General features: G+C 68.7%; 41 protein-coding genes and 7 pseudogenes (2 of these 48 cut by a window edge). 20 read left to right on the forward strand and 28 right to left on the reverse strand.

Annotation, left to right across the window (positions count from 1 at the left end):
* The 7 genes from RGU41_RS13715 to RGU41_RS13745 form a co-directional block, all read right to left on the reverse strand.
* Nucleotides 1–1,188: the 5' portion of a DUF4012 domain-containing protein gene (locus tag RGU41_RS13715; RefSeq protein ID WP_322136545.1), read on the reverse strand. The gene continues 237 nt to the left of window position 1, outside the view; the window shows 1,188 of its 1,425 coding nt (coding positions 1–1,188); it begins with the start codon at nucleotides 1,186–1,188; the stop codon falls past the left edge of the window.
* Nucleotides 1,189–1,387: 199 nt separating this feature from the next.
* Complete coding sequence (locus RGU41_RS13720; protein ID WP_322136546.1) at nucleotides 1,388–1,642, reverse strand: hypothetical protein; 255 nt, start codon at nucleotides 1,640–1,642, stop codon at nucleotides 1,388–1,390.
* A gap of 442 nt (nucleotides 1,643–2,084) precedes the next feature.
* The gene (locus RGU41_RS13725; protein ID WP_322136547.1) at nucleotides 2,085–3,572 is read right to left on the reverse strand and encodes a sugar transferase; all 1,488 of its coding nucleotides are present in this window, start codon (nucleotides 3,570–3,572) and stop codon (nucleotides 2,085–2,087) included.
* A 110-nt stretch (nucleotides 3,573–3,682) separates the two neighbouring features.
* On the reverse strand, nucleotides 3,683–4,675 hold the full coding sequence (locus tag RGU41_RS13730) for a hypothetical protein (protein WP_322136548.1): 993 nt from the start codon (nucleotides 4,673–4,675) through the stop codon (nucleotides 3,683–3,685).
* A gap of 2 nt (nucleotides 4,676–4,677) precedes the next feature.
* Nucleotides 4,678–4,893, reverse strand: coding sequence for a hypothetical protein (locus RGU41_RS13735; protein ID WP_322136549.1), 216 nt, complete (start codon nucleotides 4,891–4,893; stop codon nucleotides 4,678–4,680).
* A gap of 107 nt (nucleotides 4,894–5,000) precedes the next feature.
* A complete protein-coding gene (locus RGU41_RS13740; RefSeq protein ID WP_322136550.1) occupies nucleotides 5,001–5,381 on the reverse strand; it encodes a hypothetical protein in 381 nt (126 codons plus the stop codon).
* 10 nt (nucleotides 5,382–5,391) lie between these two features.
* A complete protein-coding gene (locus RGU41_RS13745; protein WP_322136551.1) occupies nucleotides 5,392–6,819 on the reverse strand; it encodes a polysaccharide biosynthesis tyrosine autokinase in 1,428 nt (475 codons plus the stop codon).
* Nucleotides 6,820–7,219: 400 nt separating this feature from the next.
* Between RGU41_RS13745 and RGU41_RS13750 the strand changes: the two genes are divergently transcribed.
* Complete coding sequence (locus RGU41_RS13750) at nucleotides 7,220–8,965, forward strand: bifunctional diguanylate cyclase/phosphodiesterase (RefSeq protein ID WP_322136552.1); 1,746 nt, start codon at nucleotides 7,220–7,222, stop codon at nucleotides 8,963–8,965.
* A gap of 38 nt (nucleotides 8,966–9,003) precedes the next feature.
* Entirely contained in the window at nucleotides 9,004–9,741 is a 738-nt protein-coding gene (locus tag RGU41_RS13755; protein ID WP_322136553.1) for a CPBP family intramembrane glutamic endopeptidase, read from the forward strand.
* Nucleotides 9,742–9,744: 3 nt separating this feature from the next.
* On the opposite strand, the gene RGU41_RS13760 is transcribed toward RGU41_RS13755, so the two are convergent.
* Both RGU41_RS13760 and RGU41_RS20980 read right to left on the reverse strand, forming a co-directional pair.
* On the reverse strand, nucleotides 9,745–10,098 hold the full coding sequence (locus RGU41_RS13760; protein ID WP_322136554.1) for a sugar transferase: 354 nt from the start codon (nucleotides 10,096–10,098) through the stop codon (nucleotides 9,745–9,747).
* A 55-nt stretch (nucleotides 10,099–10,153) separates the two neighbouring features.
* Nucleotides 10,154–10,606 (reverse strand): annotated as a pseudogene (locus RGU41_RS20980) (hypothetical protein); the annotation flags it as partial.
* 13 nt (nucleotides 10,607–10,619) lie between these two features.
* Between RGU41_RS20980 and RGU41_RS13770 the strand changes: the two are divergent.
* A pseudogene (locus RGU41_RS13770) lies at nucleotides 10,620–11,242 on the forward strand (EAL domain-containing protein).
* Between the two features lie 242 nt (nucleotides 11,243–11,484).
* On the opposite strand, the gene RGU41_RS13775 reads toward RGU41_RS13770, so the two are convergent.
* From RGU41_RS13775 to RGU41_RS13790, 4 genes are all read right to left on the reverse strand, one after another.
* The gene (locus tag RGU41_RS13775; RefSeq protein WP_322136555.1) at nucleotides 11,485–11,856 is read right to left on the reverse strand and encodes a hypothetical protein; all 372 of its coding nucleotides are present in this window, start codon (nucleotides 11,854–11,856) and stop codon (nucleotides 11,485–11,487) included.
* A gap of 29 nt (nucleotides 11,857–11,885) precedes the next feature.
* Nucleotides 11,886–13,175 (reverse strand): hypothetical protein, encoded by a 1,290-nt coding sequence (locus tag RGU41_RS13780; protein ID WP_322136556.1) that lies wholly within the window; start codon nucleotides 13,173–13,175, stop codon nucleotides 11,886–11,888.
* 334 nt (nucleotides 13,176–13,509) lie between these two features.
* On the reverse strand, nucleotides 13,510–14,787 hold the full coding sequence (locus tag RGU41_RS13785) for a chaplin family protein (RefSeq protein WP_322136557.1): 1,278 nt from the start codon (nucleotides 14,785–14,787) through the stop codon (nucleotides 13,510–13,512).
* A gap of 89 nt (nucleotides 14,788–14,876) precedes the next feature.
* The gene (locus RGU41_RS13790) at nucleotides 14,877–15,683 is read right to left on the reverse strand and encodes a hypothetical protein (protein ID WP_322136558.1); all 807 of its coding nucleotides are present in this window, start codon (nucleotides 15,681–15,683) and stop codon (nucleotides 14,877–14,879) included.
* A gap of 485 nt (nucleotides 15,684–16,168) precedes the next feature.
* Between RGU41_RS13790 and RGU41_RS13795 the strand changes: the two genes are divergently transcribed.
* Nucleotides 16,169–16,699 carry a hypothetical protein gene (locus tag RGU41_RS13795; protein ID WP_322136559.1) on the forward strand — a complete coding sequence of 177 codons (531 nt, stop codon included), beginning with the start codon at nucleotides 16,169–16,171 and terminating at the stop codon, nucleotides 16,697–16,699.
* A 95-nt stretch (nucleotides 16,700–16,794) separates the two neighbouring features.
* Here the strand turns inward: RGU41_RS13795 and RGU41_RS13800 are convergent, their stop codons facing one another.
* The 5 genes and pseudogenes from RGU41_RS13800 to rpoB form a co-directional block, all read right to left on the reverse strand.
* Nucleotides 16,795–19,692, reverse strand: a complete 2,898-nt coding sequence (locus RGU41_RS13800; RefSeq protein WP_322136560.1) for a putative bifunctional diguanylate cyclase/phosphodiesterase — start codon at nucleotides 19,690–19,692, stop codon at nucleotides 16,795–16,797.
* 198 nt (nucleotides 19,693–19,890) lie between these two features.
* Nucleotides 19,891–23,805 (reverse strand): annotated as a pseudogene (locus tag RGU41_RS13805) (DNA-directed RNA polymerase subunit beta').
* 47 nt (nucleotides 23,806–23,852) lie between these two features.
* Entirely contained in the window at nucleotides 23,853–24,236 is a 384-nt protein-coding gene (locus RGU41_RS20985; protein ID WP_416173155.1) for a hypothetical protein, read from the reverse strand.
* Nucleotides 24,208–24,306 carry a hypothetical protein gene (locus RGU41_RS20990; protein ID WP_416173156.1) on the reverse strand — a complete coding sequence of 33 codons (99 nt, stop codon included), beginning with the start codon at nucleotides 24,304–24,306 and terminating at the stop codon, nucleotides 24,208–24,210. Before RGU41_RS20990 ends, RGU41_RS20985 begins: the two co-directional genes overlap by 29 nt.
* Before the next feature lie 58 nt (nucleotides 24,307–24,364).
* A pseudogene (gene rpoB, locus RGU41_RS13810) lies at nucleotides 24,365–27,352 on the reverse strand (DNA-directed RNA polymerase subunit beta); the annotation flags it as partial.
* 366 nt (nucleotides 27,353–27,718) lie between these two features.
* Between rpoB and RGU41_RS13815 the strand changes: the two are divergent.
* From RGU41_RS13815 to RGU41_RS13845, 7 genes are all read left to right on the forward strand, one after another.
* Nucleotides 27,719–28,588, forward strand: a complete 870-nt coding sequence (locus tag RGU41_RS13815) for a fused MFS/spermidine synthase (RefSeq protein ID WP_322136561.1) — start codon at nucleotides 27,719–27,721, stop codon at nucleotides 28,586–28,588.
* 190 nt (nucleotides 28,589–28,778) lie between these two features.
* Nucleotides 28,779–29,144: a hypothetical protein gene (locus tag RGU41_RS13820; RefSeq protein ID WP_322136562.1), complete on the forward strand. Its 366-nt coding sequence runs from the start codon at nucleotides 28,779–28,781 to the stop codon at nucleotides 29,142–29,144.
* Nucleotides 29,145–29,158: 14 nt separating this feature from the next.
* A complete protein-coding gene (locus tag RGU41_RS13825; protein WP_322136563.1) occupies nucleotides 29,159–34,948 on the forward strand; it encodes a hypothetical protein in 5,790 nt (1,929 codons plus the stop codon).
* Nucleotides 34,900–35,793 (forward strand): hypothetical protein, encoded by an 894-nt coding sequence (locus RGU41_RS13830; protein ID WP_322136564.1) that lies wholly within the window; start codon nucleotides 34,900–34,902, stop codon nucleotides 35,791–35,793. Before RGU41_RS13825 ends, RGU41_RS13830 begins: the two co-directional genes overlap by 49 nt.
* A 127-nt stretch (nucleotides 35,794–35,920) precedes the next feature.
* On the forward strand, nucleotides 35,921–36,466 hold the full coding sequence (locus RGU41_RS13835) for a hypothetical protein (RefSeq protein ID WP_322136565.1): 546 nt from the start codon (nucleotides 35,921–35,923) through the stop codon (nucleotides 36,464–36,466).
* Nucleotides 36,467–36,836: 370 nt separating this feature from the next.
* Nucleotides 36,837–38,135 carry a PQQ-dependent sugar dehydrogenase gene (locus RGU41_RS13840; protein ID WP_322136566.1) on the forward strand — a complete coding sequence of 433 codons (1,299 nt, stop codon included), beginning with the start codon at nucleotides 36,837–36,839 and terminating at the stop codon, nucleotides 38,133–38,135.
* Nucleotides 38,135–38,629: a SprT-like domain-containing protein gene (locus RGU41_RS13845; RefSeq protein ID WP_322136567.1), complete on the forward strand. Its 495-nt coding sequence runs from the start codon at nucleotides 38,135–38,137 to the stop codon at nucleotides 38,627–38,629. The genes RGU41_RS13840 and RGU41_RS13845 overlap by 1 nt, the downstream gene beginning before the upstream one ends.
* Nucleotides 38,630–38,714: 85 nt before the next feature.
* On the opposite strand, the gene RGU41_RS13850 is transcribed toward RGU41_RS13845, so the two are convergent.
* A complete protein-coding gene (locus RGU41_RS13850) occupies nucleotides 38,715–40,730 on the reverse strand; it encodes a glycosyltransferase family 2 protein (RefSeq protein ID WP_416172970.1) in 2,016 nt (671 codons plus the stop codon).
* Between the two features lie 511 nt (nucleotides 40,731–41,241).
* On the opposite strand from RGU41_RS13850, the gene RGU41_RS13855 reads away from it, so the two are divergent.
* Entirely contained in the window at nucleotides 41,242–42,837 is a 1,596-nt protein-coding gene (locus tag RGU41_RS13855) for a glycosyl hydrolase family 18 protein (protein ID WP_322136568.1), read from the forward strand.
* Between the two features lie 36 nt (nucleotides 42,838–42,873).
* Here the strand turns inward: RGU41_RS13855 and RGU41_RS13860 are convergent, their stop codons facing one another.
* The gene (locus RGU41_RS13860) at nucleotides 42,874–43,689 is read right to left on the reverse strand and encodes a nuclease-related domain-containing protein (RefSeq protein WP_322136569.1); all 816 of its coding nucleotides are present in this window, start codon (nucleotides 43,687–43,689) and stop codon (nucleotides 42,874–42,876) included.
* Between the two features lie 270 nt (nucleotides 43,690–43,959).
* On the opposite strand from RGU41_RS13860, the gene RGU41_RS13865 reads away from it, so the two are divergent.
* Nucleotides 43,960–45,072 carry a hypothetical protein gene (locus RGU41_RS13865; RefSeq protein ID WP_322136570.1) on the forward strand — a complete coding sequence of 371 codons (1,113 nt, stop codon included), beginning with the start codon at nucleotides 43,960–43,962 and terminating at the stop codon, nucleotides 45,070–45,072.
* A 1-nt stretch (nucleotide 45,073) separates the two neighbouring features.
* On the opposite strand, the pseudogene RGU41_RS13870 reads toward RGU41_RS13865, so the two are convergent.
* The 4 genes and pseudogenes from RGU41_RS13870 to RGU41_RS13885 form a co-directional block, all read right to left on the reverse strand.
* Nucleotides 45,074–45,375, reverse strand: a pseudogene (locus RGU41_RS13870) (DUF427 domain-containing protein).
* A 62-nt stretch (nucleotides 45,376–45,437) separates the two neighbouring features.
* On the reverse strand, nucleotides 45,438–46,019 hold the full coding sequence (locus tag RGU41_RS13875; protein WP_134449714.1) for a hypothetical protein: 582 nt from the start codon (nucleotides 46,017–46,019) through the stop codon (nucleotides 45,438–45,440).
* A 20-nt stretch (nucleotides 46,020–46,039) separates the two neighbouring features.
* Nucleotides 46,040–47,311, reverse strand: a complete 1,272-nt coding sequence (locus RGU41_RS13880) for a hypothetical protein (protein WP_322136571.1) — start codon at nucleotides 47,309–47,311, stop codon at nucleotides 46,040–46,042.
* A 65-nt stretch (nucleotides 47,312–47,376) separates the two neighbouring features.
* Nucleotides 47,377–47,811: an EVE domain-containing protein gene (locus RGU41_RS13885; protein WP_241984918.1), complete on the reverse strand. Its 435-nt coding sequence runs from the start codon at nucleotides 47,809–47,811 to the stop codon at nucleotides 47,377–47,379.
* A 42-nt stretch (nucleotides 47,812–47,853) separates the two neighbouring features.
* Here RGU41_RS13885 and RGU41_RS13890 point away from each other — a divergent pair, with 42 nt between their 5' ends.
* The 4 genes and pseudogenes from RGU41_RS13890 to RGU41_RS13905 all read left to right on the forward strand — a co-directional run bounded on the left by RGU41_RS13890 (nucleotide 47,854) and on the right by RGU41_RS13905 (nucleotide 51,640).
* On the forward strand, nucleotides 47,854–48,417 hold the full coding sequence (locus tag RGU41_RS13890; protein WP_322136572.1) for a hypothetical protein: 564 nt from the start codon (nucleotides 47,854–47,856) through the stop codon (nucleotides 48,415–48,417).
* Nucleotides 48,414–49,053, forward strand: a pseudogene (locus RGU41_RS13895) (DUF1684 domain-containing protein). The gene RGU41_RS13890 and the pseudogene RGU41_RS13895 overlap by 4 nt, the downstream one beginning before the upstream one ends.
* A 290-nt stretch (nucleotides 49,054–49,343) precedes the next feature.
* Nucleotides 49,344–51,033, forward strand: a pseudogene (locus RGU41_RS13900) (DEAD/DEAH box helicase).
* A 112-nt stretch (nucleotides 51,034–51,145) separates the two neighbouring features.
* Nucleotides 51,146–51,640, forward strand: coding sequence for a GNAT family N-acetyltransferase (locus RGU41_RS13905; RefSeq protein ID WP_322136574.1), 495 nt, complete (start codon nucleotides 51,146–51,148; stop codon nucleotides 51,638–51,640).
* A 39-nt stretch (nucleotides 51,641–51,679) separates the two neighbouring features.
* Here RGU41_RS13905 and RGU41_RS13910 read toward each other — a convergent pair whose 3' ends face one another.
* Nucleotides 51,680–53,110 (reverse strand): HAMP domain-containing sensor histidine kinase, encoded by a 1,431-nt coding sequence (locus RGU41_RS13910; RefSeq protein WP_322136575.1) that lies wholly within the window; start codon nucleotides 53,108–53,110, stop codon nucleotides 51,680–51,682.
* A 3-nt stretch (nucleotides 53,111–53,113) separates the two neighbouring features.
* Nucleotides 53,114–53,809, reverse strand: a complete 696-nt coding sequence (locus tag RGU41_RS13915) for a response regulator transcription factor (RefSeq protein WP_322136576.1) — start codon at nucleotides 53,807–53,809, stop codon at nucleotides 53,114–53,116.
* Between the two features lie 153 nt (nucleotides 53,810–53,962).
* Here RGU41_RS13915 and RGU41_RS13920 point away from each other — a divergent pair, with 153 nt between their 5' ends.
* Nucleotides 53,963–54,475 (forward strand): hypothetical protein, encoded by a 513-nt coding sequence (locus tag RGU41_RS13920; RefSeq protein ID WP_322136577.1) that lies wholly within the window; start codon nucleotides 53,963–53,965, stop codon nucleotides 54,473–54,475.
* 54 nt (nucleotides 54,476–54,529) lie between these two features.
* Here the strand turns inward: RGU41_RS13920 and RGU41_RS13925 are convergent, their stop codons facing one another.
* On the reverse strand, nucleotides 54,530–55,117 hold the full coding sequence (locus tag RGU41_RS13925; RefSeq protein WP_134446366.1) for an NUDIX hydrolase family protein: 588 nt from the start codon (nucleotides 55,115–55,117) through the stop codon (nucleotides 54,530–54,532).
* Between the two features lie 193 nt (nucleotides 55,118–55,310).
* Here RGU41_RS13925 and RGU41_RS13930 point away from each other — a divergent pair, with 193 nt between their 5' ends.
* Nucleotides 55,311–56,024, forward strand: a complete 714-nt coding sequence (locus RGU41_RS13930; RefSeq protein ID WP_322136578.1) for an alpha/beta hydrolase — start codon at nucleotides 55,311–55,313, stop codon at nucleotides 56,022–56,024.
* Nucleotides 56,025–56,139: 115 nt separating this feature from the next.
* On the opposite strand, the gene RGU41_RS13935 is transcribed toward RGU41_RS13930, so the two are convergent.
* A complete protein-coding gene (locus tag RGU41_RS13935; RefSeq protein WP_134558379.1) occupies nucleotides 56,140–56,580 on the reverse strand; it encodes a DUF5997 family protein in 441 nt (146 codons plus the stop codon).
* An 86-nt stretch (nucleotides 56,581–56,666) separates the two neighbouring features.
* On the opposite strand from RGU41_RS13935, the gene RGU41_RS13940 reads away from it, so the two are divergent.
* A protein-coding gene (locus tag RGU41_RS13940) for a LysR family substrate-binding domain-containing protein (protein WP_322136579.1) crosses the window boundary here: on the forward strand, nucleotides 56,667–57,671 show its 5' portion. 78 nt of this gene lie beyond the right edge of the window; the window shows 1,005 of its 1,083 coding nt (coding positions 1–1,005); its start codon is at nucleotides 56,667–56,669; the stop codon falls past the right edge of the window.

Below are 57,671 nucleotides of genomic sequence, written 5' to 3' on the forward strand. Positions count from 1 at the left end.
CGGTAGACGACCGGCCAAGGAAGTGTCCTGGAGAACAGCCTGGTCGTCATCGTGTGCGCTCCAAACCAGAACGCGTCGTTCGGCACCCGCTTGGCCGAACGCCTCGAGGAGCGACTTCGGGTTAGCGCCGCCGCCGGCCAACGCCGAGAATACCGACGAGGCGGCCCCCGCGAAGAATGCGTTCTGGTCGGCTGGCTTCGTGTACCGCGCGTAGGCATCGCTTAGCAGGAGATGTACGGCATTGTCCGAGGTAAGGACGTCGCCCGTCGCCAAAGTGATGGGGCCGGTGGCTTTAAGGAGATAGCTGAGGGCCACCGGGTCGATGGAGATGACGCCGTCTGCCTCGACACCAAACTGGCGTTTCCACATCTCGCGCGCGAGTGACGCCGATAGCGGAAAATTCGGCGTGAGAGTGACGTCCTGAATATATTCGCCGACTATGTCGCCGTAAAGCCCTCGCGTATCTGTTGGAAGAGGCAAGACCGGTTGCGCGTAATGCGGGAAGTCAGTGCCAGCGGCTTGCTGTTCGAGGGTGATCGCGCCGTTTTCCGTGTGGATAAGGGCGAGCGCACCGGGAATGCCGCCCGAGGCCCGCAGTTCCGCGGGATTCTGGAACAGCACGATATAGTTGCGTGGCCCGGAGGCCCCGAGCATGCCGGGCACAACACGCACGGCCCGATCGAGCGTGTTTACGGCAGCGGCTGCCTTATCCACCGAGGAGGAGAGTTTCTCGGCTGCGCCAGTCACCACGGACAGCGTGTCCGTAGTATCGATCGCGTCGACACGTTGTTTCACGGCGGCGAGAGCTGCATCGGCCGCATCGATCTGGGGCTGGGCATCGGTCATCGGATTGAGGTTGATCGCACCGTTGACCGGTTTGAAGTCGCTCAGGCTGATGGTTCCGGCGATCTTCGCGAGGGGAAGGACGGCCTGTTGGGCAATGTCGTCGGTCGCGGCGGCGAGCTGACGAACCACCGTGAGGTTAGGGCCGAGCACCGGGATGCCTTCGAATGCCCGCCAGACCGGGTCGCTGGTGAGAGCTACGGCACTCGCGGAATGGTCGGACAGGGCACGGGCCGTTGGCTGGGCCGATTCGCCATCGCCGGCGACCACCTGGGCCTGGATCTGCGCCGCGAGCGGAAGGGCGGCCTCGAGCTCACCCTTGGCGAGGTAGGCGCGTACGCCCACCCAGGCGACGATCCCGACGAGTAGTACAAGGGGGATACCTACCGAGAGCCAAATTCGTCGTCCCCGTCGACGCCGACCCTGGACCGGTGCAGATGCGTGCGCGTGGGACATTCGTCTAGTAAACCAGACAAAAACGACAGGCCCCGAGCGTGTGCTCGGGGCCTGTCGAAAAGCTGTGCGCCGGGGTCAGCGCGGGGTATTACGCGTTGGCGCGCTTGCGACGAACATAGCCGAGCACGAGGACCAGTGCGATGCCGAGGAGGACGGCGCCCGCTGCGCTCCAGATGAGGAGCATCGGGGCGTTGTATCCGGTGCTCGCGAGTCCGGCAGAGGTGCCGGCGTCCGCTGCGACGACGGTAATGGTCGAGGTGCCGATGAGGCCGGACGTCGCGCCGGTTCCGGTGAGCGTGTAGGAGCCGGTGGCGTTTGTCGGCAGGGTGACCTTGACGGCCAACGACCCGGTTGCGGTCGCGGCCTTGGCCAGCGTGGCAACGTTGGCCTTGACGGCCGACAGGGTGGCGGTTCCGGAACCGTCTACCGAGATGTTGACGGTCTCGCCGTTGGTGTAAGAACCGGCGATGAAATCGACCGCGACACTGCCGCCGGCAACCGGGGTGCCGGTAACGCTGTCATTGGTCGGGGGTACATAGCCGGCTGCGTTGGCGGCGGCGGGTGCGGCGAAGATAGCCAGAATCGTGAGCGCTGCCGCTGCGAAAGCCTTTTTGCCATGAGTGAATCCCCCTGCTGAAACGTGATTGGATGTGCCGGCGCGTGCGAACGTCTTGGAAGCACGTCTTCACCATAGGGTAGATTCACAGCTGAAGTCAGGGCCGGGAGGCCCCACGACCGCCGACCCGCCGAAATGACCCTCGCACTGGGGTGGCTTTTGCCGGTGATCAGTAAGCACCGGTGCGCTGGAGAACGGTTTTCGCCGTGCGCCACAGGATCGTGAAGTCTCCCGCGAGCGACCAGTTCTCCACGTAATACAGGTCGAGCCGCACACTGTCTTCCCAGGAGAGCGTAGATCGGCCATTGATCTGCCACAGTCCGGTGATTCCCGGCTTGACGAGGAACCTGCGATGAACATGGCTCTCGTACTGGTCGACTTCTGCAGCGAGGGGCGGGCGCGGCCCGACGAGAGACATGGTGCCGAGGAAGACGTTGACGAGCTGGGGCAGTTCGTCGAGGCTCCACCGGCGCAGGAATCGGCCGAGAGGCGTGATCCGGGGGTCGTTTCTCATCTTGAACAGAACGACATTGCCTTCGGCGCGGTGGAGGGTGCTGGTGTCCGCGAGCCGGGTTTCCGCGTCGACGACCATGGAGCGGAACTTGAACATGCGGAATGTGTCGCCGTGGAATCCCACCCGGGCCTGGCTGAACAGCACCGGGCCGGCGTCGCCCACCCGAATGGCGAGAGCGACCAGTGCGAACACCGGCGACAGGACTACGAGAAGGAGACCGGATACCACCAGGTCGAAGGCGCGCTTGGTGTGGATCTTGCGGCCTTCGTAGCTCGGCGTCTCGACATGCATGAGCGGCAGCCCGGCGACCGGGCGCATGTGGATGCGCGGACCACCGACATCGATGAGTCGCGGAGCGACCACGAGGTGCTGCAGCCCGGGTTCCAGGCTCCAGCTCAGCTCGCGGATGAGTTGAGCGGTCATTTCGTCGGCGCCCGTGACGACGACCGTGTCGGCACCCGTCACGTCGATGGCCGCATGGACGGTGTCGATGGATCCGAAGACCGGCACCTGGGTGCCCGGGAGCACGTCGCCTGCGGAAGCGCCGGTGACGCAGGCCCCCACGACCCAGTAGCCGGCGCCGGGCTGGCGGGACAGTTCACGGTTGATGCGCGCCGTCGAGGAGGGTGACCCGACCAGAATCACGCGGGACGAGAACTGGCCGTAGGTGCGCTGGACAACCAGCCATTGGCGCCACATCCACCGGGAGAAGATGAGCACCACGATGCCGAGCGGGAAAGCGATGAGAATGTAGCCGCGGGCCACGTCGATATGGAACAGGTACGCGACCAGGGCCAGAAGCCCGAAGAGGTGCAGGGACGAGTTGGCGATGAGCTTGTATTCGTCGGGTCCGGTTCCGAGCACCCGGAGACCGCGCGTGTCGTACGCCGCCAGGATGATCATCCAGGCGGCGATGAGCACGACCGAGACGATGCTGTAACTCACGGCGAGGTCAACGTGACTGCGACTCATGGACAGAGTGGCGGCATCCACCCCGAACCACAGCATCTGCACGCCGAACATGACCCAGATGAGCACGAGGAAGTCCGTGAACATCAGTCGACGGGCGTAGGTTCGCCGCCAATCGCGCGCGGCAGGAGGGCATGCGGTGCTCTCGACGGGGGACGCCGTGGATGCGCTCATGTCTCCTCCGAACGGGTGCGCGCCCGGAAGGATCCGGGTGCACAGACACATTCGGGGTGTCTCGCTCAGCTATCAGTCTAGGAACGAACGACGTACCCCATTGAGGGGTGTTACTTGAAGGTCGCTCCGGAGTCGGTGGAACGCACGACCTGCTCGCCGGCCCAGAGCCAGATGGTTCCGGCCGCCTCGGAGACGGCGACCGTTCCGGCCATGGCCGTCGACGGGGTGCTCACGGCGTAGCAGCCGGCCACGGTGGGTACGAGAGCGTCGGTCACGGTGAGCAGCTGGGCGCCGGCGCACTCGGGGCGGCCCGCCGAGACGACGAGGTAGCCCGAGGTGGCGGGGGCGAGGGCGATCGCACCGGGGAGGGTTGCCGGGGTGGACCAGGTGACGGCCGCATCCGTCGTAGTGAAGAGGCGACCGTCGCCGCAGAGCGCGGCCGCGGCGGTGTCACTCCGGGGAGCGAGGGAAACGACGGCGTCGCAGGGGGCGGGGTGTTGGCCGGCGGGGGCGTGCACGACGGCGCGGTTGGCCGGGTTGACGTACCAGCTGGTGCCGACCTGCTCGGGGTAGGCCTTGTAGTTGTCGCCGGAGACGAAGGTCTTGACGACCTCGGGTGCGCAGCCGGCGGCGGTGAGGCCGATGAGAGTGACGGTGGTCGCGGAGGTCGCGGACAGGCTCTGAACCGCGGTGACCTTGGTGGGGCCGGTGGCGTCCGTGCTCGCCCAGGTGGCGCCCGAATCGGTAGTGAGTTCGGGGGTGGCGGCCGTGGCGGGGCAGGCGCCGGTCGAGGCACGCCATGCGGTGGTGGCGCTGACGGCCGAGAGGATGCGGGTGGCCGGGACCGGGACGATGCCCGCGGAATCTGCGCCGGCGGTCGGGGTCGGCCTGGGCGTTGCGGTCGGCGTGGCCACCGGCGTTGCCGGGGCCGTCGTGTAGGTGGGGATGGGGCGCGGAGCCGAACCGCTGGCGGTGGCCCGGGTGGAGTTGATCGCCCAAAGGATCAGCAGGATGTCGAAGAGGATGAATGCGGCGACGCCGACGTAGACCCAGACTCGGCGGCGGGAGCTGTCCCTCGGCACGTGGCGGACGTTGCGTGCCATGGTCAGGCCACCTTGGTGAGTGCGCCGGTGAGCGCCGTCGCGATCGTCGCGGCCGAGGCGTCGATCGCGGCTCCGACACGGTCGTAGGTGGCGAGGGAGCGACGGTACGGGTCTTCGATGTCGTCGTCGGCCGGGTCGGAGGGCGGTGGGGTGAGGCCGCGGCTGGCCGCGATTTCGGCAATGTAGGCGCGGAGGGTGTCGGCGGCGGTGAGAGGCACCGCGGCACCGTCGTCGCCGCGGTGTTCGCTGGTGTCGCTGACTGTGCTTGCTCGTTCGGCGGCGGCGTGTTCCGCTGCGGCGAATTCGGCGTCGCGGAGGCCGTCGATCAGACGGGCGAGCTGGTTGAGGGTGAAGGCGTAGCGGGCAGCGCGCGGGTAGAGGAGACCACCTCGCCACGGTGTTCGCGGTCGGCAGTCACGACCAGGTCGGCGTCGGCGACGAGCCGCGCAGTGAGCTGCCGGGAGACGTGGGCGCGCGGGTCCCCGCCGTAGCGCACGGACAGGGCGGCGGCTTCATCGGGCATGCCCTTGCCGACCATGGCATAGGTGCCGGCACTCGTCACGAGTACGGGGATACCGGCGTTCGTGAGTCGTGTGGTGAGCAGCTGTTCGGCGAGCGGCGAACGGCAGATGTTTCCGGTGCAGACGACCAGAATGCTGAACGGAGGCTCGGCGGCTGGGGCCGTCGGGTCTGAGTCAATCGTCAATTTCGCACCTTCACCTTTCGGACCCCATTTCGGGGGTGATGTCCACAGTATCGGCATCATCGGCGCCATAACCATAGCCGTAGCCATAGCGGCCGTAACCCGAGGCATCCGCCCCCGAGGTCGGCAGCATCGTGAGGACGAGCCCGGACACCGAGGCCCCGACGTTTCCGAGTGCGGCGATGGCGCCGGTGAGCTGGTTCTTGTGCACGCGACCCGCGGCCACGACGACGAGGGCGCCGCCGACGCTCTTGGCCAGGATGGCGGCATCCGTCACCGGGAGCAGCGGCGGGGCGTCGAAGATGACGACGTCGAAGTTCTTGTTGAATTCGCCGACGAAATAAGTCATCCGGGCGGAGCCGAGCAGTTCGCTCGGGTTGGGCGGCACCTGGCCGGCCGGCAGCACGAACAGTTTGGAGCGCCCCCACGGCTGGATGATGTCGGCCAGATCGGCGCGGCCGACGAGAAGGTCGGTGAGGCCGACGGTGCCGTCGATGCCCATGTAGTCGGCGATCTTCGGGCGGCGGAGGTCGGCGTCGACGAGCAGGACGCGGGCACCGGAGTCGGCGAGCGCGATGGCGAGGTTTGCCCCGGTGGTGCTCTTGCCCTCGCTCTCGATCGACGAGGTGATCACGAAGCTGCGGTCCGTGCGGCCGACGTCGAGGAACTGCAGGTTGGTGCGCAACGTACGGAAGCTTTCGGCCCGCGGGCTGCGCGGGTCGACGTGCACGATCAGGGGTCGGTCCTGGGCCTTCGAGTCGAAGACGATGCCGCCGAGGATGGGGATGTCGGTGACCTGTTCCACATCGCGCTCGTTGCGGATGCGGGTGTCGAGGGTTTCGCGGAGTACCGCGGCACCGACGCCGAGGGCGAGGCCCACGAGCAGGCCGAGGGCGATATTAAGAGGTACGTTCGGGCTGACCGGGGCGCTGGGTACGGTGGCTTCCTGCGCCCGGGTGAGCTTGACCGGGGAGACGCCGGCGACGCCGGTCGCGGTGGACTCGGGGGTTTCAATGGTCTGCACGACGGCGGCGAGACTGATCGAGATGGCGTTGGCGATGTCGGCGGCCCGCACGGGGTCGGTGTCGCTGACCGCGATCTCGATGATGGACGTGTCGAGCGGGGCGGATGCCGTGACCTGCTTGGCGAGGTCATCGGCAGTGATGCCGAGCCCGAGGTTGCCGATCACCGGCAGGAGCACGATAGGGGCGGCCACGAGGTCGGAGTAGGTCTTGACCCGCTGCACCGAGAAGCTGTTGCCCTGGGCGAGGTCCTGAGCGGTGCCAGTGGACTGGGTGGACACGAAGACCTTGGCGGAGGCACTGAATTTCGGGGTCTGCATCAGCGAGTACGTGGCCGCGGCCGCGACGGCGACGAGCACGAAGATGAGGATCATCACCCAGCTCTTGTGGAGGATGCGAATGTAGTCGCGAAGTTCCACTAGGCGGCCTTTCCTGTGTTGACTTACTTTTGGCGCACGGCGGCACAATTCGTGCGCCCCTGACATGTTGTCACATAAGGTTCGCGCTCTCCGTCCGTGACTGGGCAATGTGCCCGAATGGGGGTCGGGGATCTAGGCAAATGGGGGTGGGGCGAGCGGCGGCCAAGCGGCGGCATCCGTTTGGGCGGGAGCGGCGGCGGTAGGCTCGCTGCATGGGCGCGACATTTGCATACAACGAGGTGCAGCGGGAGTCGTCTTCCGCGTGCGGAACCGGGCCAGCCCTGGCCCCACCACAGATAACCGGCTGATGGATGATTCAGGGGGGAATCGCACACACCGATGGAGAGAATCTCTGGGGAGATTTTTCCGCGCCGAGCTGATGGTCACGTTCCATCCGGGAATGTTCGACAACCCGAAGGTGGCCGGGCTGCTGCTCGGCAGCCTGACGACGTTCGCATCCCTCGTGCTCTTCGTCTACGTGGGCACACCGGAGGAGAGCGTTGCCCCGCACGCCGGCCTGTTCGTCCTCATCGCGTGTGTCTCGCTGCCGGTAGGGCTGCTGTCGATTCTCTTTCGCCGGTTTTTCACCCGGGCCGTGCGCACGATCGTGCTCACCTTCCTACTGCTCGACACCGCCGTCAGCGTCTACCTGACCGACACCACCTCCTCGGCCCTCGCGATGAGCACGTGGATCCTCGTGATCCTCGCGCTGTCCTATATGTTTCTGCCGATCGTGCAGTCGCTGCCGTTCGCCGTGGCCGGCACGGTGCTGGTCACGACCGCGCTGTTCGTGCACCCGGGCATGCGCGGCATCGATCTGCTCCTGATCATCCCTGCGGCGATCATCGCGAATTTCGGACTGCACTGGCTCGTGACGAGCACACTGAAGTCGGAGACCGACGACCTGACCCGGCTCGGCAACCGGATCTACTTCAAACGCATCCTCAACGATCATGTCCGGAGCGCCTCGCCCGGCGACGTGACGACGGTCGTGCTCGTGGACCTCGACCACTTCACCCTCACCAACGAGGTGCGCCAGCGGTCCTACGGCGACACGATTCTCATCGACTTCGCCGCACGGTGCACGCGGCTCGGCGGCCCGGACTCGGGCGCAGTTGTCGCCCGCACGGCCGGCGACGAATTCGCGATCCTGCTGCCGGGCATGACCACCTGGCAAGCCGAGGCCGCGGTCGAGGCCATGCGGGCGGATGTCCATGTCTTCTCCGCGGGCATCGCCGGCCACGAGCCGGGCGAGTCGGCCTCCGGGCTCCGCACGCGGGTGACCGAGGCGCTCTCGAGCGCCAAGCGGGCGGGGCGCGGGACCACCCGCGTCCATGGCGGGCACTACGCGACCGCGACCGCGGTCGGGCAGGCCATCGCCAACGGCGAGTTCAGTCTGGTGTTCCAGCCGATCGTGGACCTGCGCACCCGGCGGGCGGTCGGCGCCGAGGCGCTGCTGCGCTGGACGCACCCGACCCGGGGCGCGATCTCGCCGGTCGAGTTCATTCCGCTGTGCGAGGCGAGCGGCGCGATGCCGCGCCTGGGCGACTGGATCGTCGACACTGCCGTGACGATCGCGTCTTCGTGGACGATGCCGGTCGAGCCGGGGGCGCCGCCGTTCTACGTGAGCGTGAACGCCTCGGGCATCGAACTCGGCGACCCGCACTACGCCGACCGGCTGCTCGCGCTGTGCACGGCTGCGGCGTTGCCGGCGGGCGTGCTCAAGATCGAGCTCACCGAGAGCGACTACGTCGTGGAGTACGGCGCGGTGCACGCGAACATGGCCCAGCTACAGACGTCGGGCATCCCGATCATGATCGACGACTTCGGCACCGGCTCGTCGAACCTCGAGCGGCTGAGCGAGGTGCGGGCGAACGTGCTGAAGATCGACCGCCGCTTCGTCTCGGCGATCGGCTGCGCCGCCGACGACGCCCCGCTCGTGCAATCGATCCTCGGACTCGCCCGCGGGCTCGGCAGCAGCGTCATAGCCGAGGGCGTCGAAACGGATGTCCAGGCTGACTGGCTCGAGGAAAATGCGTGCCGCTTCGCGCAAGGGTACCTGTTCTCCCGGCCCGTGGCATCCGCCGACCTTGCCGCGGTGTGCGCGGGGCTGAGCGCGCGCTCGGCCGCGTTGCGCCCTGAATAGGCGGGCGGGGCGCACCGGCGACACGATAGTTTGAGTGCATGAGCCCCGCCACACCCGCTGCCCCTGCCTCTCCCCCGGCCCGGCGCGTGCGCTGGGGCCTCGATGACGCGGCTGCTGGCGCGGTCGGGGCGATCCTGCTCGTGCTCGCGGCCGACTGGGCGCTCAGCCACGGCTACCTCACCGACCCGCGCCTTGTCGAGGTGCTCAGCTACCTGGTGGTGTGGGTGCCGCTACTCGGAAGCGTGCTCGTGGCCTGTTACCTGCGCGGCTCCCGCTCGCTCGCCCGTGACTTCGGGCTGCGCTTCCATCCGCTCGACCTGCTCTGGGGGCTCACGATCGGGCTGCTGACCCGGGTGGTGGCGAGCCTGTTCGAGATCGCCGGCTACGGGCAGATGGGCACCGCGGGCGCCACGCTCGACGCCCCCGCGCACGACGCGTGGTGGATCGTGCTGTCCCTCCTCGCCCCGGTGCTGATCGCTCCCTTCATCGAGGAGCTGTTCTTCCGCGGGCTCCTGCTGCAGGCGGTCGCCGCGGCCACGGATGCCCGCCGCCCGGTGGCCCTGTCCGTCGCGTGCACGGTTAGTGCGCTGGTGTTCGCGCTGATGCACGTGGTGGATGCCGGTTCGCCGACCGCCCTGTGGGTGGTCGGGGCCGGGACGTTCGTGTTCGGGCTCGCGGCGGCATCCGTCACCGCGGTCACCGGGCGGCTCGGCGTAGCGATCATCGCGCACGTGGTGTTCAACGGGCTCGTGGTGGTACCGGCGCTGCTCGGGTAGGTGTCAGCGGGCTCGGATTCGGCCGCGGCGGGTGCGGCGGCGGGCGGCCCGTGCGGTGCGCCAGAGGATGATCACGTCGCCCACGATCGACCAGTTCTCGATGTAGTACATGTCGAGGCGCAGCCGTTCTTCCCAGGGCAGGGTGGAGTGCTCGTAGAGCTCGCCGAGGCCGGTCATGCCCGGCTTCATCAGGAACCGGCGGTGCTCGAGGCCGTCGAAGCCCGTGACCTCGTCCTCGAGCGGCGCGCGCGGTCCGACGAGGGACATCGTGCCGGTGAGCACGCTGAACAGTTGCGGGAATTCGTCGAGACCGAAGCGGCGCCGGCGCGCGCCGGGGCGCGCCGGGGCGCCGGGCATCCACCGACCCGAAGCCGAGCAGGGTGAACGGGCGGCCGCCGCTGCCGATGCGCTGCTCGCGGGTGAGCACCGGGCCGATGCCGACAAGGCGGATCGACAGCGCGGTGACCGCCATCACGAGCGACAGCACGAGAAGCAGCAGCCCGCCGATGACGAGGTCGAAGGCGCGCTTCGTGAACCGCTTGCCGACCTCGAACCGGGGCGTCTCCACGTGGATCAGCGGCAGGCCGGCGACGGGTCGGGTGTTGATGCGGGGGCCGCCGAGGTCGGTCAGGCCGGGGGCGACCACGAGGTGGTGCCGTCCGGTCTCGCGGTGTCGATCAGCGTTGCGCTCTCCCGGCACGACGGCATGCTCACGAGCGACTCGATCGTCGTGCTGGCGTCGGCGGTCGCCGCGATGCTCAGGCCGGGGAACCACCCGGGTGCACGGCGGCCAGTACGCCTCCTCCGCCGCCGTCGGCCTTGCGATCGCGAACGGCGAGTTCACCGTCGTGTACCAGCCGATCATCGACCTCGACACGATGCGCGCGGCGGGCGTCGAGGCGCTGCTGCGCTGGACGCACCCGGTACGCGGCGCGATCTCCCCGAGGAATTCATCCCGCTGTGCGAGACGAGCGGAATGAGGCCCCGCCTCGGGGAGTGGGTACTCGAAACGGCCATGTCGACGGCCACGGGCTGGACGATCCAGGCCCCGCCGGGGCATCCGCCGTTCTTCGTCAGCATCAACGCCTCGGGCATCGAGCTCGGCGACCCCCAGTACGCCGCCCGGGTGCTCGCGATCCTGTCCAGCTCGGGGCTCGCGCGCGGTGCGCTCAAGATCGAGCTGACCGAGAGCGACTACGTCACCGAGTTCGCGGAGGTGAACGACAACATGGCCGAGCTGCAAGCGGCCGGGGCGGCGATCGCGATCGACGACTTCGGCACCGGGTTCTCGAACTTGGCCCGGCTCAGCGAGGTGCGCGCGAACGTGCTCAAGATCGACCGCCGGTTCATCTCGGCGATCGGGCTGCGCGAAACGGATGCGCCGCTCGTGCAGTCGATCCTCGGGCTCGCGCGCGGCCTCGGAAGCAGCGTCATCGCCGAGGACATCGAGACCGCGGTGCAGGCGCAGTGGTTGCGTGCACACGGGTGCGAGTACGGGTAGGGGTTCTTCTTCTCGCGACCGGCCGCATCCGCCGACGTCGCCGCGGTCTGCTCGCGCATTGCCGCCGGCCAGCTCGCCCGCTGACTCGGGGCATCCGCGGGTCAGCCGCGCGCGCCGCCGCTACCGTTTCCGCAGGCCGCACCCGAAACGGCGGGCGCGGCCTGCGCAAACCGACGCGGCCGCGACACCAGACCGGCGCGGCCTGCCAAAACCGTCGCGGCCGCGCACGGATGTCGGGGGCCTCAGTAGGCACCCTCCTCGACGGGAGCCGTTTCGTCGGAGGTGATCGGGGCATTCGCTGTCGTGGTTAAGAGGTCGGCGAGCTCGCCGCTCTGGCTCAGCTGCGCCACCCGGTTGATCACGATCGAGCTCGCATCGGCCACGGTGCGCAACGGGCTGACGAACCAGCCGTCGCCTTCGTGCACGGCGATGAGCCGCAGATCCTGGGCTCCGAGCTTCGCGAAGCCGGGGATCTGATCGAGGCAGATCTTTGCGCCAGAGGCACTCCCGACCGTGGCGCACACTCCCGAGATCGAGAACGCATACGGCACCGAGTCCGACTCCCCCGCGAAGGACAGGTCATCCAGCGTGATCCGGGCGGTGTCGCCGGACACCGTGCTGGAGACGCCGACGTTGGTGACGTTCAGGCTCCGTCCGTCGACTGAAGAGGGGGCACGCCGTATAGGCTCACAAGGCGCCGCTCGGCGAGGGGAAGCGCGGCGGCGAGTGCGCCCGAATCTCCCCGGGCCAGGTAGGCGGAGACCCCGTCGGCCAGCCCGCGGACTGCGTCCTCCGGCGTGACATAGGTGGCCGGCGCGACGATGGCCCCGCGGGTGAACGTCGGGTCCGCGCGCAGGCGGTCCTGGAAGCCCTGCTCGAACCCGGTCAGCAGGGGGCTGACGTACCACGAGCCGCCCTCCTGCACGGCGACTGCGGTGACGTCCCTCCCCAGGTCCTGCTTAAGGTCGCTCGCACTGCGGTCGTAGGGCAACGCGGCGTCGATGCCGGCCACGGCGGCCGCGCGGGTTTTCTCGAGCGAGGCCGCGACCTGCTCGTCGGTGGAGCCTGTCGCCTTCAGCTGCTCGGTGAGCTGGGATTTCACGGCGTCCATCCACAGACCGGCGAGAGCGTTCGGGTCACCGTCGACGTGCAGCTGGCCACCGGTCACGGCGACCACAGCAATCCCATCGCCGATGTCGGTGACCGAGAAGTCCAAGCCGGTGAGGGTGACGTTCAGGTTCGGTCGCAGCTTCTCGAAGACGGCCGTGTAGTCGGTCGGGCTGGTCGCGGAATCCAGCTTGATCCGGCCGAGCGTCTCGACCGGGCCCCGGAGCGAGGTGATCTCCGAGGGAGACAGGGAGCCGTACACGTTGAGCAGGTCCAGCGACACCGCTCCGGTCAGGAGCTTTTCGACTGCGGCCTGCGGAGTCGACGACCCGCCGATCTTGGAGAAGACGGATGCGTACGCCCAGACGCCGCCACCGGCGAGCAACAGCACGGCAACGCCGATCGATCCCCAGAGCAGGCCGGGCCGACGGCGGCGACGTCCGGCGGATGCCGCGGCGCTGGCCCGAACGACGGGCTGCTGCCAGCCGCCGGGTGCGCCCGACCCGGCCCCTACCGGGCCAGACACGGGCAGGGACATGGGCAGGGACACGGGCCGGGAGACTGCATAGGCGGGCACGGATGGCTCAGCGTGCGCCGCCTTTCGGGTCGGTGCCTGCGCCGCGATTGGAGACTGCGTCAATGCGGGTGCGAGCGGTTCGAGCGTGCCGCAGCCGCGCATCCATTCGAGAAGACCTGGATAACACGCGGGGTTCGCAGCGATCGCCCGATGCAGGTCGAAATGCTTCGCGGCGAGCTTGGCGAGGCGGGCTGGCGAGGTCGCGGGGTTCGCGGCCTCGGCGAACAGGAGGGTGCGGGAGTCGCTCACGGTGGTGCCCTTCTCGGGTCGTCGGTCGGCATGAGCGCGGCGGAAAGCGGCTGCCAGAACCCGGCGATGACGACGGCCCCCTGCATGTCGCGGACCACCCCCGCGCAACACGTGTGCCCACGATGATAGTGGGTAGTGGAGAATCGCAGGTGAAATCTAGTTTCTGCAACTCACCGATGAGTGTGGGCCCGACCTCGCTGAAGCGTCGCAGATCGACGTTCCTACGCCCCTCCAACGTCGTTCTGCGACACCTCAGGGCAAGCACGGGACCGCCTAAACGACGGATGCCGCCGGTCCGGTCGGGCCGACGGTATCCGTGCATCAGGGGTGGAGACTAGACGTTCATACGACCGGTGTTGATCAGTCGCGTGAACATCAAGGCGGCTCCGGCGATGAGCAAAGACAGGCCGGCGAAACCGCCGAACTCGAGTGTGCCGATGCCGGTCGATGCGAGCTCCGTGACCGACAGTGCGGCCGGGGCCGAGACCTTGCCGGAGTGCGCCGGCGTGGTCGACTTCGCCGAAGCTCCGAATGTCACGATTGTGTCGATGAGGGCGGTCGGGCCGGCCGCGTCGGTCGGATCCGTCGGGATAGCCGAGGTCACCGGGGCCATCGGGGCCATCGGGGCCATCGGGGCCATCGGGGCCATCGGGGCCACCATTGTAGCCGTGGTCATCGGGGTCATCGGGGTCACGGAGGTCGGGGTCACCGACTCGCTGTCACCGACGACGGAGACCGCGTTGCCGCCGACCGTCACGGGAGCGGAAACCACCGGGTCGACCTGCGTGCCTGACGCCGTGGCATCCGAACCTGAGGTCACCGGGGCGGATCCTGCCGTGGGAGCGGAGGTCGTTCCCGCGCCAGACCCTGACGGAGCCGGCGAACCAGATGTCGCGCTGCTGTCACCGAGGATCGAGACGGAGTTACCGCCGACCGTCACCGGTGCAGCGACTTCAGGGACGACCTGCGTACCTGATGCGATGCCGTCCGCACCCGAGGTCACCCGGCCGGAGCCGGCCGCGGGAGCGGAGGCATCCGCCGTGCTCGCGGACGGTGTGCCCGTTGACGCCGAATCACCGATGACACTCACCGCGTTGCCCGATGCCGTGATCGGCACGTCGACGCTGGTGAGGCCCTGTGTGCCGCCGAGAAGGGAGTCGGTTCCTGTTGTCGTTGCCGGGGCCAGGGTGACCGCCGGGGCTGGGCCGGGGGCCGGTCCGGTCGACCCGGTCGAGGTCGAGTCGCCGAGCACCGAGATGGCGTTGCCGGACGCGGTCACCGGGGCCGCGACCGGGGCGACGACCTGGGTGCCGGAGGCGGTCCCGTCGGAGCTCGAGGTGGTTGCAGCGGCTGGCGCCGGTGTGGCTGCAGGAGCAGGAGCCGACGCGGAGGCAGCCGCAGGAGCCGGTGCCGTGCTGGCGGAGTCGCCCACGACGCTGATCGCGTTGCCGGAGACCTGGACAGGGGCCGTGGTGTCGGTGACGACCTGGGATCCCGAGAGGGTTCCGGAGTCGCCGCTGGTGTCTGCGGCGTGCGCCGCGGTCGTGCCGAGGAGCGAGAGCGCCCCGACGAAGAGGGTGCCGTAGAGCGCCCTGGACAGAGTGATGTTCACGATGGTTCTCCTTGAAAGTGTGAGTGAGCCGCGCGAGGGACGCGTGGCGGTGGTCCGCATGCCGTCGGGATAGCACGGCAGGGACCTACTCAGGCGGGAGAAGAACCGGGGTCGATGGAGAGGGAGGACGGCAGGGCGTCGTCCTCGAAAGTGAGACGGAGAGCCGCGACAGACGCGGCGCGTGTTGATCCGCACGTTGCGAGCAGAGATGCCGAACTGCCGCCGCCCGGTGCTGCGGCATCCGGAGTGGGCTGCGGCAGGTTAACGGGGTGCCCCGGCGTGCCGAGCGGGGCTCCGGTAGCGGATGCCGCGGCATCAAGTAGCGTCAGGCTCGCGACCGCGTCGGGGATACCGGCGGTGCCGCGCACAGAGGGCGGGAACGGATGCGCGCTCGGCGCGACGAAGACGGTCCCGGCCGGGACGACCGAGGTGATCACTGTGCGAGTCGCGAGGGTGGAAAGGTCTGAAACCGCGAGGGCGATCGTGGGCACGGCGACGGGCACGGCGACAGGAGAACCCGCCACATCGGGGATGCTGAGGTCCGGAATGCTGACGTCGGGTACTTCGGCAGCTACGGCGGCCAGAATCGGCGTCATGGCCGTCCCGACGGCTTCGGGCACGTCTGCGGACGCCGCGTCAATGGTTGCGGTGTCGACGCCAGGTGCGTCAGCCACGACGGAGACTGCAAAGGCAGGAACGCTGGCGACCAGCTCCGGGACGGAAGCGTTCAGGAGGCCGGGTGCGGCGGCATCCGTTGCAGGAGGCGCATCGGGGAGCAGATCGGTCGCCGACGCGGGATTCGCCCCGCCGCACAGGAACCAGGCGATGCCGAGCGCAACGGCGACGAGAGCGAGCCAGAGGGCGCGGGGAGCACGAAATGCCTCAGCATCATTCATCTCGTTCACCTCCGTCCTCAGTTGTGTACAAGGCCGACCGTAGGTGCACGGGGAGCTCGTGTCCACGAAACTGGTCAATACTGCCAGCTTCACCAGGACGGGCCTTGAGCGCCGGCCCCGCCTCACTTGGGGAATGTTGCATCACGCTGCAATTGGGATGGGCTGGCAAGGGTGCAAATCCCCCGGCCTGGGTCGGCCGAAACGGCCCGCGGATGAGCCAGCGAACGAGATTCGCAGTTCACAGGTTCAGGCGAGTCGACGGTCCCGCACCGTCCCGGGCGTGACGTCGTCCGACGAGAACCGCTGATCCGCCCCAATCTCGTTAAGGTTGGACGGGGCTTACGGGGGAAACGCATGGCAAAGAGTGCACAGGCGACAGAACCTCTCGCTTCACGAGTCCTGGGGAAGACAGACGAGCTGCACCTCGCGAGGGACGTCACGCGCCACCGTCCGCGACTACACCACAACTCGATGAGGATCCGGAGGTGAAACTCGGCACTCGCTCGATCGTCACCCTTGTCGCGGCCGTGACTATGGCAGCCGTGCTCACTGCTTGTTCCCCGCAGGCCGTCAGGGCCACTCCGGCGCCAACGCCGACGTCCTCAGGATCAGCGACCGGGGCATCAGCGACCGGGGCGAGCATCAGCCGCGAGGCCGCTGCCGCGCTCCTGAACGCCGTCCCCGGGCTGAGCGATGCCAGCATTGGTGAGGTCATCTCCGGCCTGTCGACCCTGGCGGTCATCGAGGTCTACGTCGATGACGACTCCGCGCTAGCGGCCCCCGGCGTGCTCGACTACGTCCTCAGGGTTGGCTGGGCGACCTCGTTCGACAGCCAGCCCGCCGAGCTGACCCTGACCGTGCGCAACCACGGCAGGACCCTCGACCTGCAGCCGCAGGCCAACCTGCTCGCCGGGGTCGAGTACCCGGCCCAGACCGGGGTGAACAGCGTCTACCTCGACAGTCCCGCATACCTGGGCACGTGGCCAGGCGCCGTCCCCACCCCGCCGGCCGCCTGAGCGCGGCCTTCCGGTGGCTAACTCAGGAAGATCGCGCGGCTGACCGCTACAGATTGCCGGACCGGTGCGGACGATCCTCCGTTGGCGCCCGTCGGTCAGCTGTCGAAGCTCACGACGGGCAGCGGTGACGGGTCCGGCCTGGAGAAGAGGTAGCCCTGCCCGTAGCGGCAGCCCATGGACCGGAGCAGGTCGCGTTGGCCTGCCGTCTCGATGCCCTCGGCGACGACGTCGAGTCCGAGCGAATCGGCAAGGCGCAGGATGCCCTCGACGATCGCCCGGTCGTGTTCGGAGCGTTCGAGGTCGCGCACGAAGGTGAGGTCGATCTTGAGCAGGTCGACGGTGAAGGCGCGGAGGTGCGTGAAGGAAGAATAGCCGGTGCCGAAGTCGTCGATCGCCAGTTTGACACCCAGTTCCCTCAGCTCCTGGAAGGTCCGGGCCGCGGAGTCGATCGCCTCGAGCACGGCGCTCTCCGTCAGTTCGATCCAGAGGCGCTCGGGAGGCAACCCGCTCTCCGCCAGCGCGCGTCTGACAACGACGCCGAAGTCGTCCTGCGCGAACTGTCGTGGAGAGACGTTGACGCTCACCGCGAGGCCGCCCTCGAGGGTCGCCGCCGCCCGGCAGGCCTGGCCGAGAACGGTCACGCCGATGCCCTTGATCAACCCGACTTCCTCGGCGATCGCGATGAACTCGCCCGGGTAGACGATGCCGCGCTCGGGGCGGCGCCATCGGGCGAGAGCCTCGGTGGCGACGACCGTGTTCTCCTGGAGATCGACGATCGGCTGGTACCAGGTCTCGATCTCGCCGAGCTCGACGGCGTCGCGGAGGGCGAGCTCGGTGTCCAGCCGCCGGTCGATGCGGCCGCGCAAGTCGTCGTCGAAGACCTCGTAGCGGGCCCGGCCCCGGCCCTTGGCCGAGTACATGGCCTGGTCTGCGTTGCGGAGTAGCGCCTCCGCGTCGTCGTGGCCGAGGCCGAAGGCGATGCCGATACTCGCGTCGACGGATGCGACGAGGTCGCCGATCCGGATCGGTTCGGCGATTGAGCGCTGCAGGTTGTGGGCCAGTGTGTGCACGTCCTCGCTGCTGTCGACGCCCGGACAGATGATCACGAATTCATCTCCGCCGATACGGGATACCGTATCGGTGGCCCGCGCCTGCTGCCGGAGCCGCACCCCGACCTCAGCCAGCACCGCGTCCCCGATGTGGTGGCCAAGGCTGTCGTTGACGAACTTGAACCGGTCCAGGTCGATGAACAGCACGGCCACGCCGTGCCCGTGCCGTGATGACTGCAACAGGGCCTGGTTGAGCCGGTCGAGAAGCAGCAGGCGATTGGGCAGGTTGGTCAGCGGGTCGTGGAACGCGAGGTGCTCCACTCGGGCCTCGGCGAGGCGGCGGGCGGTGATGTCCTCCACCTGGTACAGCAGCGCGCCAGCCTGCTCCCCCGCGGGGATCTCGGCGATACTCACCTTGACCCACGTCTCCTCGTCGTCGACCCGGAGCATCCGGCGGTCCATGCGCTGCCGCGTGGAGGGCCCGTCGAACACCTCCGACGTGCGAGCGCCGCGCGCTCCGGCATCGAGCGGCATGAAGATGGCCTCGATGTGCTGGCCGACGACAACGGATGCCGGCCCGGCGAGCTCGAACAGCCGCGGGTTGGCCGCCACCACCCTGCCGTCGAGATCCACGATCGCCGTGCCGAGCGGTGACGACGCGAACGCGGCCTCGAATCGTGCCCGCGCGGCCGAGACCGCCTGTTCTGCAGCGTGGAGCGCGGTCACGTCGGTGACCGTGGCCATGTGCCCGGTGACCTGACCGGCGTCCCGGATCGGCGCGGTGCTCACCTGTACCCAGTTGACCTGACCGCCCGGAGTGCGGAAGCGCATCATCGTCTCGTACGCTGCCCCGGCGGCAATCGCGGCAGCCCAGTCGCGTTGCACGCGTTCGGTATCGTCGGGGTGGATAGCTGTGGCCATACCGCCGCGCTGGAACTGAACCCTGGTGAGGCCGCTCAGGGCGCGCCACTGGTCGTTGGCGCTGAGAAGTCCGCCGGCCGCGTCCATCTGCACGATGCCCACCGGGGCGATCGCGACGAGCGTGTGCAACGTGTCTGCGATCTTCGCCAGCTCGCGGGTGCGCCTGTCCACCGCCGTCTCGAGGGTGTGGTTTGCCTCGTCCATCGCGACCATGGCGGCGTCGCGCTGCCGGTCGAGGTCGCGCAGCCTCCGGGCGGCCACCCAGCTCAGGCCGATGCCGACCACCGTCATCGTGGCGACCAGGAAGGCGACACCGAGCACCGTGTCGAACCAGCCCTGTCGCTGGCCCCAGAGTCGCAGCCACCCCAGCACGAAGGGGCCGAGCAGGAGGAGCGGAACGACGGGTCGGAGCAGCTGCCCTGAGCTACCCGGGTCGCGCAGCAATCCGACGAGGCCGTTGTTGGGCCGGGTGAGAAGGATCGAGACCGACTCGAACGCCACCGCGAGAGCGGTGATGAGAGCCATGCTCGTGTACCCGCCCACGGAGTAGAGCGAGGACGCCCCATAGGCGTAACCGAGCAATGCGAGCAGGCTCACAGTCAGCGAGCCTAAGGCGAGGCCGAGCATCCAGGACGCCCGCGGCAGCAGGCTCGCGCAGACGGCGATGCCCAGAAGGATCAGTGAAACGGCCGTCGCCGGCGCCATGCGCGGATCCTGACCGCCGAAGGCAATGCCGGGCAGCAGCCGGTCGACGCCGAGCGTCACGCCCAGAATGTCTTCGGCGAGGGTGAGGGCGCCGAGCAGAGCGACGGCGAGCCCCAGGACCAGTGCCACCCGACGCCGCTCGAGCAGGAACAGGGCCAGCGACAGCATGATGAGAGCCAGGGCCGGCGTCGGCTTCATCGACCAGGGGCCGGCGAATGGGGCCGGCAGGGTGCTCGCGCCGAGATACCAGCCTGCGAGTACGACGAGTCCCATCGCCCCGGTGACGGCCGCGCTGATGCGTGCCAGTAGTAATTGCATGCTGCCCTCGTGCTCGCGAGACACGGAAATACCTGCGCCCCCTCACAGGGTACCCGGCGCGGCCCAGCGCGTCACACCACCGCTTCCCTCGAGAACCGCCCTGCGCGCCGAGTGTCGTCGGCGCTCCGGCGACGGGGAGTTAACGACGGATGCCCCCTCGCCGAGGCGAGAGGGGCATCCGTTGGTGAGGACTACACGCTACTTGTAGGTACCGGGCGTGAAGTCGTCGGACGAGAAGCTGTCGAAGTCGACGAAGCTCAGGTCACCCTCGTTGAACGCTGCATCATCGGTGAAGATGCGGTTCGGGTAACGCTCGGCCTTGGCCTCCTCCGTTGCCTCGACGGTGACGTCGCGGTAACGGGGCAGTCCGGTGCCGGCCGGGATCAGCTTTCCGATGATGACGTTCTCCTTGAGGCCCATCAGCGGGTCGCTCTTGCCTTCCATGGCCGCCTGGGTGAGAACCCGGGTGGTTTCCTGGAAGGAAGCGGCCGACAGCCAGGACTCGGTCGCCAGGGACGCCTTGGTGATACCCATGACTTCCTGACGAGCGGATGCCGTCTTCTTGCCCTCGGTGAGTGCCGCACGGTTGAGTTCGTTGTACTTCAACCGGTCGACGAGCTCGCCGGGGAGCAGGCCGGTGTCGCCGTGTTCGACGACGGTGACCTTGCGGAGCATCTGGCGGACGATGACCTCGATGTGCTTGTCGTGGATCGGCACACCCTGCGAACGGTAGACGTCCTGGACGCCACCGACGATGTGCTTCTGCACGGCCCGGACACCCTTGACGCGAAGAACTTCCTTCGGGTCGACGGCGCCGATGATGATCTGCGTGCCGAGCTCGACGTGCTGGCCATCCTCGACGAGGAGGGTGGAGCGCTTGAGCACCGGGTACGCGATCGGCTCGTCGCCGTTGTCGGGGGTCAGGATGACCTTCCGGCTGCGGTCGGTGTCCTCGATCGTGATGCGTCCGGCAGTGTCGACGATGGGCGACGCACCCTTGGGGGTACGTGCTTCGAAGAGCTCCTGGACGCGCGGCAGACCCTGGGTGATGTCGTCAGCGGACGCCGAACCACCGGTGTGGAAGGTACGCATGGTCAGCTGCGTGCCGGGCTCACCGATCGACTGTGCGGCGATGATGCCGACGGCCTCTCCGATGTCCACGAGCAGGCCGGTCGCGAGCGAACGGCCGTAGCAGACCGCACACACACCGACGGCAGACTCACACGTCAGCACGGAACGCACCTTGATGGTCTCGATGCCGGCCTCGACCAGCTTCTCGATCAGCACGTCTCCGACGTCGTCTCCGGCTTCGGCGACGACCTCGCCAGCGGCGTTGACCGCGGCTGCGGCCAGGCTGCGGGCGTAGACCGCGTTCTCCACGTTGGGGTGGCGAACCAGGTTACCGAGCGGGTCGACGATCGCGATCGGCAACTCGAGGCCCTTGGTCGTTCCACAGTTGTCTTCGCGGATGATGACATCCTGCGAGACGTCCACGAGACGACGGGTGAGGTACCCGGAGTCGGCGGTACGGAGGGCGGTGTCGGCCAGACCCTTACGGGCACCGTGAGTAGCAATGAAGTACTCGGCGACGGACAGGCCTTCGCGGTAGCTCGAGATGATCGGGCGAGGGATGATCTCACCCTTCGGGTTGTTCACGAGGCCTCGCATGCCGGCGATGTTACGCACCTGCAGCCAGTTACCACGAGCACCGGACGTGACCATGCGGTTGATGGTGTTGTCCTTCGGGAAGTTCTTCTGCATGGCCTCGGCGACGTCTTCCGTCGCCTTCGTCCAGATCTGAATGAGTTCCTGACGGCGCTCGAGGTCGGTCGTGAGACCCTTCTCGAACTGCGACTGCACCTTGGCGGCGAGCTTCTCGTAGCGAGCCACGATCTCGGGCTTGTCCGGCGGGGTGAGGATGTCGCTGAGCGCGACGGTCACACCGGACCGGGTGGCCCAGTAGAAACCGGCGTCCTTGACGCGGTCAAGCGTCGCGGCAACTTCCACCTTCGGGTACCGCTCGGCGAGGTCGTTGACGATCGCCGAGAGGCTGCCCTTGTCGGCCACCTTTTCGAAGTACGGGTAGTCGACCGGCATGGCCTCGTTGAAGATCGCGCGGCCGAGCGTGGTGTTCACCAGCACGGTACCGACGGCCTGGCCGTTGACGAGTTCCACGCCTTCCGGCTGGGTGCCCTCTTCGAAGTACTTGTCCGTCAGACGGATGCGTACCTTCGCGTTGAGGTCGAGGCCCTGGTTTTCGCCCTTTTTCTGGTCGAAGGCCAGGATCGCCTCGGCGATCGAGGAGAACGAGCGGCCTTCGCCGATCACGCCTTCCTTGAGCGTCGTGAGGTGGTGCAGACCGATGATCATGTCCTGGGTGGGCAGGGTCACCGGGCGGCCGTCGGACGGCTTCAGGATGTTGTTCGAGGCGAGCATCAGGATGCGCGCTTCGGCCTGGGCCTCCATGGACAGCGGCAGGTGCACTGCCATCTGGTCACCGTCGAAGTCGGCGTTGAACGCCGCACACACGAGCGGGTGCAGCTGGATGGCCTTACCCTCGACGAGCTGAGGCTCGAAGGCCTGGATGCCCAGGCGGTGCAGGGTGGGCGCACGGTTCAGCAGCACGGGGCGCTCGCGGATGATCTCCTCGAGCACGTCCCAGACCTGCGGGCGTGAACGTTCGACCATGCGCTTGGCGGCCTTGATGTTCTGAGCGTGGCTCAGGTCGATCAGGCGCTTGATCACAAACGGCTTGAACAGCTCGAGTGCCATCTGCTTGGGCAGACCACACTGGTGCAGACGTAGAGCTGCGGGCCGACGGCGATGACCGAACGGCCGGAGTAGTCGACGCGCTTGCCGAGGAGGTTCTGGCGGAAACGACCCTGCTTGCCCTTGAGCATGTCAGCTCAGGGATTTGAGGGCACGGTTGCCAGTACCCGTGACGGGACGGCCGCGACGACCGTTGTCGAACAGTGCGTCGACAGCTTCCTGCAGCATCCGCTTCTCGTTGTTCACGATGATCTCGGGGGCACCGAGGTCAAGGAGGCGACGCAGGCGGTTGTTGCGGTTGATCACACGACGGTAGAGGTCGTTGAGGTCGCTCGTGGCGAAACGGCCACCGTCGAGCTGCACCATCGGGCGCAGTTCGGGCGGGATGACCGGGACGACGTCGAGCACCATCGCGGCCGGCGAGTTGCCGGTCATGATGAAGGCGTTGACCACGCGGAGACGCTTGATGGCGCGGATCTTCTTCTGACCCTTGCCCTCGGCGATCTGCAGGTGCAGGTTTTCGCTCTCGGTGACCAGGTCGAAGGCCAGCAGGCGCTTCTTGATGGCTTCGGCGCCCATGTAGGCCTCGAAGTACATGCCGAAACGGTCCTGGAGCTCGTGGAAGACGCTGTCCTCGGGCTTGAGGTCGCCGACCTTGAGGGTGCGGAAGTCTTCCCACACGCGCTCGAGGTGCGCGATCTGCTCGTCGAGGGACTTGCGGACCTGCCCCATTTCCTTCTCGGCGGCGTCCTTGGTGCGCTTCTTCTGGTCGCTCTTGGCGCCCTCGGCCTCAAGTGCGGCGAGGTCGGTTTCGAGGCGGACGAGGCGGTCGGCGATCCGGGAATCGCGCTGGCCTTCGAGGGTCTTGATCTCGAGGCGAAGCTCGTTCTCAAGGCCCGGCATGTCCTGGTGACGGCCGTCTTCGTCGACCGTGATGACCATGTACGCAGCGAAGTAGATGACCTTTTCGAGGTCCTTCGGTGCCATGTCCAGCAGGTAGCCGAGACGGGAGGGGACTCCCTTGAAGTACCAGATGTGGGTGACGGGGGCGGCGAGCTCGATGTGGCCCATCCGCTCACGACGCACCGACGACTTGGTGACCTCTACGCCACAACGCTCGCAGACGATGCCTTTGAAGCGAACTCGCTTGTACTTACCGCATGAGCATTCCCAGTCCCGGGACGGTCCGAAGATCTGCTCGCCGAACAGGCCGTCTTTTTCCGGCTTGAGCGTGCGGTAGTTGATGGTTTCGGGCTTCTTGACCTCACCGTGCGACCAGCGACGGATGTCGTCTGCGGTCGCCAGGCCAATTCGAAGCTCGTCAAACGTGGTTACGTCGAGCAATTTCTCTCCTTGAAGAGTGTTCGGAGTATTTGTCATTCTGCCCGGCCCTAGATGTCGTCGATCGAGGATGATTCGAAGCGGGTGGAAATGTTGATGCCGAGCTCTTCCGCAGCGCGGAACACCTCGTCATCCGTGTCGCGCAGGCTGACGGCGGTTCCGTCCGAGGACAGCACCTCGACGTTCAGGCACAGCGACTGCATTTCCTTGATGAGGACCTTGAAGCTCTCGGGGATGCCGGGCTCCTGGATGTTCTCACCCTTGACGATGGCCTCGTACACCTTGACGCGGCCGAGGATGTCGTCGCTCTTGATGGTCAGGAGCTCCTGCAGGGCGTACGCGGCACCGTATGCCTCGAGCGCCCAGACCTCCATCTCCCCGAATCGCTGTCCACCGAACTGCGCCTTACCACCCAGCGGCTGCTGCGTGATCATGGCAGTACGGACCGGTCGAACGCGCGTGGATCTTGTCGTCGACGAGGTGGTGCAGCTTCAGGATGTACACTGTAGCCGACCGAGATCGGGTTCGGGAACGGCTCGCCGGAGCGGCCGTCGAACAGCTGCGTCTTTCCGGTGGAGTCGATCAGTCGCACGCCGTCGCGGGTCTTCGTCGTCGAGTCGAGGAGACCCTCGATCTCGATCTCGAACGCGCCGTCGAACACCGGGGTGGAGACCTTGGTGTTCGGTGCGGCGTGGTGCGCCTGCTCGGGCAGGTTGGCGGCCCACTTGGGCTTGCCTTCCACGTCCCAGCCCTGCTTCGCGATCCAGCCGAGGTGCGTTTCGAGCACCTGGCCGAAGTTCATGCGACCGGGGATACCGAGCGGGTTGAGGATGATGTCGACCGGGGTACCGTCTGCGAGGAACGGCATGTCCTCGATCGGCAGGATGCGGGAAATAACACCCTTGTTGCCGTGACGGCCGGCGAGCTTGTCACCCTCGGTGATCTTGCGCTTCTGGGCGATGAAGACGGCAACACGCTGGTTGACGCCAGAGCCGAGCTCGTCGTCGCCATCCTGCGAGTCGAACACCTTGACGCCGATGATCGTTCCGCGCTCACCGTGGGGCACCTTGAGCGAGGTGTCGCGAACTTCGCGGCTCTTCTCGTTGAAGATGGCGCGCAGCAGGCGTTCCTCGGCGGAAAGCTCGGTCTCGCCCTTCGGCGTGACCTTTCCGACCAGGATGTCGCCGGGGCGGACCTCGGCGCCGATGCGGATGATGCCACGCTCGTCCAGGTCTGCAAGCAGGTCCGGGGAGACGTTCGGCAGGTCGCGGGTGATCTCTTCCTTGCCGAGCTTGGTGTCGCGGGCGTCGACCTCGTATTCCTCGATGTGAATCGAGGAGAGGGTGTCGTCCTTGACCAGGTTCTGGCTCAGGATGATCGCGTCCTCGTAGTTGTAGCCTTCCCACGGCATGAATGCCACGAGGAGGTTCTTGCCGAGGGCGAGCTCTCCGTTGTCGGTGGCGGGACCGTCGGCGATGACCTCGCCGGCTTCGATCCGCTCACCTGCGGTGACCATGACGCGGTTGTTGTAGCTCGTGCCCTGGTTGGAGCGCGCGAACTTGCGCATGTAGTAGTCCTGCGTGCCACCCTCGTCAAGCTGGATGGTGACGACGTCGGCCGAAACCTCCATCACCACACCGGACTTGTCGGCGGTGATGACGTCGCCGGCGTCGATGGCCGCGAAGACCTCCATGCCGGTACCGACGAGCGGGCTGTCACTCATGAGGAGAGGAACGGCCTGGCGCTGCATGTTCGCACCCATGAGGGCGCGGTTCGCATCGTCGTGCTCGAGGAACGGGATGAGGGAGGTCGCGACGGACACCATCTGGCGCGGGGAGACATCCATGTAGCCGATGTCTTCTGCGGGGAAGAGGTCGACCTCGCCACCCTTCTTACGTGCGAGGACCCGGGGCTCGGCGAACCGGGCGTCCTTGGTCAGCGGCGCGTTGGCCTGGGCGACGATGAACTCGTCTTCTTCGCTCGCGGTCAGGTAGTCGATGGTCGTCGTGATGACGCCGTCGACGACACGACGGTACGGGGTCTCGATGAATCCGAAGGCGTTGATCCGCGCGAACGAGGCGAGCGAACCGATCAGGCCGATGTTCGGGCCTTCCGGGGTTTCAATCGGGCACATGCGGCCGTAGTGCGAGGGGTGAACGTCTCGCACCTCGACGCCGGCGCGGTCACGGGACAGACCACCCGGGCCGAGCGCAGAGACAAGCGGCGCTTGTGGGTGAGTCTCGGACAGCGGGTTGTTCTGGTCCATGAACTGCGAAAGCTGGCTGGAACCGAAGAACTCTTTGACCGCGGCTGACGACTGGGCTTGCGCGTTGATCAGGGTCTGCGGGGTGATCGCTTCGATGTCCTGCGTGGTCATGCGCTCGCGGACGACGCGCTCCATGCGGGACAGGCCGGTGCGGACCTGGTTCTGGATGAGCTCGCCGACGGCGCGGATACGACGGTTACCGAAGTGGTCGATATCGTCGATGTCGATGCGGATGTCGGTGGGGACGCCCTCACGGATGCCGGAGATCGTGGTCTGGTTGTCGTGAAGGGCAACCAGGTACTTGATCGTGGCGAGGATGTCCTCGAGGGTCAGCACGGAAGAGCTGAGCGGCGCTTCGATGCCGAGCTTGCGGTTGATCTTGTAACGACCAACCTTGGCCAGGTCGTAACGCTTGGAGTTGAAGAAGAAGTTGTCGAGGAGCGCGCGGGCTGCCTCTGCGGCGACCTGCTCTCCCGGGCGCAGCTTGCGGTAGATGTCCTTGAGGGCTTCTTCCTTGGTGAGGATGTTGTCCTTCTCAAGGGTGAGCTCGATGGACGCGAAGCCCTTGAACTCTTCGAGGATCTGCTCGCTCGTGAGGCCGAGTGCCTTGAGGAACACGGTCACGGACTGCTTGCGCTTGCGGTCGATGCGAACGCCGACCTGGTCACGCTTGTCGATCTCGAATTCGAGCCAGGCTCCACGGCTCGGGATGACGCGGGCGGAGTAGATGTCCTTGTCGGAGGTCTTCTCCTGCTCACGGTTGAAGTACACACCGGGCGAGCGCACGAGCTGTGAAACGACGACACGCTCGGTGCCGTTGATCACGAAGGTGCCCTTGGGGGTCATCAGCGGGAAGTCACCCATGAACACGGTCTGGGTCTTGATCTCACCGGTGAGGTGGTTCATGAACTCAGCGTTCACATAGAGGGGTGCGGAATAGGTCTTGCCCTTTTCCTTGCACTCGTCAATGGTGTACTTCTCAGGCTCGAGCTCGGGGTTGGTGAACGACAGCTGCATCGTTTCGCCGAGGTCCTCGATCGGGGAGATCTCTTCGAAGATCTCGTCGAGCCCGGTGCGGGTCGGGAGGTCCTGGCGACCTTGCGCCTGACCTTCTTCGACACGCTTCTTCCACTTGTCGTTTCCGACAAGCCAATCGAAGGACTCCGTCTGCAAGGCGAGCAGGTCCGGGACCGTCAGATTGTCTGTGATCTTTGCGAACGACAGACGCCCTGCAGCGCGGCCGTTCTTGGGTGAGTTGGTGGTTGCGTTGCGCGCAGCAGCCAAGGAAATAACCTCCGTAGACCCCGTCAGGTCTAGTCACTGTTAGTAATGAATTCCGAGTACGCTCCCCAGACCCTCAGTTTGATACGAGGTATGCCTCAAGGTGGCTTGAGCACGCAAAGCCGACCGCAATATGAAGGCATAGATTTGTCTGGGAGCGCAAAGATCAACTATAGGCTCTCTTTCCCCCTATGTCCACCCCAATCTTGACCTTCACCATTTTCTCAGGTATAACCCGCCGCATCCGCTCCCCCGCCCCGCCGCCCACCTTCCGCGAGAGCGGAGAAATGGCCCTTTCGGCGCCGCTGAAGGGGCCTATTTCGTACTCTCGCGGAGTGGGGGTGGGGGTGGGTGGGTGAGACTGGGGGAATGAGCAGGTCAGAAGTGCAGCATCCGTCGGTCACGTTGAAGCTGAGCGGTTTGACCGCGGAAATCGTGCCGGACCGGTTCGTTCCGGGGAGCTTCGAGCTCATCGTCGACGGCACGCCGCAGTCGCACGTGAACATCGACAACCCCGGTGAGTTGTTCTTCGAGTACGTGCAGCGGATCGGGCACGTCATCGACCTGCTCGGGGACGTCGGCGAAGCGATCACGGCCGTGCACCTCGGCGCGGGTGCGCTCACCCTCCCCCGGTACGTCGAGGCGACGCGGCCCGGCTCGCGGCAGCAGGTCGTCGAGATCGAGAGCGACCTGATCGACTTCGTGCGGGCCGAGCTGCCCTGGGACAAGCGCGCGAACCTGCGGGTGCGGCACGGCGACGCCCGCGAGGTGCTCGCCAAGCTGCCCGCCGGGCTGCACGGCACGACCGACCTCGTCGTCGTCGACATCTTCTCGGGGGCGCGCACCCCCGCCCACGTGACGAGCCGCGAATTCTACGAGCTCGCCCGGCCGCTGCTGAGCCCGCGCGGGGTGCTCGTCTTGAACGTCGCCGACGGGCCGGGGCTCGCCTTCGCGCGCGCGCAGGCGGCGACGCTCTCCGCGGTGTTCCCGCACGTGATCGGCCTCGCAGAGACCCAGGTGCTCAAGGGGCGCCGGTTCGGCAACATCGTGCTCGTCGCAACGCTCTCGCCGGTCGACCTGACCTGGGTGCCGCGGCTGCTCGCCGGCGGCCCGCACCCGGCCAAAGTCGTCGAGGGCGCGGAGCTGCGCCAGTTCATGGCGGCCGCGCTCGTGACCACGGATGCGACGGCGACGCCGTCCCCGCTGCCCGGCCGCACGGTGTTCCAGATCGGCAACTGAGCCGGAGCAGAACATGAACGTTTGGTGACGTTGCGGCCCCGCGAAGGGGCCCCCGGCGACGAAGACAAATCGTTGCAATAAAAAACCCGATCGAGGCTGGAAAAAACCACTAGGCTCCGAGAAACTGTCGTGCACGGTAGCGCGCTGATATCCGGGGGTCCAAGCGATGTCTGCTGTCGAGTTCGAACGTGTGTCCTTTTCCGAGCGACTACGCCGCAGCGTGTCGCCGATGATGCTGCTGCGCACTGCGGGCGTTGCCGCCGCCTCCGTGGCCGCCGGCCCCCTCGTGCTGATGGTCTTCCTCCTTCTCGGTGGCACCTTCGTCGGCGGTCGGCTGGCCGAAACGGCCGACGGCGCACTCGTCTGGGCCACGATCGTCACCACGCTCATCACCGTCGTCAGTGCCGCGCTCCTGGTCTTCGGAATCGTCGCGGTCGGGGTCCTGCACCGCCGGGCCCACCTCCCCCAGGGCGTTCGCGCGAGCGCGCCCCGGGTCGGCCGCTCCCTGCTCGGCGCGGCGCGCACCTTCCCCGGCTCGCGCTCGCCCTGCTGCTGACGCTCGTCGCCCTGGTGCTCGCCACGATCCTGGCGCTGCCCGCGAGCGCTGCGGCCCTGATCGTGGCCGTTGTCCTGTTCGTGCGGAACGCCCGCGTGCGCGAGCCAGAGGGAAGGCGATTCACCCGCGGCACCCGCATCGCCCTCGTGGCCGCCATCCCGTCCGTTCCGACGCTGGCCCTGCTCCTCCTCCTGCCCGCCCTGCTCGCGGCCACGCTCGACGCTCCCCGCTCCCTCCGAGCACTTGTCCGCACCGCGATCATCGGCCTGCGCCAGCGCCTGGTCCCCCTGCTTCTCTTCGTCGTCGTGGGCGCCGGTGTATCCGCCGGCCTCACCTGGGCCGGCACCGCTGCATCACGCGCGATCGACGGCGACGGCACCAGCGCCACCGGGCTGCTCGTGCTCGCGGCGATCCTCGCGGCACTCCTCGCCCTCACCGGGATGGCCCTCGCCGTCATCGTCGCGGCCGTGCCCGGCGCATCCGCCGCGACGACCGCGGGCACGAGCGCGCCGCGCCGCCCGTGGCAGCGCACCCTGCCCCTGACCGCCGCCGGCGGGCGGGTCGCCATGCTCGTGGTCGTCGCCCTCGTCGCCGGCGTCGTTCCGGCCGTCACCGTTGCGGCACCCGCCCAGGCGGCGGGCGTCACCCCGTCGACGGCGGTCGCGCCCGCACTGATCGAGCCCGTGCTCAGCATCGGATTCGACGGCTTCGGCGCGACACCCGTCCTCTCGGCCGAGGTCACCGTTCCGGACGGCGACCCGATGGGCACCGTACAGTTCCTCGACGGCGCCGTCCCCCTCGGCGCCCGGGTCGCCCTGGCCCTCGCGCCCGGCGACCCGCACGTCGCCCGCGCCTCCCTGAGCGGCATGGCTCCGCTCGATCCGGGCTCGCATCCGCTCAGCTTCAGCTTCGAACCGGCCGGCACCGCCGTCGCCGCCGGCACCTCGAACGTGCGCATCTGGTCGTTCCTCGCCGACACCGAGGTCACCATCAGCACGGATGCCGCCGCCGCGGTGAACGGACCGGCGACCGTGACCGTGACGGTCGCCCCGACCTACGCCACGTCGATGAAGCCGGACGGAACCGTCGACCTCACCATCGACGGGACCACCGAGACCCTCACCCTCGTGGACGGCTCGGCGGAGAAGCAGGTCACCCTCCTTTCCGATCCGTACATCACCGCCGACTACGCGGGATCCGCCCTGTTCAAGCCCAGCTCCGGCCACTACCAGGTCGGCGCGGTCATCGTCCCTGACCCGACCCAGATCGTCGCCACCGTCTACAACCCGCCGTTCACCCTCGGTACGGTGATCAACGCCTCCGCCGTCGTGACGGCGCCGAACGCCGACTACGGCACCGTGGTGAAGGGGACGATCCAGGTCTGGGCGGGCCAGACCCTGCTCACCGAGTCGTCCAAGCTGACCCAGACGCTCAGCATCCCCACGACCGCCCTCCACGCGGGAAGCACCGACCTGCGCTTCGCCTTCGTTCCAGCCACCGGATTCGAGGCCTCCGAGACCACGTCGACGATCACCATCGCCCCGGCCCGAACGAGCGTCTCCGCCGCCCTGCAGCCGGCCTCCTCACCGACACTGGTGCCGCGCGGAAGCGCCCACGCGATGACCGTCGACGTCACCTCGGATCTGGACGGACCGCGCACGGTCGAGGTGCGCAACACCCGCACCTCCGCCCTCGTGGCCACCGGCAGCGTCACCGTCACCGACCAGCACGGCACCGGAAGCGTGGTTCTCACGGGACTCCTGCCGATCGGCAGCTACACGCTGGCGGCGACCGTGGTCGGCGACGCCGACCACGCCCCGGCCACATCCGCCGGCCAGACCGTCTCGATCGGAGCCGGCCTCACGAGCACCACGCTCACCATCTCGGCGGGCGCCGCGACGGTCGACACGGTGGAGATCGGCACCCCCGTCACCCTCGTCGCCACGACGACGGCAACCGCCGGCGAGACGACCCTGCCCGGTGCCGTGACCTTCACCCTGCCCGACCGCTCCTCTGCACGAGTAGACCTCGCCGCCGACGGCACGGCGCGCTACACGTTCACTCCGACCCAAGCGAGCACTGCCGCCGTGCAGGCCTCCTACTTCGACACGACGTCTCAGTACGAGCCGTCGAACGCGACCGGTGCGCTGACGGTCGCGTTGGCAATCGCCTCGACCCCCGTCGCCGTCTGGACGGGCGACCTCACCCCGAGCGACCGCACCCTCACCCTCAGCTATGCGGCGGCACCGAACCGCGCCGTGCCGACCGGCGGCATCCGCATCCTGGATGCCTCCGGCGGCATCCTCGCCACGGGCAACCTGGCAGACGGCTCGGTCACCCTGCGGCTGTCCGCACCCGGTGCGCACCCCGTGCTCCGCGCCGAGTACACCGGCGACGGCCTCTATGCCACGCGCACCGACGTGGTGCCGGTCTCCGCGCTACGGAACTACACCCCTGTCATCACCGTCGGCGCCCCCGCCTCGGCGCCGCTCGGCACCGCCTTCCCGGTGACGGTCGACCTCAGCGGCGTTCCGCTCGACCTCGTGACCCAGGTGAACCTCACGGCGACGGCCCCGGATGCGACGGTCAGCGACCTCGGCACGATCACCCTCGACACGGCAGGCCACGGCACCGCGGCCCCCACCCTGCTCGTCGCCGGGGCCCACGGCATCCGTGCGGTGGTCACCTTCACCGCGGCGAGCGAACTGGCGCCTGCCGCTTCGGACCCTGCCGTCACGACCGTGCAGCCGGTTCCCGTCCCCCAGCTCACGGTCTCCCGGACCGACCCCGGCGCAGCGCTCGTCGCCGGCGCGTCCGTCGAGCTGACCATCACGGCCGCCTGGCTCTCCTTCTCGTCGACGGGACTCGCCGCCGGCACACGAGCGGATCTCCTGGACGCCACCGGCACGGTCATCGGCACCACGCAACTGTTCGGGTCCCCTGAGGGACTGAGCGGAACGGTGACCGTCGCCAACCTCCGCGGAGGCACTCTGGCCGTGCATGCGAGCGTCGAGTACGGGCCGTTGCGGGCCTCCACGTCGAGCCCGGTCCTCGACCTCGCGGTCAGCGCGCCCACGACCGACCTGTCCCTGGCCGTTCAGCCGGTCACGGTCGGCGACAGCCTCACGGTCACGGTCACGGCCGAGCCGAGCGGCACCCTGACGGGGTCCTCCCGTTCGGTGCCGGCCACGGTCACCGTGCTGGGCACCGACTACCCCCTGAGCCTGATCCGCAGCGGCGCCACCGGGTTCTTCCGCGGCACGGTCGCGGTCCCCACCCTGCACGCAGGGTCCCTCGCCCTGTCCGCGTCCACACCGGGTGACGGTGTCGACACGAGCGCCGCGACCGCGGACCTGACGGGCACCGTGGACAAACGCGCCACGAGCGTCGCGGTGGTCGTCCCGGACGGGGCTCGCGCGGGCGACGCCCTCCCGGTCTCCGCCCGGGTGCTGCAGGCCGGCTCCCAGACCAGCCCCGCGCCCACCGGCACGATCATCCTCACCGGTTCGAACGACACCCTCTGCGCCGCAGACGGGACCGGCGCATGCACCCTGCCCGGGGCATCCGTGCGGATGGGCGAGAACACCCTGTACGCGCACTACGACGGCGACGCCGACAACGAAGCGTCGCACAGCGTGACGCAATTCACCGCGTCAGCCCGGGGCACGGACCTCGCGGTGACGTTCTCCCCGACCCCCGACGAGTGGGTATACGGCGAGCCGATCACCGCCAGCTGGACCACTACGACGACCGGTGCCGCCGCCGTCGGCCGGGTGTACTTCGACCTCCCCGGCGTCGGATGCAACGGGCCCGCGCTCGCGGGCAGCTGCACGCTCACCCCGGTGACGACCGCCCAGTCGGCACCCGTCAGCACCGAGTACACAGTCACCTTCATCTCGCGAGACGACGCCCCCGGCGCCGTCGTGAGCGGAACGGCCGACGCCAGGCTGTGCGTATACCCGATCGTCTTCGGAACCATCGACTACAGCAACTCCGTGCGCTGCGGTGACGACAAGCTCGGCGTCGTCACCGGCAGCCTGCTGCGCGCCACGGCATACGCACATCCCGACTACGCCGTCGACAGCTGGACGATCGACGGCTCGATGCGTCTTTCGCAGGGACGATCCTTCCTGTTCGTCGTGACCGGATTCATCCGCGTCGGCTACACCGAGCACTACGCGCCGACCTGCTTCACCCTGAAGCTGACCCCCACGGTGGACTGGGGCCTGCTCGACCCCTACGCGCAGGGCTGGGCGCGCGCGAATACCCGGCCGAACTGCGCCAGTCCGTACGGGTCCACCGCGCAGGAGCTGGCCGACCAGAAGACCGGCTTCTCCCGCTATGCAGCGGGCACCATCGTGGACCTGACGCTCGTTCCCGCCAACCTCTCCGAAGAACACACCCAATCCGAATTGGAGCTCGACACCCTCACCGGAGCGACCCTCACCGGCCCGTACTCCGCCCAGGTGGCGATGACCGCCGATCGCGCGGTCGCCGCCACGTTCCGCGTCAAGGCCTGCACGGTGGTCGACCTCCCCGTTACCGAGGGCGGCAGCGTCGCGGTGACAGCCGCCGATCGGCCGTCCACCAGCTGGGGCCTGAAGCCCTCGTCCGGAGCCTGCACCGTCGGCGGCGAGGCCGGATACGTTCCGGGAACGAAGATCACCGTCGTGGCCACCGCGAAGCCCACCGCCGCGTTCGGTTCATGGCTCGGCGGCTCGTCGCGCGACAACACCGCGACGACGCTGCTGGCGGCTCCGACCGGAAAGCTGCTCACGAGCGCTGCCACCACCGCCACGACACAACTCACCGTGCCGTGGGAGGACAGGTTCCAGGTCGGAGCCCAGTTCAGCATGGTCAAGTGCGTGACGGTCACCGTCGTCTCGAAAGCGATCCGCGACTACTTCGCCGCGCGCACGGGCGAGCCCGCCGGTGCCACGTGGGCGAAGGACGGACCCCTCACGCAGTGCGGCGACGTCGCATCCACGACCACGACCAGCAACAGCGCACTCGGCGGCTACCACGTGGTCACCACCACAGACTCGATGGTTGCAACGGGACGCCTGTCCCTGACCACGACCCAGCCGGAGTACGGCATCATGGGCTGGCGGGGCTACACCGGCAACACCGCATCGGTGCGCTGGAGCAGCAGCACCGAACAGGGTGTCGTCTGGAACGGCAACCCGGGGACGTCCGGGGGAACGACGATCGACCTCGCCCGGGTGAACAGCGCCATCACGCTGACCGCCGGCTGGTACAACGCGAGCTGCAAGCCACCCATCGTGAGCCTCCCGCAGGGCGGCTCCTACATGATCGCTCCCCTGTCAGCCGACGAGAGTTATTGCGAACGCGCCGGCGAACTGCCCCGGGGCCAGGCCGGCTACCTGCTGCCTGCCGCCATCGCCGGGTCCCCCAATCTCGTGCCGATCACGAGCATGGTCAACGCCTCGGGCCTGGACGAAATGGCGGAGTTCGGCACCTCCCAGGGCTTCTTCGAAGGTCGCGCCAAGGTCTACGGCGGCGGCAGCTATCGCCTCGAGTACTGCGCACCGATCGGGCTGAACGTTCGGGTCATCGACGATTCGGGCCAGGCATCCGCCCTCGACCCGGAGACCGCCAAGAAGATCGTCGTCGACGACGGCGGATGCCCGCCTCTCTATTCGCGCCCCGGCCGCACCGTGACCACCGCCGTGACCGTTGCCGGGCAGTACACCTACTCGGTGGGGGAAGCACCGACGGCACCGGCCCGACACGCGTGGTGGATGCCCAGGGCAACGTCTCCGGCCCGAACACCCTCGACCTGACGATCATCTGCTACACGATCTCCGGGAAGGACCTGTCGGCGACCACGCCCGGCAACTGCCCGGGAGGGGCCGGCAACCGGTACACGCGCGGCACCACGGTGCAGCTGCAGGCCGAGGACATCGAAGGCAACCGCTTCGACGGCTGGGACTACGCCGACGCGTCGAGGGACCAGACCGCGTGGGTGATCATGGACAGGGACCGCTACGTCGAGGCCAAGATTCACCGCTACAGCACCCGCGAGAAGGTCGGCAACTGGTTCAGTTCGATCAGCCAACGCATGCTCGCCGCCGTGATCACCGTCGCGACGGGGGTGTCCCTCGCCCAGTTGATGGTCGCCAAGGTCGCCGCCGTCGGGCTGAAACTCGCGGCAGCCGGCCTCAGGGCCGCGGGAGCCGGTGGTGCGGTCGCCGACGCGATCGACAAGGCCGGAACGGTCATCCAGGCACAGGTCGACCTCGCGATGCTCGCGACGAAGTGCCTCAACGACTGGGCGAACGGCAAGGGCGAGATCCTCACCCTGCCGTCCTCGAACAGCGCGACACCCACGCTGGGCGCCGGCGCGGGGCTCGGCCCGAACGCGACGGCCGAGGACATCTTCAACGCCGCCAAGGCCGACCTCCAGACCCGGATCGCCGCGAAAACGGGGTACAGCGGCGCGGTGCCGATCGGGGCGGTGACGAGTGACGTGGGAACGTTCATGAATGTCGTCGGATCGTTCGGCGAGAACCTCAGCATGTACGGCTCGGACGCAAAGACGAACTGGAGCAGCTACGAGGCGTCGATGAAGGCGTGCATGGCCGAGGGAGTCGACTCCTACGTCAAGGACACGTACACGGGGTACTAGCGGGGTGCGGCGAGCGGACCGGGGCCGGGCCGGAAAGTTCGCCGGCACACCCCGTACGGGTGTCGCCGCGGCATGGTCGGGATATCCTGTTAGGGAACCCGATCGTCCGCGGCACACCCGGCCGCCCTTGCCTCTGGACTACACCCTGCCCATCATCATTGGTTACGACGCCGTCACCCTCCGTGAAAAAGTCGACCTGCTCGCCGCCGGGCAGCGCCTCGACGAACTCGGCGAGTTGCGCAGCCTGTCCGCGCTCAACGAGAAGATCGCGCTGCTGCGCCTGATCGGACGCCTCGACGAGGCCTTCGACATGGCCAACGCCGCCCTGCGCCAGGCCCGGTTCACCGGATCCCGGGAGGAACTCGCGGCCAGCCGCATCCGCCGGGCCCAGGTGATGCAGTTCCAGGGCAAGCTCGATGAGGCCGCGAGCGAGCTCACCCACTGCGTTCTCGAGGCCGAGACGCACGAGTGGAGCGCGGTTGCGGCGTTCGCGCGGGAGAACCGCGGGAAGGTCCTGTTCGAGCAGGGCGACCTCGAGGGGGCCCTCACCGACCTCACCGCCGCCGTGTTCCTGCGGGAGAAGGCCGGGGCATCCGTCGAGCAGCTCGAAGGGTCTCTCGTCGCCGTCGCGGTCGTCGAGTCCATCATCGCCGAGCGGGGCCAGGGCCGCTAACCCCCTGGCGCGTGCTCGCGCCCGCGTCGGTTTCCGCAAGCCGCGCCCGCGATGTGGGAGCGGGCTGCGCAAACAGTCGCGACGGCAGTCGCGGGAACGGACCACGCGGAGGACGCTGCGGCAACCCGGTGGTCGATGTCGGTGGACGGGGCATTCTGGGGGAACGGGCGTAGCCGGTTCCCCCACTGTTCCGGATGCGCGGGCACACGGTAGGGCAGGCCCCGCGGCAGCGGGCCGGTGCAGGAGGAGTCGGGAGGTCGCAGTGGACGAGTGGATGCCGCCGCACGAGCCGGCACAGGGATGCGCACTCCCGCCGACGCAGCCGCGTGGAGTGCGGCATGCCCGGCGTTCGGCGCACCATGCCGGCCGGGTGGTCCGGCACCTGGCCGTGCTCGCAGTGGTCACGCTGATCGCCCCGGTACTGGTGGCGTGCACCTCCGACGCGCTAGGAACGCCCGCGGCGGCATCCGCATCGTCGGGGCCGTCGCCCGCGACGCCATCCCCGGGTTCGACCGGTGTGCCGAGTCCTGACCACGGGGCGCAACCGGGCGACCCGAACGCCGGACCCGGCCAGGGCCCCGGTGAGGGCGTGGGGCCGGTCGAGCCGGTCGGTGACCCCGTCGTCCTCGCCTCGGGCCTCGAGGTGCCGTGGTCGATCCTTCGCCTGCCCGGCGGCGGCACCCTGATCAGTGAACGGGGCACCGCACGCGTGCGCGAGCTGCTGTCCGGCGGACTCCGCGATGCCGGCACGGTTCCCGGTGTCGTCGCGCGCGGCGAGGGCGGGCTGCTCGGCCTCGCCTACCTCGCCGACTCGGCCGCGGCCGTCGGGGCCCCCAGCGCGGGACCCGGGGGCTGGGTGTACGCGTATTTCACCGGCACCACCTCCAACCAGATCGTGCGGATGCCGCTCACCGGCACCCTCGGAAGCCTCACGCTCGGGAGCTCCGAACCGGTGCTCTCGGGGATCCCGCGGGCAGGCAATCACGATGGCGGGCGCATCCGCTTCGGGCCGGACGGAATGCTCTATGCGACGACCGGCGACGCCGGGAACACCGCCGCCGCGCAGGACCTCGGGTCGCTCGGTGGGAAGATTCTCCGGATGACGCCGACCGGCGCCGTGCCGCCGGACAATCCGTTCGGGACGCTCGTCTACTCATATGGGCACCGGAATCCGCAGGGCATCGCCTGGGATTCGCGCGGCCGGCTGTGGGCGAGCGAGTTCGGGCAGTCGACGTGGGACGAACTCAACCTGATCACGCCGGGAGCCGACTATGGCTGGCCGGACGCCGAAGGCATCGCGCACGACCCGCGGTACACCGACCCGGTCGTGCAGTGGCGCACGTCCGAGGCCAGTCCGAGCGGGCTCGCGATCATCGGGGACACTCTGTTCCTCGCGGCGCTGCGGGGCGAACGACTCTGGCGGGTCGACTCCTCAACAGGCGCGGCGAGCGCGTGGTTTGTCAACACCTACGGCCGGCTGCGTGACGTGGTGCCCGGCCCGGATGGCACACTGTGGTTTGTGACGAACAACACGGACGGCCGCGGCATCCGAGCCGACGGCGACGACAAGCTCTACTCGGTTCGAGTGGAGCAGACCACGCCCCTGGCGCGTGGCATTCGGGTGGCGCAGCGAGCGAATGAGCCCGCCCGATTTGCGGCGGCGCCCTGATGGCGGACCTCACCCGCGTGCGGCGCTGGGCCGAAGCGCTCATCGACCTGCACCTCGACGCCGGCTGGACCTTCGCGTTCGACAACGCCAAGAAACGCGCCGGGCTGTGCAACTTCACGGCGAAACGCATCACGATCTCGCGTTACCTCGCCTCTCGGTACGAGGACGACGACGTGCACCAGATCCTGCTGCACGAGGTCGGGCACGCGCTCGCCGGCCCGCGCGCCGGCCACGGCCCGAAGTGGAGGTCCATCGCCCGCGACCTGGGCTACGACGGCAAGCGCACGCACGACGGCGAGATCGCCAACGAGCTCGCCCCGTGGGTGGGCGTCTGCCCGGCCGGCCATATCCACTACCGGTACCGGAGGCCGACGCGCGCCCTCGCCTGCGGGCTGTGCGGGCGCGGCTTCAACAGTGACCACCTCGTCACCTGGACGAGCCGGGAGATCACTGCGGCGGCTCGGCGGCGCGCCGCGGCGTCGGCCGGACTCTAGGGCGGGCCGGGAGACCGGCCACCGGCCGGGCGTGACAGAAGCGGGCGTGACCGGAGCAGGCGCTTGCCCGACGGGCGGTGGATGCCTAGCGCACGCCGATCCGGTGACGTCGGTCCCTGGAGGTGCGGCTGTCCCGGTTGAGCCGCCGGTCCCCGTGGTAGAGGATGCCCTGCCAGTCGACCGGCGCGCCCGGGTCGATCCGGGACCCCGCTGGCTGCTTCGGCTTCTTCACATCGACGTAGAGGAAGTTGAGCAGGCCCAGCCAGACGTCGACGACCGAGTTCCACAGGCCGATGTACATCAGTATCGCCGCACCGGTCGCCACCGCGTTGAACGCCGCGAAGATGGCATTTCCGACGTTCTGTTGGTTGATGTCCCGGTACAGGGTCAGTAGCGAGAACGCCACGATCAGGTAGGGAACGATCACGTAGAGCGCGGGCGCGGCCGTGCGGTTCAGCACCTTCGGGGTGCGCACGAACGGGATCTTCTCGGCCGACAACATCTGCTGGAAAGACTTGAGCACGCCGGCGAGGTTGACCGGGAGCAGCACGAGGTTGAAGCCGTAGATGCGGAACACGTCGCTGAAGCGATGGCCGGCCTCGCGCAGGTCGCTGCCCATCGCGAGGAAGTACGGCAGGGCCGCGAGGAAGACGAAGGGGCTGAGCAGCCGGCTGTCGTAGGGGAATGCCAGCAGGAACACGAGCCCGAAACTCGACCAGGCGATCGAGGCCATGTAGTTAGTACGGAGGAAGACCTCGCTCCAGCGAACCCGCTCGCGGCGGAATCGACGCTCCCTGAGCTGGTCCCAGAACTTCGGCAGGATGAGCAGGCCGCCGTTGGCCCAGCGGCGGCGCTGCACGATGAGCGAACCGAAGTCCGGCGGCGTGGCGCTGTAGCTCAGGCGTTCGGGGTAGTTGACGAGGGTCCAGCCGTGGCTGCCGAGGTCGATGCTCGACTCGGTGTCCTCGATCACGGTGCGGTCCTGGATGTAGGTGCGGATCTCGAACCCGCCGACCTCCTCCACTTCGACGATGTCCTCGATGGCCTTCTTGCGGATGACGGCGTTCGCGCCGACCCAGAACGTCGCGTTGTAGTAGGTCATGCCCTGGTGCAGCATGTGCTGCAGGTCGGTCGACGCGCCCGCCACCCGCTCGATGCGGGTCGGGGCCCCGTGGAATGAGGAGTACGGCGTCTGCGTGACGGCGACCCGGGCGTTCTCCGGCTCCTCGAGCAGGTAGACGAGACGCACGCAGTAGTCCCGCAGCAGCAGGGAGTCCGCGTCGAGGGTGAGCAGGTAGGTCGTGTCCGGCACGGTGAAGTCGCCGACGGTCTCGCCGACGGCGGCACGCAGCACGGTGCCTTCTGCCGTGTGGTCCGTCACCCAAGACGTGCCCATCAGTCCGATGTACGAGTTGAGGTTCATCGCCTTGTTCGCCTCGTGCGAGAGGGAGGCGTATTTCTTGCGTTCGAAGTAGTCGAGCCGGGTGGTGAAGATCCGCGCCAGGCGCAATGACAGCGTCACGATCTGGTCCGCGTCGGGGAAGTCGGCGCCCTCGGCCGCCGCCTCGAGTGCGAGCAGGCTGAGGCGCAGCTCCCTGGCCAGGCCCATGATGACCTGGTCGACGAAGAACTCGTCGACATGGTCGTGGACCTCCTCCTGCCCGGCCATCTCCTCGAGCCAGTCCGCGGCGGCGGCGTAGTCGGACGCGAGGTCACGGACATCCGCCGCCGTCACCTGCGGGTCGTCCAGGAACCGGTCGAGCCTGCGTTCAACGCTGCGCTGGAACCGTCCGGCGGGCACCGCGAGCAGTTCGCCGATCTCCCCGGCGAGCGCCCGGGTCGCTTCGAGCACGCGGAGGGTCTCCGGGTCGGTCGGGTACGGTGCGTCGTCGAGGAGCAGGACGATCCGCAGCTCGGGGAATTCCTGCAGCGCCGCGGACCACAGCGTGGCGCGGACGACGTGCGTCTCCTCGGCGTACGAGGGCACCAGCACGGTGATCCCCTGCCGGTAGTTGCCGAAATGCCGGTCGAGTTCGCCGCGCGGCACCCGGACATGGCTCTGATAGCGATACATCGAACCGAGTCGCGCGACGAGATACATCAGTGCCGAGAAGGTCAGGAACGTGACCACGACCGCATACCCGATCGCCTCCATGGTGAATGTGAAGTCCGGGCGCGGGGTGTCGACGAACAGGCGCACGATGGTCGTGAGCAGGTAGTAAGCCCAGAAGACGACCGTCGCGATGATGGCGACGCGCGCCCAGAGGATCGCACGTGTGCTGGGCCGCGGGTGCACGATCGACAGTGGTTCGCTGCGCCGCTCCGATCCCCATTGCCGGCGACGCGCCCGCTGGGTCTCGGTCGCTTCCCCAGCGGATGCCGCTGGTGCCGACGTTTCCGCCCCCGCCGCACCGGGGCATCCCGCTGCGTTGTTGATTCCGGTGTCGCCACGTGCCTGTTTCCTATCCTGAGACGAGCAGGAACCGCAGAATGATCCGGTTCGTCCCCGCGCGCGCACCCGGTTCAACGACCTCGGGGTCACGGTCCCCACAGTCTAGGCGCGGAGAGTGCTCCCGATCACTGCAATAATCCACGTGAGGACTTGGAGTCAGATGTCCACACGTTTTCCCGGTCGCCGGCTGTCGGTCGTGCGACTGATCGGTGTCTTCGTCGTCGCCGGCTGCCTGGTCTTCGCCGGGTTCCAGGGCTGGAACCAGATCGCGGACGCCGCATCCGTGAGCGCCAAGCCGTGGATGGCCGGTTACGTCGACGTCACGGCCACGCCGAGCCTCGCCTTCGAGAATCCCGCCTCCGCCGCCGGCGACAACGTCGTGCTCTCCTTCATCGTCGCCGACCCAACGGACGCCTGCACTCCGACCTGGGGCACCTTCTACACGATGGCCGCAGCCGAGAGCGATCTCGACCTCGACCGGCGCGTGGCGCGGCGCACCCAGCAGGGCGGCGACGTGATCGTGTCGTTCGGCGGGGCGATCAACCAGGAGCTGTCCGTCGCCTGCACCGACCCCGCAGCGCTCCAGGCCGCGTATGCCTCGGTGATCGAGCGCTACAAGCCGAGCACCATCGATCTGGACCTCGAGGGCGCGAACCTCACTGACGTGGATGTCGGGGCGCGCCGCGGTGTGGCGCTCGCCGCCCTGCAGAAGGCCGCTGCGGCATCCGCTGCCCCGCTCGCGATCTGGCTCACCCTGCCGACGACCCCGGACGGCCTCACCGAGGACGGGACGAACGCGGTCACCCAGTTGCTGACGGCCGGCGTCAACCTCAGCGGCGTGAACCTAATGACCATGGACTTCGGCTCCTCCCGCGCCGCCGGGCAGTCGATGGCGGATGCCGCGACAAGCGCCCTGCAGGCCGCCCACGGCCAGCTGTCCACGCTCTACCGCCGGGTGGGCCAGCCGCTCGGGTCGAAGACGCTCTGGAACAAGCTCGGCGCGACCGCGATGATCGGGCAGAACGACGTGCCCGGCGAGATCTTCACCCTCGCCGACGCCGTGGCGCTCAACAGCTTCGCGCTCGCGAACGGCGTCGGCCGCATGTCGATGTGGTCGCTCAACCGCGATGCGAGCTGCGGGGCGAACTATCCTGACGTGAAGCAGGTCTCCGACTCGTGCAGCGGCGTCGAGCAGGGTTCCGTGCTGTTCGCGGACGTTCTCGGTGCTTCGTTCACGGGAAGCGCGGCCGCGAGCGCCGGCGACAGTTCGACCGCGCAAGCGACCGGCGTCGCGACGGAGAACCCCGCCGCCACGGACGATCCCGCGACGAGCCCGTACCGGATCTGGTCGGTCACGATCGCGTACCCGAAGGGCACCCGGGTCGTCTGGCACCACAACGTCTACGCGGCGAAATACTGGACCCAGGGCGACCTGCCGGACAACCCGGTGCTGCAGGCGTCCGAGACGCCGTGGCGGCTGATCGGGCCGGTGCTCGCCGGCGAGACGCCGGTGCCGACGCTGACGCTCCCGGCGGGCAGCTTCCCGGAGTGGTCCGGCACGACGATCTACACCAAGGGCCAGCGGGTGCTCTTCGACACCGGCGCCTTCGAGGCGAAGTGGTGGACCCAGGGCGACAGCCCGGATGCCGCTGCCGAGAATCCGGACGCCTCCCCGTGGGTGGCGCTCACCGACGCCCAGCTGCGGGTGCTGCTCGGCCTGCCTGCGATCCCGGCGGACACCGACAGCATCGGGTAGCCGGGGCGCCTGCGCGCCCGCGAACCCTACGGAATGTCAGCCGGAGAGGCCCATCGCCTCGGACAGGAGGCCGACGATGCTGAAGAAGCCGGCGCCGGCGCCGGCGCCGAGGAAGATGGCGAGCGGAATGTAGACGCGGCGCTGTCGGCTGGCGGCGCGGACCTCCGCGTCGAGGGCCTGGAAGCGTTCGATCAGGTCGTCGCCGGTCTCGACGGGCACGTTCGCCCACATCGCCGGGTTGTCGAACAGGTCGGTGAACCGGCCGCACTCGTTCTGGTCGAGGACGACCGGGAGCGCCTCGAGCCAGCCGACGAGGTCGTCGACGCCGAGCACCGTGACGAACGGCGGGCGAGCCCTGACCTTGACCTCGCGGGCGCCGACGAAGACCACGGTCGGCCGGACCGGTGCGGTCTGGGCGCGCCGGTCGCTCATCAGGTCGGTGATGTGGTTCGCCTCGAACTCGGCGTGGCGGAGGTAGGGCACCGTGCGTCCGTTGACGGTCAGCACGGCCTTGTCGACGAGGATGCGTGCCGAGCGGTGCTGTTTCGCGTTGACCGTGATCACGCCACCGGGGCCGACGATCAGGTGGTCGATATCCCAGCCTTCGAGGCCGATCGGAAGCGCGTGGAAGATCGTCCAGTCGGAGCTGAGCGCCTGGAGGCTCTTCCCGACAGCGATCTCGCCGAGTGCGGCCAGGTACCAGCCCTCGCAGCGTTTGCCGAGCGGGGAACGCCCGCGGAAACGGTGCCACGCTGAACGCACGGGCGTTCCGGTCTGCTCGCGCAGCAGCTTGTCGATCACGGATTCCGCCATCCGCCGCCTGTACATGCCGCCGCCGCTGAGCCTCACCATGTCTGTCGGTCCGATACTTTTACTACGCGCGATCGCAAATCCTGTCAGCCAATTGTCCCCCCGAACAAGGGCGTGTCCTTACTCAACGGGATTATGCGGTTCGGTCGGCCCCCTCACGTACCTCTCCTGGGCACGCCGGCCCGAGGCCGGAACGAACGAAACGCACGCGCCTGACGGCCCCGCGCTGCCCTCTTGCGGCACGTCACTCCGACTCCGGTATTCTATTGAGAGGACAACTGTCCGTTCAACAGAGGCCCGAGGGGAACGATCATGCCGGCTTCCCCTCGTGCGTTCCGGAGAGTCCTGCGGACCGGGCGGGCCCCGCTGACCAGCTTCGGCATCCCCTTCGGGCTTTCGGGCCTTGCCGGCACCTGGACGATGGCCGCGGGAGTCCTCGGCACGCCCGCTGGGATCGGTGAGGCCCTGTGGGTGTTCGCGCTCGTCGCCTGGGTTGCGGTCCTCGCCAATTACCTCGTGCGCAGCCGGAACAACGGGGGGACGATCCGGGCGGACCTCGCCGACCCGGTGCAGGCACCGTTCGCCGCCCTCGCGCCCACAACCGGGATGCTGCTGGGCACCCATGTCGCTGTATCCCTGTCCGCGGGTTCCGGTTCAGGGCATCCGCTTGCGGGGGTACTGCAGGGATCGCCCGCCGGGCTCCTGGTCGCGCTGGTGCAAGGGGTCGTCGTCGGGTTCCTGGTCGTGGCGCTCGTCTTCGGGGCGTGGTCTGTCGCGCAACTGGCTCTCCGGATGCGCGACATCGACACACTCCATGCCGGGTACTTTCTTCCGACGGTCGCCGCCGCCTTCATCGCAGGGCAGTCGGCGGGAACGTTCGGCTGGACGACGCTGAGCGTCGCTTGTATCGGGGTCGGGCTGCTGTTCTGGATGCTGCTGGGTGCGCTCATCCTCGGCAGGATGGCGTTCCGTCCCGCCCTTCCTGCCCGCCTGCTGCCGACGTTCGCGATCTTCTCCGCCCCGCCCGCGGTCGCGGGGAACGCCTGGTTCGCCTCCAACGGCGGCCGGCTCGACACCCTCGAGACCGTCCTGCTCGGGACGTTCGTGCTGCTGATCCTCGTGCAGGTGATGATGCTCGCCGCCTACTGGCGGCTCGGGTTCGACCTCGGCTTCTGGGCGTTCACCTTCACGGCCGCGGCGAGCGGGACCTACGCCCTGCACTGGATCGGAGATGCCGCAGCGCCCGGTGCCGGGACCGGGTCGGCCGTGAACCTGGGGGCGTCGGGGGACTGGGTGTCGGCGGTCGCCGGAACCGGCATCCTCGCCACCGTGACCCTCGTGATCGGCAGTATCGCCGTGCGCTCGGTCGGGTACCTCGTGCGGGCACACGCCCGCTCGACGCACGCACCGCAGGCGCGCGTCTGACCTACTCGGTGACGGAGATTTCCTTCCAGAAGGCGACGTAGCCGCTGTAGTCCTGGCCGACCCGGTCGAACGAAGCGGGGTACGGCGTCGGGTAGCTCCAGGCGCGGTCCTGCAGGAGGGCATCGCCGTCTTTGAGGCTGAAGTACTGGCATTCGCCCTTCCACGGGCAGGTGTACGGCGTCGCGCTCTCCACGAGGAAACCGGGCTTGACGCTCTCCGGCGGGAAATACCAGTTGCCCTCGATCTTGACGAGGTCGGACTGGGGGCTTCGGCGATCGTGGTGCCGTTGAATACTGCCTTCATGGGGTGCTCCTGGTTCGGTCGGTGAATCGGGCTGGTGCGAGGCGGTTGCGGATGATGAAACGTCAGGCCGGAAACCGGAATTCCCGGACACGGCGAATCTCGGCGGATTGCCGGGCGGCATCCGTGGCCGTGTGCGGCCGGGCGAGGTCGATGGCGGAGCGAACCTCGTCGCCCCGACCGGCCGCGCCGAGGGCCACGGCGGTCTCGGACGCGCTCACGAGGTGGCGGAGGGCACGATGGAGTCCGAGGAACCCGGCGGAGGGGGCGGCAGCCTCCGGCGAGCAGTGGTCGATTCCGAGGCGGGCGAGTTCGTCGATCACTTCCCCGGCCAGGAGGAAGTCTTCGACTGCCGGGCGCGGGGAACCGTCCCGGCGCTGCTCGCCGACGGCGATCACGGCGACGGAGAACCGGTCGGCCTTCTCGGACTGACGCGCGAGCACCCACTCGGCGACGCGCGCCGGGTTGCCGAGGTCGGCCACGATCACGCGGGGCCCGCCCAGGGGCGTGGCCGGTGCCGTGTCGCCGACGGTGGGCAGGGCATCCGCGAGGATAATCACGTCCGCGTCCCCGGCGAGCGCCTGGAACCCGGCGAGACCGACGTCGAAGCGGACCTGGTACTTCTGCTGGGGCAGGAATTCACTCACCGGGAAAGGCTACCCGTCGGTCAGGCGAAGCGAGCGTCGTAGCGGGCGAGGGCGTCGGCATCCGTTGCGAGGGTCATCGCCCGGCGCGCGGCGTCGAGCGCGGTCACGGGGTCGGCCTCGGCCTCGGCGAGGGCGACGAGCCGCTCGGATTCGGCGAGGCGGGTGCGGGCCTCCGCACCGACCCGGCCGGGGTTGGCCGAGATGAAGCCGCGGGTCACAGTGCCCTGGCTGCGCGCGGCCAAAAGCGCGCCGGCGAGCGCGGCCCGCGCGTTGTCGAGTCGCAGCTGCTGGTTGCGAGCCTCCGACCGGGTGACGTCGAGCCCGTCGAGCACCTCGCGCAGCCGGGCGAGGTCGGCGGCCGGGTCGCTCACCCGCGACGGATGCCGCAACTCGGCCACGATCGCATCGGCGGCCGTGATCACCCGGTTCAGGTCGGCTGCCGCGACGGACTCCTCGTGCCCGTCGCGCAGGGTGCGCGCCTCGGATATCTCGGCGTCCGCGGAGTCGAGTGCGGCGCTGAGGGTCGCATAGCCGATGTGGAGCTGGTCCTCTCCGGTCTCGATCGCGTCGAGGAGCTTGCCGGCATGGAAGAGCCCGAGCTCCGCTGCCGAGAGCTCATCGCCGATCGGGTAGCCGGGGACGGCCGCGAGATGAGCGGCGGCGGCATCCGTGGCCTGTTTCGCCTGTCCGAGGGCTGTGCGGGCCTCGGCCACGTTGCCGCTGAACGCGGCGAGCGCGGTGGGGGCGTAACTGAGCCGGAGCCTGTCGATACTCGCCGCGCCCGCTGCGACCCGATCGGTCACCCGATCCACGCGCCGGGTGAGCTGCTCGAGGAGGAGCGGGGCGTCGCGCTCGCGGCCTCGGCGGGCGGTGAAGGCGCGGTCCTGTTCGGCGAGGCGGGTCGTCGCCTCAGCGGCGAGCGCGATGATCTGCTCGGTCCAGCGTCGGCGTTCGGACTCGGTGTCCGGAACACTGTCGTCGAGCTTCTGCTGCAGGGCGAAGGCATCGCGCAGCTGGCGGCGGGAGATTTCGAGGGCCGCGGCGAAGTCCCGGGTCGCCGCCTCGCCGAACTGGGCGACCGCGAACCCGAGTTCGTCGGTCGCGGCGCCGACCTGGTCATCGGCCCGCACCAGGGAGATCGCTGCGGCGCGTGCGCGTTCGGCGACCACCGCAGCTTCGGCCTGTTCGCGGTCGCGGCGACGACGACGAGCGGATGCGACGACGAGGGTCACCCCGAGGACCACGAACGCGAGAAGTATGGCCGAGGGCACCCACCAGAGATCGCCAGTCATAGCCGCGAGTCTAATCAACGCGGCTGGGGCGAGCGGGAGCACCCGTGAACATGCCGTGCCGGCGCCTACATGCGGCGCATCTGCCGCCGGATCACGTCGTAGTCGTGCCGGGAGATCTCGAGCAGCCCCCGGCGGAGCTGGTAGCCCCAGTCGGGATCCTCCCGGGTGAACTCGAGCACGTTCAGGAGCGGGCGGATCGACGTGCTGACGGCATCCGTGTCGTAGTCGATGCGCCGCCGCCACGGCACATAGGTGCCGGAGGGCGTCTCCGGGCTCCGGAATTCGTACGCGTTCCCCTCGGCGACGAACCCGATCGCGGTGAACTCGCGCAGCAGCTCGCCCTCGACGGCGGTCTTCGGCGAGTAGTACACGACGCCGTCGCTCTCCCGCATGCCCTCGAGCGTGGTGCGCAGCCGGTAGCCGGCCTGCGCGAAGCCCATGGCGACGCCCCGCTGCACGTTATCGCGCTGCGCGACCCCGAGCCAGTACCGAATTGCCACTCCTCAGTTGTACTGCATGCCCCAGCGCCACAGACTGGGGGCATGCGTGTTCTCCTGAAAGAAATCCTCGATTGCCCGCCGGATGCCGCGTGGCGCGCCCTGCAGAGCCCCGCCGTCTTCCGCGAGGTGAGTTCGCCCCTCATCAGCGTGGAGTCGCTCGAGGCCGACGGCTTCCCCTCGATCTGGGAGCCCGGCGAGCACCCGGTCGAGCTGAGCGCGCTCGGCCTCCTGCCGATGGGCAAGCAGGTGATCCGGCTGCAGATGTCTACCGAGCGGCGCGACGGCGTGCGCATCGTGCGCGACACCGGCCGGGGCGTCTCCGGCGCCCTCGAGGCCGTGACGCTCTGGGACCACCGGATGGCGGTGTCGGCAGACCCGGCCGGCACCGGCAAGACGCTCTACCGCGACCAGCTCGTCTTCCGCACCGGCGCGCTCACCCTGCCGAGCTGGCCGGTGTTCTGGGCGATGTGGCAGTGGCGGATGCTGCAGCTCAAGCGGCTGGCCCCGACCTGGCGTTTCGACGTGGGCGTCGACGCGGTCGACGCCGCATCCGCTGCCCCTGACGAATCCGACGGGGATTCTGCGCCGACGGAGGTGTCGGCATGAGTTCGACGCTGGGCGCCCTGCAGCTCGCCGACTGGCGCCGCCGCGTGACCGGACTGTATGCGGGCGTGCGCCAGCTGAGCGTGCAGAACCCTGCGGCGGGGCACGAGCTCTGGCGGAGCGGGCGCGACGACCTGTTCGCGGGGCATCCGTCGTCTCCGCTGCTGCCCGACGATCGGTCCGCGTTCACGGGGCTCACAGTCGCGCCGTACGACCCGGACTGGCGTTTCGAGGTCGAGGTGCACCGGGCGCCGGAGCCGCACCGGATCGCGGTCGAGACCGGGACGGACGGCACCGTGCCGTTCGACCTGGTCGGCATCGTGACGGCTGCCCTACCTCGGCCCGATCGACCTGTGGCGACTGGGCAGCTACGGCGGCGGCCTGTTCCTGCCGCTCAAGGACGGTCTCGCCGGACGACCCGGCGGAACCTACGGCGGCGGGCGCTACCTGCTCGACACGATCAAGGGTGCAGACCTCGGACCGGGGGTCGGCGACGACACCCTGATCCTCGACTTCAATTTCGCATACAACCCGTCCTGCGCCTACGACCCGATGTGGGCGTGCCCGCTCGCGCAAGCCGGCAACACGGTCGCGGTGGACGTACCCGTCGGCGAGTTCTACACCGGCGACCGCGACTAGAACGCACCGAGCGGGGGTTCCTCGGAGGGTGCTTGACAGCATCCGCTAGACTGAAACCACTTGCGAATGCATCGCTGCGCTCGCTGCGTCGTAGAACGCCCTCTTCTTGTTGCGGCGGCACACCTGCCTGGTGGGCCGAGCGCATATTGCGAATGAACATTCTTACGGCGAACGGATGTGCCCATTGGCACCTTCGCCATGTGAATCCTCCTGGCTCCGAAGCCTGCATTCCCTCACTCGGGGTGCGCACACGGTTCGATGGAGGGCTCTGATGCCTGAAAGGCACCACTTTGTCTGAAACTTCCTTCGGCGCGCTTGGCGTGCCGGCTCCCCTCGTTGCCGTTCTCACGGCGCAGGGAATCGACAGTCCCTTCCCGATCCAGGTCGATACCCTCCCCGACACCCTCAAGGGCCGTGACGTGCTCGGTCGCGGCAAGACCGGCTCCGGCAAGACCCTCGCGTTCGCCATCCCGATGGCCGCGCGCCTCGGCGGCAAGCTCGCCGGCGGCAAGCGTCGCCCGGGCCGCCCGCTCGGCCTGATCCTCGCGCCGACCCGCGAGCTCGCCACCCAGATCACCACCGCACTGACCCCCTTCGCCGAGGCATACGGCCTCAACACGACGACCATCTTCGGCGGCGTCTCCCAGGGCCGTCAGGTCTCCGCGCTCAAGGCGGGCGTCGACATCGTCGTCGCCTGCCCCGGACGCCTCGAAGACCTGATGAAGCAGGGCTACGTCAACCTCGACTCCGTCGAGATCACCGTGCTCGACGAGGCCGACCACATGGCCGACCTCGGCTTCCTCCCCGTCGTCACCCGCATCCTCGACAAGACGCCGAACGGCGGCCAGCGCCTGCTGTTCTCGGCCACCCTGGACAACGGCGTCGACAAGATCGTCCGCAAGTTCCTCCACAACGAGGTGCTGCACTCGGTCGACGACTCGAACAGCATCGTCTCCGCGATGACGCACCACGTTTTCGAGGTCGACAACGCCGAACAGAAGAAGGCCCTGATCGAGAAGCTGGCCTCCGGAACCGGACGCCGCATCCTCTTCATGCGCACCAAGCACCACGCGAAGAAGCTCGCCAAGGCACTCACCGAGGCGGGCATCCCCTCGGTCGACCTGCACGGCAACCTCTCGCAGGTCGCCCGTGACCGCAACCTCGCCGCGTTCAGCAACGGTGACGTGAGCGTGCTCGTCGCAACGGATGTCGCCGCTCGCGGCGTGCACGTCGACGACATCGAACTCGTCATCCACGTCGACCCGCCGGCAGAGCACAAGGCGTACACGCACCGCTCCGGCCGCACCGCCCGCGCCGGGCACGCCGGTGACGTCGTCACCCTCGTGCTCCCGGAGCAGCGTCGCGACACCGCAGACCTGCTGCGCAAGGCCGCCATCAAGGTGACCCCGCAGCGCGTGACCGCGGACTCCCCCGCCGTCGCCGCCCTCGTCGGCGAGGTTGCCGCGTACGTCAAGCCGGCGCCGCGCACCGAGCAGCCGCACCAGCAGCAGCAGCGCCAGTCCCAGGGCGGACGCTCGCAGGGCGGTCGCTCGCAGGGCGGCCGTTCTGAGGGGGCCGTTCGCAGGGCGGCCGTTCTGAGGGGGTCGCTCGCAGGGCGGTCGTTCCTCGTCCTCAGACGGCGGACGCTCGCAGGGCGGCAGCCGTTCCTACGCCTCCTCGTCGTCATCCGACACCTCGCGCTCGTCCGACGGGCAGCGCTCGCGCGGCCGTGACGACCGCGACGGCGCCAGCACCGCCCCCGTTCGCGGAAACCGCGGCAGCCGCAGCAACGACGCCGCCTCGGCCGGCGGAGCACGCCAGGAGCACTCGGGCCGCCCCGCGGCATCCGGTCGCAGCCACGCCCCGCAGGGCTCCGGTCGCTCCGGCGGCATTCAGGTCGGCGGACTCGTCCGCGGATCCGGCTCGGGCGCCGGCGCCGGCGGCGCCCGTCGCTCGGCCCCGCGCCGCGCGCAGGGCTAAGCAGCACGAGCACGACACCCACCGGGCCGGACTCCACCAGGAGTCCGGCCCGTTTGTCTGCCCGCACCGGGCGCGGTAAACCGGTGTCCCCCGGCTGGGTTAGGGTCAGATTATGGACACCACCACCGTCGTTGTTCGGCCCGTCGAAGAAGCGGACGCCGAGAGTCTGGGCCGTGTACACGCCCTCTGCTGGCACGAAACCTACGACCACCTGCTGAGCCAGGCGGCCCTTTCCCAGCTGCGGCCGCAGCGCCTCGCCGCCATGTGGCGCCGGTTCACCACCCAGGGAGCGGAATACCGCCAGGTCGTCGCACTCGTCGACGGAGAGGTCGTCGGCTTCGCCGGCAGCGGACCCGCCCGCGACGAGAACGCCCCCGCCGCCCACGAGCTGTACTTCATGTACCTGCTCGAGGACAAGCACGGAAGCGGCATCGGCCAGAAGCTCTTCGACGCGGTCGTCGACCCCGGGCCCTCCTACCTCTGGGTCGCCGCGGTCAACCCGCGTGCCCACGCCTTCTACGCCCGCAACGGCTACGCCGCCGACGGTCACGAGCAGGTGCAGGAAGTACTCGGCGAGCAGCTGCACGAGGTCCGCCTGGTCCGGTAGGTCTCGCCGCAGGCGGATGCCCGGCGCGCGTCGCTCGCGTCAGCGTGCGACGGGCCCGTCGCCCACCGGCAGCATCACGGCGAAACACGCGCCGCCCTCGGCAGCGGACTGCACCGTGATCGTGCCGCCCATCCTGGTCACCAGCCGGGCGGCGATCGACAGGCCCAGGCCCGTGTTGACCGGGCGGATGTCGCGGTACCTGGCTCGCAGGACTCCGCGCTCGAACGCGACGGCGGCATCCGATGTGCTCAAGCCAGGGCCGCTGTCGCGTACCTCGACCCGTACGCGTCGGCCGTCGACCTGGCGAGCCGCGAGTACGACCTCGCCGCCGGCCGGCGTTGCGCGCAATGCGTTCTCGAGCAGGCCGTCGACGATCTGGCGCAGGCGCATGCCGTCGGTCACGATCGTGAGGTCACCCGGCACCGCGCCCGCACCCGCACCGTCCCCCGCACCGTCCCCCGGCCCGTCGACGCGCAGCGCGACGCCGAGCTGGGTGCATTGACCCTGCCAGGCGAGCGCGGCCTGCGCGAGCACTCCGCCGACGTCGATCGGCTGCAGGTGCACGGTGAAGTCATCGGCTTCGAGGCGGGCGAGTTCGAGCAGGTCACTCACGAAACGGTCAACGCGTTTCGTCTCCGCGACCAGGACTTCACCGACCGCCGCGCTGCCGCTTGCCGGAATCACGCCCTCGGCGAGGGCCTCCGCGTACCCGCGGATCGCGGTCAACGGCGTGCGGATCTCGTGCGACACCGAGAGCAGGAACTCCCGTTGACGGGTCTCGCTCGTACCCAGCGCGTGGTCGAGGGCACGGAGCGAGCGGGACACGTCGTCGATCTCCGGAATGCCCTGGGCCGCGAGGAGTACGCCGCGTTCACCGTCGGCGAGCCGCCGGGCGGCTCGTGCGGTCCGCTCCAGGGGTCGCGCCAACCGCCGGGACAGGAACAGTCCGGCGAGCACGGCCACGACGAGCCCGACGAGCACGGCCAGCAGGATGCGTCCGGCGACGAGTCTGCCCGAGTCGGTGATGTCCGCAACGCGCACGAAGCCCACGAGCCCACCGCCTCCCGCGAGCGGCCGCGCTTCCACCACGTACGACTCACCCCGGATCTGCAGCGACGTCGACACCGAGCGGCCGGCATCCAGTACCTGGGTGATGCGGCTCTTGACGTCCTGCGTGACCGTGAGCGCGCCCGAACCTGTTTCCGGCACCTTCCCGTCGGCGCCGACCAACACAAAGCGCTCGCCGCGTGCGCCGAGGAGGGTGTCGTCCTTGAGCAGGATGCGCAGGGTCGAGAGCGGCCGCTCGCTCAGCGCGGTCGTCCGTGCGCCGAGGTCCGCCTGGGCCTGCGTCGTGACGAGGGTCTGCACGAGTTGCAGGGACACGACGGCAGTGACGAGAACCGCAACGAACGCCACGCCCACCGTGACGAGCAGGATCCTGCCGCCGAGTGACGCGAACCAGCGCCGCACCGCTCAGCCCTCCTGGCCGGCGACGGAATACCCGACGCCGCGGACCGTGCGGATCGGATTTCCCTCGCCGAGCTTGGCCCGCAGTTGGGCGACGTGCACGTCGACCGTCCTGCTCGCACTGTAGTCCGCGATTCCCCAGACCAGGGAGAGCAGTTCCTCCCGCGAATACACCCGTCCGGGCCGGGCCATCAGCTGGGCGAGCAGGTCGAATTCGGTCGCGGTCAGGTCCACGCGGATGCCGCCGCGCGCGACCATGCGCGTCGCCGGGTCGAGCGTCACATCCTCCACCCGCAGCACCGCGTCGCCGATGAGACCCGAGGAGCGGCGCACGATCCCCTTCACCCGCGCGACGAGTTCCCTCGGCGAAAACGGCTTGGTCACGTAGTCGTCCGCACCCAGTTCGATGCCGAGCACCCGGTCGACCTCGTCGTCGCGTGCAGTGACGAAGAGCACGGGTGTCCAGTCCCCCGCCTCGCGCATGGCCCGGCACACCTCGATCCCGTCGAGCCCGGGCAGGCCGACATCAAGGATCACCGCGGCCGGCCGCAACCGGCGAACCTGCTCGAGTCCCGCGCGGCCGTCGGACTCCAGATGCACGGTGAAACCGGCGCGCACGAGGTACAGGCGTTCGATGTCCGCGATTGCGGGGTCGTCTTCGACGACCAGCACCAGCCCTTTGTCGTCGCCCACAGCTTCCATTAAGCCAGTAGGCGCCGGTTGCTGCGAACCGGGCGGGCGGATGCCGGACTCGCCTTACGTTTTCCGTACATTTCCCGAACACGGCGTTTGCGTGCGCCTGCCACTGTGGCTTCACCGCCGGGACCCTCCCGGTCCAGCGAAAGGCAGGAAAATATGAATGCATTCACGAAGCGAGCCACGACCGTTGTCGCTGCGGGGACGCTCAGCCTCGGCCTGATTGCAGGCGGCACGTTCGCGGTCGGCGCGGCGAGCGCGGCCGAGATGCCCACGACCGTTGCAGCGTCCTCGGTATCGGGGTCCACCGTCGCCGGTTCACTCGCGACCGCCGTGTCTGCATCCGCCAACACCGCTGTCGCCGCGGACGAGACGGTGAAGACCGTTGCCCAGTTGCGCGCGGACCTGCGCGCGGCGCTCAAGCTCGACGCGGCCGCACGCCCCGCGGCCATCGCCGCCATTCGCACGGACGTCCTCGCCGGAGCATACGGCGCGCAGGCCAGCCAGTACCTCACGAAGATCGAGGCCGCGGCCGCCGACAAGTCCAAGGCCGACGTGCCGAAGCGGTGGCGCCACGCCCTGCGCCACCTTGTGCGCGCCGACGTGAAGGCACACCAGCAGACCGCCCCTGGCACGTCCACGCCGGCCCCCACTCCGACAGCCGGTTCGTAGCGGAGGGCGTGGCGGGTGCGACGGCCGCGGCGGGCGGCTCGCCCACCGGACGCGTCAGCGCAGCTGGCCGACCGAAGCGAGCGCCATCCGCAGCAGGGAGCCGCGGCCGCCCTCCATCTCGGCGGACACAGCCTCGGATGCCGCCTCGAGCGGCGTCATCCAGGTGAGTTCGAGGGCGTCCTGGCGGGGGTCGCAGGTGCCGGTGACGGGCACGACGTAGGCCAGCGAGACGGCGTGCTGGCGCTCATCCGTGAAGGCGGTGATGCCGGGCAGCGGGAAATACTCTGCGACGGAGAATGGCACCGGGCTCGCGGGCAGCTGCGGGAACGCCATCGGCCCGAGGTCCTTCTCGAGGTGCCGGAACAGCGCATCGCGCAAGGTCTCGCCGTACAGCACGCGCCCGGAGACCAGGGTGCGCGTCATCTCGCCGGTCGGCCGGGCACGCAGCAGCACGCCGAGCTCGACGACCTGGCCGAGCCCGTCGACCCGCACGGGGACGGCCTCGATGTACAGGATCGGCAGGCGCCGGCGGATGTCCGCGAGCTCGACATCGCTCAGCCAGCCCTGGTTCTGGTTGGGTGGCTGGATGTTCTCGGGGCCAGGCGTCCAGTCCGGGTCGGGGTCAGGGGTGCGCACGCTCATGCCTTCATTCTCCCCTAACCGGCGAGCCGATGCGCCATACCCGTTTCCGGGGGCGGTCGCGCCCGTCGCTGCCGGCGAGCCGGACCCGCCAGCGCGGGAGGCGCATTCGGGTCCTGGGCAGTGAAAGGTCCGGGGCAGTGAAAGTATTGACCGGTCGACGCACCAGGCCTCGACGCCCGGCAGGAGGACCGACATGGACGAGACCCGAAACGGCGCAGGAGACCCGGTGGAACCGGTCGCCCTGCCGATCGATCCCGGCGCAGTGCTCTGGTCGGCGTCCGAATCCGACCGGGTCGGGCGCCCGCTGCTCCTGATCCTTCACGGCTACGGCTCCCACGAGGGTGACCTGTTCTCGCTCGCGCCGCACCTGCCGCTCAAGCCGGTCCTCGCGGCGCTGCGGGCGCCACTTCCGGTCGGCGACGGCTGGGCCTGGTTCCCGGTCGGCATGCCCGGCGGCCTGGTCAACCCGAGCGCCCCGAACGCATCCGCTATCGAGGCGGCAGCGGACGGCGTGCTCGCCTGGCTCGACGCGCTCGTCGTGCCGCCGGCATCCGTCGGGCTGCTCGGCTTCTCCCAGGGCGGCGCGATGGCGCTGCAGCTTCTGCGCCAGGCGCCCGACCGATTCGCATTCGCGGTGCAGCTCTCGGGTTTCGTCGCCGCGGCGCCGCAGCCCGGCGACGCCGACCTCGCCGAGCGACCCGTTCCGGTGTTCTGGGGCCGAGGCACGGCCGACCCGGTGATCCAGGCGGATGCCGTCGGCCGCACCCAGGACTGGCTGCCCGGCCACTCGGTGCTCACCGAGCGCATCTACGAGGGCATGGGCCACTCGATCTCGCAGGGCGAACTCTCCGACATCGTCGGATTCCTACGCACGCAGTACGCTGACGCGCCCGCGGACGTAGCCTGACCCACTCGCCTAACCAATTCGACGGAGTTTTTGCCCGGAAAGCGCTAAAAACACGCTCGTACGTCCTAGAAAATCAAAAAGTCCGTCGAATTGGTTAGGGCACAGCGCGTGAGGGTTAGCGCTTCTTCGCGGCGGCTTTCTCGTTCTGGGCGGCAAACCGGGCGGCGTGCGCGGCCTTGCGTGCGCGCTCGGCGTCGCGGTCCTTGACGCGGATCTGCTCCTCACGCACCTCGAACTGGGTAGCGCGCTCGGTGACGAGCCACGCCGGCGGCTGCTGCAGCAACGCGAGGATCTCGGCGCTCGTGAGCGGCTCGGTGACCTTGCCGCGCGCGAGCCCGGAGATCGAGACGCCGAGTTTCGCGGCGACGACCTGCTTGGGGTGCGGGCCATTGGCGCGCAGCAGGGCGAGCCACTCCGGCGGGTTCGTGTCGAGTTCGGTGAGCTCGGTGCGCGAGATCAGGGTGTTCTGGAACTCCTCGGGGGCTGCCTCGAGCAGAATCCCGAGTTTCTGGGCCGCCGTTGCGGGCTTCATGGTCTGGGTCTTCTTCTCGCTCATCAGTCCAGCGTATAGCCTGAGAGCACCACCGCTTCGGCGGTTCATAACGGTGCGCCGCCCCGCGCGCCACAAAAGAGAGGATGCCGGTGACCTTTTCCATCGCCTTCGCCGCCGGCGTCACGCCGACCAAGTGGACCCGCGCCTGGGCAGAACGGCGCCCCGACCAGCCCCTCGAGGTCTTCCGCACCACGCCGGACGAGCAGTCTGCCGTCCTCCGCGACGGCCGCGCCCAGGTCAGCATCGTGCGCCTCCCGATCGACGAACACGACCTGAGCCTGATCGCGCTCTACCGGGAAATCCCGGTCGTCGTCGCCGCGAAGGACCACTTCATCGCCGACGCGGACAGTCTCCTCGTCGCCGACCTCGCCGACGAGCACCTGCTGCAGGACCCCGACGCCGTTCCCGAGTGGCGCGACGTCGCGACCGAGGTGCGCGAGGGCATCCGCCGCCCGCTCGCCGCCGTGCGCGACATGGACGAGACCATGGAGCTCGTCGCCGCGGGCGTCGGCATCGTGATCGTGCCGCATTCGATCGCCCGGCTGCACAGCCGCAAGGACCTCGTCTCCCGACCCGTCGAGGACGTCGCCGAGAGCCAGGTCTCCCTCGCCTGGCTCGCCGCAGAGACGACCGAGGACATCGAAGAATTCATCGGCATCGTGCGCGGCCGCACGAAGGCGAGTTCCCGGGTCGACTCTGTTGCCTGCCGGCGGCGAGAAGGTCAAGAAGGAGAAGAAGACCGACAAGGCCAAGGCCGACGCGAAGGCGTTGCGCGTCGCCGCCGCGAAGGCAAAGCCCGCCGTGGCCAAGAAGACCCAGTCCGCGCCCGGCCGCACCCGCAGCACCGCGAACCTCAAGCTCGGCAAGCGCACCGGCCGCTGAGCCGCGCAGCCCGCGCCGGCAGCGGCAGCGGCAGCGGCAGCGGATGCCGCGCGCGGCCATCGCATCCGCCGCGATTGGTTCTTCGCGCGCCAACTGCGCCGCTTCGCGCCAGGCACGCGTGGCGCGAAGCGGCGCAACTGGCGCGCGGACCGACGCGGCTGGCGCGAAGCGGCGCAACTGGCGCGCGATCTCGGCAGCGCAGCGGATGTCGG

The organism is Cryobacterium sp. 10C3 (genome assembly GCF_034314285.1).
GTDB lineage: Bacteria > Actinomycetota > Actinomycetes > Actinomycetales > Microbacteriaceae > Cryobacterium > Cryobacterium glucosi.

Coding starts and splice junctions, on each gene's coding strand:
- RGU41_RS13725 (WP_322136547.1), bottom strand. CDS start 3,572: ATGAGCGCATCCACGGCGTCCCCCGTCGAGAGCACCGCATGCCCTCCT.
- RGU41_RS13730 (WP_322136548.1), bottom strand. CDS start 4,675: ATGGCACGCAACGTCCGCCACGTGCCGAGGGACAGCTCCCGCCGCCGA.
- RGU41_RS13750 (WP_322136552.1), top strand. CDS start 7,220: ATGTTCGACAACCCGAAGGTGGCCGGGCTGCTGCTCGGCAGCCTGACG.
- RGU41_RS13755 (WP_322136553.1), top strand. CDS start 9,004: ATGAGCCCCGCCACACCCGCTGCCCCTGCCTCTCCCCCGGCCCGGCGC.
- RGU41_RS13760 (WP_322136554.1), bottom strand. CDS start 10,098: ATGCCCGGCGCCCCGGCGCGCCCCGGCGCGCGCCGGCGCCGCTTCGGT.
- RGU41_RS13790 (WP_322136558.1), bottom strand. CDS start 15,683: ATGAATGATGCTGAGGCATTTCGTGCTCCCCGCGCCCTCTGGCTCGCT.
- RGU41_RS13800 (WP_322136560.1), bottom strand. CDS start 19,692: ATGCAATTACTACTGGCACGCATCAGCGCGGCCGTCACCGGGGCGATG.
- RGU41_RS20985 (WP_416173155.1), bottom strand. CDS start 24,236: ATGATCACGCAGCAGCCGCTGGGTGGTAAGGCGCAGTTCGGTGGACAG.
- RGU41_RS13815 (WP_322136561.1), top strand. CDS start 27,719: ATGAGCAGGTCAGAAGTGCAGCATCCGTCGGTCACGTTGAAGCTGAGC.
- RGU41_RS13845 (WP_322136567.1), top strand. CDS start 38,135: ATGGCGGACCTCACCCGCGTGCGGCGCTGGGCCGAAGCGCTCATCGAC.
- RGU41_RS13850 (WP_416172970.1), bottom strand. CDS start 40,730: ATGTATCTCGTCGCGCGACTCGGTTCGATGTATCGCTATCAGAGCCAT.
- RGU41_RS13855 (WP_322136568.1), top strand. CDS start 41,242: ATGTCCACACGTTTTCCCGGTCGCCGGCTGTCGGTCGTGCGACTGATC.
- RGU41_RS13860 (WP_322136569.1), bottom strand. CDS start 43,689: ATGGTGAGGCTCAGCGGCGGCGGCATGTACAGGCGGCGGATGGCGGAA.
- RGU41_RS13865 (WP_322136570.1), top strand. CDS start 43,960: ATGCCGGCTTCCCCTCGTGCGTTCCGGAGAGTCCTGCGGACCGGGCGG.
- RGU41_RS13880 (WP_322136571.1), bottom strand. CDS start 47,311: ATGACTGGCGATCTCTGGTGGGTGCCCTCGGCCATACTTCTCGCGTTC.
- RGU41_RS13890 (WP_322136572.1), top strand. CDS start 47,854: ATGCGTGTTCTCCTGAAAGAAATCCTCGATTGCCCGCCGGATGCCGCG.
- RGU41_RS13905 (WP_322136574.1), top strand. CDS start 51,146: ATGGACACCACCACCGTCGTTGTTCGGCCCGTCGAAGAAGCGGACGCC.
- RGU41_RS13915 (WP_322136576.1), bottom strand. CDS start 53,809: ATGGAAGCTGTGGGCGACGACAAAGGGCTGGTGCTGGTCGTCGAAGAC.
- RGU41_RS13920 (WP_322136577.1), top strand. CDS start 53,963: ATGAATGCATTCACGAAGCGAGCCACGACCGTTGTCGCTGCGGGGACG.
- RGU41_RS13925 (WP_134446366.1), bottom strand. CDS start 55,117: ATGAGCGTGCGCACCCCTGACCCCGACCCGGACTGGACGCCTGGCCCC.
- RGU41_RS13930 (WP_322136578.1), top strand. CDS start 55,311: ATGGACGAGACCCGAAACGGCGCAGGAGACCCGGTGGAACCGGTCGCC.
- RGU41_RS13935 (WP_134558379.1), bottom strand. CDS start 56,580: ATGAGCGAGAAGAAGACCCAGACCATGAAGCCCGCAACGGCGGCCCAG.